The following is a 57,671-nucleotide window of genomic DNA, read 5'->3' as shown; positions in this document are numbered from 1 at the left end:
ATCGGGATCGGACTGCTCGTCTGGGCGGGATGCCCCGTGCTCGGGTTCCGTCTGCCCGACGCCTACCGCCAGAAGGTGTTCAGCATCCGTGTGGGGATCGTGTTGAGCCTGTCGGGAATGGCGTTCTCCGGGCTAGTGGTCTTGCTCGCCCCTGTGGGCTGATACAGGAGGCCGTCGGTCAGAAGCCGAGTTCGAGCACGAGTGTCGCGAGGAAGATCGCGAAGATTCCTGCCTGGCAAGGCTGCGCCGACTCGCCTACGCTCCCCCACATGCGACGCCAGCGGATCGACGGGGCACCAGTCGCCCTCTTTGCACGACGGCTTTCTCCGAAGCGCTGGGGGATCACAACGACAATCGAAAACGGCTCCAGTGGGTCACGTTGGCGTGTCGAACTCTCACCGCGAGCGAGTAGCCCGACCGACTACCGACTTGTCCAGGTCCAGATCGAGCGGGAAAGCGGCCGTCTGGAAGGTGTTTGGTCGATCTCCGCCAACACTTTCAAGGAGCCCTGGACCTACACGCGCACCGTCGATCTCGCTCCCCACGAATCCACACCGTCTCTCGTAGTCTTCGAGTTCATGATCCAACGACTCGTGTGGGTGCGGTGGCGATTGCGGGCCTGACTCAGAAGCCGAGTTCGAGCACGAGTGTCGCGGGGAAGATCGCGAAGACGATGGTGACCGGCAGGATGAGGAACACCAGCGGCACGAGCATGTAGACCTCTTTGCGGCCAGCCGACTCGACGAGCGCCCGCTGGGCGTCTTCCCGAGCTTCGCGGGCATGCTCGCGAAGGATCTCCGTCAGGGGCGTCCCGCGGTCGAGCGCGGTGACGACTTGATCGACCACGCGCGTCACCGACCGGATCTGCAGCGCTGACGACCAGTCCCTCAATGCGCCGGCCAGCGGTACACCCAGATCGAGATCTGCGACGACGCCGGCGAGCTCGTTCGCGAGTTCGCCACTTCCACTGCGCGCAACCCGGCGAATGGCGTCGCGGAGCGACTCCCCAGCCGAGATCGCGAGGCTCATGAACTCGAGTACGGTCGGCAGTTCTGCGGAAATCTGCCCCGCACGACGGCGGGCTCGCACCGCGAGGGCCCGCTCAGGAAGGGCTGCGGCACCGACTACGCACGCCAAGACGGCGAGAATGGCGAGCACCGGCGGTCCAGCTCGTTCGAGGATCGCGGCTGCCACGGCAAGGCCTCCTGCACCGCCGGCTCCGCTGAACACGAGTTGGCGCAATCGGACTCGATGGACGGTGCTCGAGGACGCGGATTGCCTCAAGTGGGTCACAAGATGGGTGTCGGATCCGGCGAGTTGGCCTATCGCGGAGGCGAGCTTGCCTTGCCAGTCCCTGCCTCCGGGCGTCCGTGACGGGTTGCTCTCCGCCATGGCCCGTGCGGACGGCGAGACGTCAAGGACGTGAGGGGCGACACGACCGACCAGGCGACGCGGCGACCCCCTCAACAGAACGGCTGCGAGCATCCAGAGCCCAGCTCCGCCTCCGATCCCCCACGCTACAGCGGCGACCCATGAGTCGCTCATGCGAACCACCTGCCTTCCTGAGGGAGCCGACCAACCCGAATCATGAGCCGATAGGCGATGAAGGTCAGAACGAACCCGGTCGACAGGACACCAACGCCTGCCGGCGTGTTGTACGCCTCAGCGACCTCGGGACGCGATCCCAGCAACAGCAACACGACCCACGGCGCGATGACACCGAGTCGTGCAGCACTCACCACCCATGATCTGCGCGCCTCTGCCTCTGCTCGTACTGCAGCTTCCGCACGAACTTGGCTGGACAGCGAACGGAGAATTGCGGGAAGTTCGGAGCCTCCGACCTCGCGCGCGACCCGCACCGTCTCGACAAGCTGATCCGCGACAGGATCGGCGAGTCGCGTCTTCAGGGCGTCGAGAGCAGGCATCAGGCGTCCATCTCGTTCCACATCGGTCGTGAATATCCGAAACGCGGGACGAAGAGCATCGGGTCCGTTCTCCGCGAGCGCGCACAGCGCGTCGCCGACCGTGGAGCCTGATCGGATGACGGCGACCAGTTGCTCGAGCACGTCGGGCCACAGCTGCCGTAGAGCCTTCCGTCGTGCCCTCCCCCGCCATCGCAGAACGGCGAGTGGGAGCGCAGCTCCCACAGTTGCTGCCGCCACTGACACGGCGATGATCGGCAGGGTTGCGGCGATCAGCCATCCCGCTCCAACCGCAATGACGACCGCGAGCGCGAGCACGTGGGTGCTGGTCAGTCCTCTCACGGCGGATTCGGCCACAAGTCGGTCGAGACGCGCGGAAAGTCGCACCCAGGTCGAAGTCCGTGCGCCAAGATGACGGGGAAACGTCCAGGGAGCGAGCGTCAGCAGAAGGCCCAGCCCCAGCACGATTCCCAGACCTGAGGCGAGCGTCATACCGTTCTCGCTGAGCGTTCGCGAAGGACCGGCAGCGGGTCGATCGCTGCTCGTCGGTACCTCGTCAGACGTGGGGGCGGAGTGCCGGTCGAGGCAAGCTCTCCGTCAACTCGTTCAAACAACGTCACCGCTTCTACAGACCCGTCTGCAATCCTCCCCGTCGGTGCGATGATCTCGGCAACCGCTCTCTCTCCGGACCTTCCGCGCTCGAGGAACACGACCAGATCTACAGTCGCTGCAACCGTGGGGGTAACGAACGCCGAGTCGATGTTGCGTCCGGCCAGGAGCGGCAGGGTGCACAGCTTCATGAGGGCGTCAGGAGCACTCCCGGCGTGAATCGAGCACATACCTGGAACGCCCGAGTTGAGAGCAATCAGGAGATCGAGCGCCTCAGCCTCCCGAACCTCACCCACCACAAGGCGCTCCGGCCGCATCCGCAGCGATTCCTTGATAAGGCGGCGGAGCGTGATCTCACCTGTTCCCTCGAGGCTTGGTTGACGACACTGAAGCGCGACGTGATCTCGTGCGGTCAGTGCAAGTTCGAACGTCTCCTCGACCGTGACGATTCTGTCTTCGGGAACGCACGCTCCGAGCAACGCACCCAACAGGGTGGTCTTTCCCGTGTGCGTGGCACCGGCGATGAGGATGTTGAGCCCTGCCCTGACGGAGATGTGGAGGAATCCTGCCGCCTGCGCCGTCAGCATCCCGAGCCGCACGAGGTCGGCGAGGGTACGCATCCCCGTACGGAAACGACGGATGTTGATCGACACGTGTGCACGCGAGATGTCGGGGATGACAGCGTGCAGGCGCGACCCGTCGGGGAGAGCCGCATCTACGAACGGGCTGCTGATGTCGATACGCCTGCCCGTCTGGTGCAGGAGCCGGTCGAGCAGGTCGCGAATGTCCTCCGCAGTCAGCGCGAGCGGGAGCTGCTCGGAGATTCCATCGTGGGCGACGAAGATGCGATCGGGAGCGTTGACCCAAATCTCTTCGATGCGCGGGTCGTCGAGATAGGGCTGAATCGGTCCCATGCCGGTGAGACTCGCGGACACCTCCTGAGCGACAGCGTCTTCATCGGCCAACATCGGCGCGCGTCCTCCGAGCGCCGCCTCCGCGTACTGTCGCAATTCGTCACGGAGGTAGCGGTCGACGACGGCCGGATCCGCGCGCAGGTCGGCGTCGTCACGCCGAGCTCTGTCGCGGATCCGGTCGCTGATCGCACCCGCCGGTGACTTCGGCCGGGTCATCGACGTGTCCGGAGTCTGCGGAGGAGGAGGACGAGCACGCCAACGGCGCAACCGATCCCCGCCGCGATGACCATGGCGATCAACTGGGGGTCGACGCCCGTGTCGGGAAGGTCCGGCCCATGCACGACGGATGTCTCGCTGGGGATCCCGCATTCTCCGCGGTGGATGACCTCGTCAGCCGCATTGGCGTACGTCTCGACCCACCAGTACGTGCCGGTCGGGAGCATCGTCGGGCCCGACTTCACCGTGTGGCGATCGACCACTCCGGGCGTCAAAGTGATCGCTTCACTTGCCCAAACGAGATTGCTCGGCTCGCAGATCGGTTGCCCGTCCCTATCGCGCTCCGCGCGGTATGCCGCGAACGCGAGCGTGTCGCCCTCCTCGATCGTGCCCCGGATGAGCGCAGCGTCCTCGACGGTCTCGGTCGCGCGGCGATTCGTTTGAGCCTCGGTCTCGACGATGACCTGAACGATCTCGGTGCGTTCTGAGATGGGACCGCAGGGTGCACCCCACACGATCTCGCCCGCTTGGTCGAGGATCTCGAACCGCCAGTCGTAGACCCCTGGACGGAGGTCGGAGGGCGCGGTTCCCGTGACGACCTCGGCCGCGGGTTGAAGGCCCGACGTCCACACGCGGGTCTCATCCGTACACGTCGCCGCGGGATCGATCGCTTCGGGGTCGGAGTCCTGAAGCGGACTCGGTCCGCCGTCGGGACGGCGGTAGAGGTGGAATCTCACCTGCGCTCCGTCGAACAGCAATCCGTCGAGGGATGCCACATCGGAAACGGGGAAGCCTTGGGCCTCCAGCTGCGTCGCCGCTGAGCGCCCGTCCGGCGGAACGATGGCGATCTCGGATGAGACGCCCCAACCGTCGGTCCAGCGGTATCCCTCGGGAAGGAAAGCACGCGTCGTCGGAGATTGATCCGCGGCGTCGATGACCGACACGGCGACGTACTGGTATCCGGACTCCAGCTTCTTCGTGGTGGATGCCCTGTAGTCGCCGAGTGGCCCCTCAGCCGCGGAGGTCGTGACCGTGAAGGAGTCGAATACTTCCGCGTCGTGGGGAATCGTTTCCCCCGAAGTGATCGACGTGGCCCGTGTGCGGTACACCGTGACGGTGGCGGTGACCACCTTGTATCCGCCGCCAGCCTCCTCCGGCCAGGGGTTCTTGAGGCCGCTCTGGGGGTCCTCCCCCGCAGAGAAGACGAAGTTATCGGTGAACGCATCTCCCTCGGCGGGATACCGCTCGGCAACCTGCGAGCGCAGTATCGGCGCAAAAGTGGCTGAGCGAGGATTCGGATCGCTTGCGCTGAGAGCCACCGAAACCTGCGCCTTCGGGCCGGGCCCGGCCGTATACTGCTGCGATCCGCCAGCGTTCTCGTACAAGGCGACCTTTCCCGCGTAGCCCCCACTTGTCGAGAAATTGCCCTTCGCTGAAATCCGGTACGGCGCCCCATCCTCGGGAGGCACACCGACCACGCGGTAGGACCCTCCGCCGAGGCCCGCGAGGGACCGCGTTCCGGATTCGACGAATCGACCGTTGGTGAGCTTGATACTTCCGCGAGCAGACGACGGGGAGAGCTTCACCGTGAGTGTGCCGTTGTAGTTGTTGCTGAACTCGGTCTGAAAGGACATCGAACCCGAGCCCTTCAAAGTCCCTGCCTTGACGCTCGATGCACCCGCACGGATTTTCTTGAGCTTCTCGAGGATGTCAGCGCGGGCAGAGGCAGGAGCACGCCACACGTAGTAGTCGTCTCCGGACTGACCATGACTCCCGTATTCCTTCGGGTCGGCGAGCGACCAGACGAAGAGGTGCACCGCTGCGGCCCAGTTATCGCTCGCTCTCTGCCCATAGGTCGCGACCGCCCAAGAGACCCGCGCATTCTCGTCGGCCGACATGGTGTGCCAGGCGCGGTCACCCAGCCGTACACTCGCGCCGAGTGGCGACCCTGCTGTGATCTCGAGGCAATAGGTGGCGACGCCGCCAACAAGATACTGACCGAGCCAGCCTGCTGGCGAGTCATATCCGCGTCCGTGAGACGCCGCGAAGGCGTTGGGAGCGCTCATCGGGTTGATGATGCCGAGAAGCACCGCGAACGCGGTCGCGAACACGAGGAGGACGCGAGGTAGCGCTCCTTCTTTGCGCTCGGGTAGGGGACAATGTCGATGACCGGCCATGGGTCGGCTTCCTTTCCTTGTTGCTGTCAGGCGATCGGTGAGAGGACGGTGGGGAGAGGCTGCAACCTCTCCCCACCACTTATGGGAATTCATCTGCAGATGTAGACGACAATCCAGGTGCCTTCGATCCGGTAGTCGTAGGGGTAGGGAATGTTGTAGATCAGGGATGTGCCTCCTGGGCCCGGATCGTGTCGTCCCCACTCCGAGCCGATGAGGCAACCGGGCTCCCAAAGTCCGCCGGCCTCGACGTACCGATTGGTGTCCGTATAGTCGGGGTACTTCGGCTCCGAGCCGCCGCCCGAGGGAGCGCCCCCTGGGCTCGAACTTCCCGATCCGCCGTTGCGCCACGTCGAACCACTCGAACGTTTTCCACCACCCGTGGTACCTGGCGACGTGTCAACTTCACGCGCGGCCTTTTCGGCAGCCTCAAGTCGCTTTCGGTGGGAGTCATTCAGCTTCGCGATGGCTCGGGCGTAGCTCTGAAGCATTGCGGCATCCGGGATCTTGGCCTCGGCGAGTGCCTTTCCTGCAGCCGATGCAGCACGCTTGGTCTGCGCGGTGGCATGAGCGAGCTTGGACACGAGCTTCTTGGCGCGCGCCGGCGCCGAGTCCGCAGCGACCGCCATCGCGCCTTGAACGCACTCACGCGCGTCGTCGAGAACCCGAACGATCGCACTCACGGCTCGTGTACGTGCGCGCCAATAGTCGGCGAGTTGGCGCGCCTCGTCGCGCGCGGCGAGGAGTTCACCTTCGGCCATGCCCGGGTCGACATCAGGGTATTTCCTCGGAGGCTCGAGTTCGAGGCTGGTCGCGACGCCACGTCCATCCGCGACCTCGAAAACCGCTTCGAACTTCGACTGTGCGTCGGCAGCGGCGTCGGGGTCGAGAGCGCCGCGCACCTCGACGAGGGCCGCGAACTCTTCGGCGACCGGAATGAGCTCGTGAGCGGCGTCGACAGCGGAGTCGAGGCGATCCCGCGCTGCCTCGAACTCGGCGACTGCACGCACCGCCTGGTCGATCTCGACGTGCGCCTCAGCGCGTGCCGTGTCACGCGCGAGCGCATCGATGCCGGTAAGGGCGCCAGCCGCGAGCGCGAGACAGACGCCGGTGATGACGAATGCAGAAAGTGGTGGTCTGATCATGGTGCTCCTCGTAGGACAGGGACGCACTTCGTCTACAGCCCGGCAGAGGCCACGGTGGCCTGGTTGTGACGGATTTGCGTGCGACAACGGGTAAGAACCCGTGCGTTTGGGCCGACACGTAGTCGACTCGGCTGTCCACGTAGGTGCATGATGCCCGGATCACTCACGGCGGCTCGGACGTTTTCCACATGGGGATGGTCGACCGCGTGGGCCGGGCATACATGCTGGAATGAGGCATGCAACATCAGCTCTACGCCAGCGGCACAGCGCTCGACCTCGACAACGGCTACGCCGTCGTCAACACCGTCACCATCTCGGCTAACAAGACCGTCATGCACCTGACCTTCTCGGACGAAACCGCCGCCAGAGCATTCGGCCGACCGACATTGCTGGTCGACGATCAGTCGCTTGAGTGGCAGCTGTCGAGCGGCGGAGCCGGCCCCCTCGGCGGTGAGCTGCTGCTCCTGCTTTCAGGCGCCTCCCTGGCAGACGTGAATCACATGACGCTCATCGACGAGCCGGGCACGGAACACGAACTCCACGTCACGCGCATCGCGTGACGCCCCACCTGCCCACCATCCACCACTCCCGCGCCGCTCTAGACTGATCGCGCTGCGCGGGAGTGGTGGAACGGTAGACACGCAGGATTTAGGTTCCTGTGCCTCACGGCATGCGGGTTCGAGCCCCGCCTCCCGCACCACAACACACCACCGGCGAACCGGCCGGCTCAGTCGAAGTCGGACGCCACCGCATTTCGGTGGTACTCGAAGATCAAACTCGTGCGCGTCGACGCCACACTCTGATTCGCCGACAACTGATCCACCACGAAACGACGCACCCCCGAAGAATCCGGGCACGCGATGTGCACCAGGAAATCATCCGTACCCCCGAGGAAGAACACCTGGATCACCTCCGGACGCTGCCGGATGTCGTGAGTGAACGCCTCGATCCGCTCATGCCGCAGCCCCGGCCGCAGCGTCACCCCGATCACCGCCTGAATCCCCAACCCCAACGCGCTCTGATCCACCGCCGCATGAAACCCGGTGATCACACCGCGCTCCACCAACGCCCGCACCCGCGCATGCGCCGTCGACGGCGCCACCCCCACCGCATCCGCAATCGCCGCATTCGTCATGCGGCCATCCGCAGACAGCAGCTCGAGGATGCGCTCATCGAGCGGAGTCAGCTGATCAGTCATGCAAGATCCTTCGGCACACGGCGGGGTTCACGAACGTCGCCTAGAAGAAACATCGAGATTCTCGTGAATCGCCGATGAAGATTCGATCTGTAACAGATTAGGCCGCCTCTCCTGCAAATATCTCCGCATCCCACTGAAGGAGTTCCCCATGCGCATCTCCGTTCCCGCCGAGATCAAGAACAACGAGAACCGCGTGGCAGTGACGCCCGCCGGAGTCGACCTGCTCACCGGGCGCGGCCACCAGCTGCTCGTGCAGAGCGGTGCAGGCGCCGCCAGCGGCTTCACCGACGAGCAGTACCTCGCCGCCGGCGCCGAGATCGTGCCCACCGCCGACGAGACCTGGGCCCGCGCCGAACTGCTCGTGAAAGTCAAGGAGCCCATCGCCGCCGAATACGGCTACCTGCGCGACGACCTCGCCCTCTTCACCTACCTGCACCTCGCCGCCGACCGCCCGCTCACCGAAGCGCTCATCGCCGCCGGCACGACCGCGATCGCCTACGAGACCGTGCAGACCGCCGACCGCGCACTGCCGCTGCTCGCCCCCATGAGCGAAGTGGCCGGGCGCCTCTCCGTCGTGGTGGGGGCCGCAGCAGCACTGCGACCGGCCGGGGGCCGAGGCATGCTGCTCGGCGGCGTGGCAGGAACACCCCGCGCCCAGGTGGTCGTGATCGGCGGAGGCGTCGCCGGAGAGCACGCCGCCGCGAACGCACTCGGCCTCGGAGCCCAGGTGACGGTGATCGACATCTCCCTCCCCCGGCTGCGTCACCTCGAAGAGCGCTTCGACGGTGCGATCCAGACGCGCGTCTCCACCCCCTACGAGATCGCCGCCGCCGTGACGAACGCCGACCTGGTGATCGGATCGGTGCTCATCCCCGGTGCGTCAGCCCCGAAGCTCGTGACAAAGGAGATGGTCGCCACGATGCGCCCCGGCTCGGTGCTCGTCGACATCGCCATCGACCAGGGCGGATGCTTCGAAGGCTCCCACCCCACCACCCACGACGACCCCACCTTCACCGTGCACGAGTCGCTGTACTACTGCGTCGCGAACATGCCCGGCGCAGTACCGCACACCTCCACGCGCGCCCTCAGCAACGCCACGCTCCCCTACATCGCCGCCGTCGCCGGATCCGGTTGGGATGCGGCCGCAGCCGCCGACCCCGCGCTCGCCAAGGGGCTCAACGTGCGCGGAGGCGTCGTGGCGAACCAGGGCGTCCGCGACGCGCTCGGGGTGTAGGGCGCGGCTCAGACGCTCCCGGTGATCCGCGCCCACACCTCACCGAGAGGTGTGGTCTCGTAAGACAACCAGGCCTTGATCAACGCCATGTGCTGCGCGTGGGTTCCCCCCATGTCGCGCACGTACGCCTCCAGCGACACTTGGACGTGATCCGAGAGAGGCAACCCCTCCTTGAGACGCGAGGGAGCGGCCGGATTGCCGCCGACGAGCTCCACGAAGTCCCCACCTCGCTCGGCCAGCCGCTCGAGAACGTCCGGAGGAGCATTCCGATTCATGGCGATCGTCCACGCCAACTCGATCGGGCCGTCGGCGATCAAGATCTCCGCGACCTCGCGATCGAGGGGCTCAATGGCCGCGAGATCGGTTCGCGTGGCGTAGTCGCCGTAGCGGGCGAAGACCAGAAGGCTCGAAACGTCGAGCCCCTCGAGCACGCTCGGGGGCGCAGGCTGCCACCCCAGTATCGAGTGGTAGTAGAAGTGACGATTCATGGCCGGACGATCGTGCTGGCGATAGCGAGTATGGATTTGTGGTGGTGCATGGTGGTGGTTCCAACTTTCTGAGGCGTTGTCGCCTATCCCGAGACTAGGAAGGAACCGTCAACTCATCAGTCCTCACTTCGGAGGACAGTGACGTACCCCGCGCGTGGAACGAACCGGGAACGAACCGCGGCTGCCCGTTCTCGGCGTAGCGTGGGCGCATGCTGCGCCGCATCCGCGCCGTGTGGCTCTCGACGCATCCGGGGCCCACGGTGGCCGTCACCGTGATCACTGTGCTGCTCGGCGTCGCCTCGGGGCTCGAGTGGTGGCGCATCCTGCTGCTCGGCGCGGCGATGCTCACCGGCCAGGCCTCGGTGGGTATCTCGAACGATGCGATCGACGCCGAACGCGACAAAGCCACGGGCCGCACCGACAAGCCCGTCGCCCGCGGTGAGTTGAACCCCCGCACCGCGCTCATCATCGCGCTCGTGAGCGCCGCGCTCGCCCTCGTGCTCACCGCCCCGCTCGGGCCGGCCGCACTCACCCTGCACACGCTCATGATCGCGATCGCCTGGGGATACAACGCGATCTTCAAGAGCACGCTCGCCTCGCCGCTCCCCTACCTGGCGTTCTTCGGGCTGCTGCCCGCCCTCGCGACCCTCGCAGCCGACGAGCCGGGCTGGCCGAGCCTCTGGGTGATCGCCGCGGGTGGGCTGCTCGGCGTCGCCGCGTCGTTCGCGAACGTGCTGCCCGACCTCGACGACGACCGCCGGACCGGCATCCGCGGGCTCGGTCAGCGCCTCGGCGGGCGCGGCTCGGCGATCGTCGCGTTCCTCACCCTGGGGGCCGCGAGCGCCGCCCTCGCCGTCGAGCTCGGCGTCTGGTGGCTGAGCGCCCTAGCGCTGCTCGCCGGGCTGGGAATCGCTGTCGCGGGGCTCATGCTCGCGATCCGCGGACGGATGGGGCGTGTGCTCTTCCGGCTCGTGATCGCCGGGGCCCTCGTCGACGTCGTGCTGCTCGTGATCGCCACCGCCCTCTGAGGCGCCGGCCGTCACGACCACCTCGCCCGCATCCGGCACCACGACAACCGCGGCGCGACGGATGCAGAGCCACGCCACCACACCACCGGCGGTCATGAGGATCGCCACCGCCCACATGGAGCGGTGCAGCCCCCCGAGGTCGAGCGCACCGCCGGTGATCACCCCGAGCATCGCCACGAACAGCAGCCCGGCGATGCGCGCCACCGCGTTGTTCACCGCGGATGCGATACCCGACCGCCCCGGATCGATCGACCCGAGGATCGCCGCCGTGAGCGGCGACACCGTGAGCGCGAGCCCCACACCGAAGACCAGGATCCCCGGCAGCAGCTGCGTGACGTAGTTGAACGGTTCGTTCACGAACAGCATGAGCAGCGAGCCCGTCGCCATGACGAGAGGACCAAGCGTCATCGGCAGCCGCGGCCCCACGCGGCCCGCGATCCGCCCCGCCCACGACGAGCCGAGGGTCAGCAGGATCGAGATGGGCAGGCTCGCGAGACCCGCGAGGGTGGCGGGTAGCCCCGCTTCCTCTTGCAGGTACACCCCGATCACGAAGCCGTTCACCCCGAGCGCGCCGTAGACGAAGAACGTCGACACGTTGCCCCAGGCGAAATTGCGCACCCGGAAGAGCCCGAGCGGCATCATCGGATGCTTCGCCACGCGCTGCCGCACCAGGAACCCGGCGAACGAGATCACGCCCACAATCGCCGCGGCGATCACTGACGCATCCCACCCGAGGCGCGGCTGTTCGATGAGCGCATACACGGGGCCCGCGAGCCCGACCGCGCAGAGGAGCGCGCCGGGCAGGTCGATCTTGGCGTCCGGCTTCCGCACCTCGGTGGCACCCAGCCGCACCAGCAGCCACAGCACCACCGCGATCGGCACTACGTTGATCACGAACGCCCAGCGCCACGACAGCAGGTCGACGAACAGGCCGCCGACGAGCGGACCGGCGAGCATCGCGGCACTCGTGAGGGCCGTCCACGTGCCGATCGCGCGCGCCTGCGCGGCGCCCGAGAAGTGCGAGGTGATGAGCGCGAGCGAGCTCGGCACGAGCAGAGCCCCACCCACGCCCTGCACGCCGCGGGCGATGATCAGCACGAGCGGATCGGGTGCCAACGCGATCGCGAGCGACGACAGGCCGAACACGATGAGCCCCACCCGCACCACCAGCACCCGGCCGAACGCGTCGCTCACGGCGCCCGCGACGAGGATCAGCGAACCGAGGGTGAGCAGGTAGGCGTCGACGATCCACTGCTGCGCGGGAAGTCCGCCGCCGAGCTCGCGTTCGATCGCCGGGAGCGCCACGTTCACGATCGTGGAGTCGAGGAACGCGACGATCGTGGCGAGCACCGCGATCGTCAGCACCAGACGTTGCTCGCGGGTCATGTCGTCTCCCGTTCGACCTCGGCCACCACGAGCCCCGGCAGAGCCGGATCGTGCAGGATGCGGAAATGGCCCACGACGGGCAGCGTCAGATTGCGGGCGCCGTCGAGGGCCGAGCCGTCGGGGATGTGCGGATCCCACTCGGGCGCGATCGACACGATCCGCTCGTTTACCGCGCGCTCCGCAGCGAGCGCCGAGATCACCGGAACACTCGGACGGAACTCACGCATCGCGGGCGGCACCGCGAAGTGCGCCATGCGGGTGCCGCGGAACGGGGACGCGACCGCGATCACCCGGGCGATACGCCCCTCACGGTCGTCGTAGGCCAGCAGGTGCTTGCCGATCAGGCCGCCCTTCGAGTGCGCGACGACCGCCACATCCGCGAGGTCGAGGTCGAGGATGCGCTGCCACGCGATGCCCGCCGACTCCGGAATCGGGCGGTGGTTGATCCCGAGCCCCGGAACGGTGAACACCGGATGCCCCGCGGCGTGGAGCGCCTCGGCGATCGGCCGGAGGTAATGCCAGGTCTCGTACACGCCCGGGAGCAGCAGCACAGGGCGGCCGTCGCCCTCGGCGTAGCGAGCTGGAACAGGCCAGTCGCGGGCGGCGCGGGCCCGGAACCGTAGCGCGTTCGGCACGTCGCCGACGAGCGCCGCCGCGTTGCGAGCGAAGCCGCGGTCGGATGGCCGGCGTGCGCCGCGCGCGTCGCCCGCACCGCGTTCGATCCCCCGCTCGGGCATGGCGCACCCCCTCGCGTTGAGGCTAGTCCTCACCGCCGACCGCATGCCGGGCGATCGCCTCGGCCACCGCATCCGGGTCGGTGTACATCACGACGTGCGGACCGGGGACCTCGACGGTGGGCGCGCCCGACACCTCGGCGAGGTGCGCCACCCATCCGCTCGAGCAGAGCACGTCGCGCGATCCGCGCATGAGCAGCAGCTGGCCGGGCACCCCGCCGAGCCGCGTCTCGAGGGCGTCGTCGAGCACCACCGGGATCTGCGCCAGCAGATAGCGGGGTCCGGTGCGCAGGAGGTAGTCGGTGAAGGCGATCCAGGTGACCGCGGGCGGCTCACGGAACGTGTCGTGCAGGAGACCCGACACGGCCCGGCGCACCGAGCGCCGCTCGGGCTCGACCGTCGGAGCCATGAGCACCATCCGCCCCGCGAGGTCCGGGTGGTTCTGGGCGAGGGTGGCGATCACCTGCGATCCCATCGAGTGCCCCACGAGCACCACCTCGGTGAGCCGCGTCTCGCGCAGGAACGCGGCGAGCGCATCCGCGTGGTCGTCGAGCGACACCGGCTGCCGCGGATCCGGGGCGGAGCCGTATCCGGGAAGATCGACGAGGAAGACGCTACCGCGCTCGGCGAGTCGGATCGCCACCGGCCGGAAGTAGCGCGACGAGACACCCAGACCGTGCACCATCACGAACGCGGGCCCGCTGTCGCGGCTCCCGGGCATCCGCGTGACGGCGACCGTGTAGCTCGCGTGCTGCTCGTGGGTGGTGACGAAGAGGGTGCCGCGGAACCGGCGGCGGCGCTCGCGAGGCGGGCGTGGGGGCATGCCTCGATTCTGCCGGGCCGCGGAGGGCTACTCGGCCAGCAGCTCGCGCACGCGAGACACCACGACGCCGCCGTAGAGCTCGATGGCGTGCATGAGGTTCTCGTGCGGCACGGTTCCGGAGGCGTACTTGAAGTCGAAACGCTGGATGCCGAGGGTGCGCACCGTCGCCGCGATCTTCTGCGCGACGGTCTCGGGCGAGCCGACGTACTGCGATCCGTGCTGCACCTCGAGTTCGAAGGAATCGCGGGTGGCGGGCGGCCAGCCCCGCTCCTTGCCGATGCGGTTCGCCATCACCTGGTAGTGCGGCCACGCGATCTCGCGGGCCTCCTCATCGGTGTCGGCGATGAAGCCCGGCGAGTGAACACCCACAGGCAGGTCGTCGGCGCCGAGCTGCGCGAGCGCGCGGTGGTACAGCTCTACGTAGGGCGCGAAGCGGGCCGGGTCTCCCCCGATGATCGCGAGCGCGAGCGGCAGGCCGTAGCGAGCGGCGCGCACCACCGACTCCGGGGATCCGCCGACGCCCACCCAGGTGCGGATCGGGCCGCCCTCGGTCTTGGGGAAGACATCCGCGTCGACGAGCGGGGCGCGCGTGGTGCCCTGCCAGGTGACCGGCTTCTCTTTCAGGAGCTCGGCGAGCAGGTCGATCTTCTCTTCGAACAGGGCCTCGTAGTCGTGCAGGTCGAACCCGAAGAGCGGGAACGACTCGGTGAACGAGCCACGCCCGATGGTGATCTCGGCGCGACCGTTCGAGATCGCGTGGAGGGTCGAGAAGCGCTCGAACACGCGGACCGGGTCGTCGGAGCTCAGCACGGTGACGGCGGTTCCGAGCTTGATGCGCTCGGTGCGGGCCGCGATGGCGGCGAGCAGCATGTCGGGCGACGAGACGGCGAAGTCGTCGCGGTGGTGCTCGCCGATGCCGAACACGTCGACACCGAGCGAGTCGGCGAGGACGCCCTGCTCGACGGTGTTGCGGATCACCTGGGCGTAGCTCAGGCGGTTGCCGTCTGCGTCGACGGTGACATCGCCGAAGGTGTCGAGTCCGAGTTCCAGCTGTGCGCTCATGAGTCCATGCAACCGCATCGACCTGTGGGGTATTCCTGCACTTCGCGCCCCCTCACGGCGGCAGGCGGCTCGGTCTAGACGGCCTGCGGGAAGCGCAGCACGGGCGTGGCGGAGTCGGCGATCGGCTCAGCGCCCGCAGACGGCTCCGGCAACGTCTCGGGATCGGCCTCGGCCGGGTGGATCGCCACCTGCAGTTCGAGCTCGTCGGTGAGCACCGACGCGAGGTCGACGAGCGACGCCAACTGCTCGTCGCTCATCGTGCGGGGTGTGAAGTCGATCACCGAGAGCACACCCACCACGAACCCCTCGGGCGAACGCACCGGCACGCCGACGTAGAAGCGCATGCCGAATTCACCTGTGACCAGGGTGTTCTCCGACGAACGCGGATCGAGCGCGCAATTCTCGACCACCCACGGCTCGTCGTCTGCGATCACCCCCGAGCACAGCGTCTCGTCGCGCGGGAGGCGGTCGATGTCGGTTCCCGGATGCGCGAGGAAGCGCACCTCGTCTTCGTGGGCGATACCGATGCTCGCAACCGGCACATCCGCGATCCGGCGGGCGATGTTCGCCACCCGCTCGAATGCCGGATGTCCCGCCTCGACGTACGGCTCGTAGCGGCGCACTGCCGCCATCCGGGTGGGCTCGTCGATGCGGATCGGCTCGGGGCGGCTGCGGTGGCGGCCCGAGTCGTCGACGATGATCTGCCGCAGAGCGAGCAGCACGTCGCGCATCGGCGGACGTGCGGCCGGATCGCGCCGCAGCATCGCGGTGAGCAGGCTGCGCCAGGCGCTCGTCAGGGTGTCGGGCACCGAGGGGTCGGTCTTGAGCCGCGACACGGCGGACGCCGACGGGTCGCCCGGGTACTCCACGTGCCGCGTGAAGCACTCGAGCAGCACGAGCCCGAGCGCGTAGACATCGGATGCGGGACCCACGAGGTCGCGCAGCACCTGCTCCGGGCTGAGGTACGCCGCCGTGCCGGTCGTGTTGGTCTCCTCCGGGCCGAGCGCGGCGGCCGCATCGAACGCGATCCCGAAGTCGGTGAGGCGGGCGCGCGTGCGGAGCGTGTTGGCGCCGTAGTCGACGAGCAGCACGTTGCTCGGCTTCAGGTCGCGGTGCACCACACCCCGCGAGTGCACATATTCGAGCGCCTCGGCGAGGTCGTATCCGATCTCGGCGATGCCGCGCGCGCTGAACCCGCCTGCGGCGATCGCCTTCTCGAGGTCGGTGCCCGTGACGAGCTCCATGATGAGGTACGGGTGCGGCTCGTCGGGCAGCGAGTCGTCGATACCGGCGTCGAGCAGCGTGACGATGCCGTGGTGGTTGAGGCCCGCGAGCATGCGCAGCTCGGCCGAGAAGACGGGTGCGGAGTCGGTGCCGGCGGGGATCGCGCCGAACAGCTTCAGCGCGACATCACGCCCGAGAAACTCGTCGCGGGCGCGGTAAACCGTGGACATGCCGCCACGCCCGATCACACCGCCGGGACGGTAGCGCTGCTTGAGCAGCACTTCGGCATAGCTGCCGTACGGTCGCTCCATGGCGCCCACCCCCTTGTAGGGATGTTAGTGGGAGGTTGTAAGAATTCGTACAGGTCTGTCTACCTAGCGGAGATCATTCCGCGCTCAGATGGCCGAGAAATGCCCCTTGCGCGAGGAATGCTCGTGCGGCTACTCTCGGTCAGCCGCCACCGTGGCGGCTATCGAATACAGGAGCAGACATGCGCACGCCGAATCGCCCCCACGCGGATCTCCGCGGGTATTGGCGCGCCCTCCAGCTCACCGAACCTCGGGCCTAACCCACCCGTCGCATCCAGACCTGGTGGCCCTGAGGCCGCCGATAGAGGTCGGTGCCATGCGGCCGGAGGCTGTCGCCTCATCCGGTACCGCAATATGGCGCCCGCCACACAGCTACGGACTGTGCAGATGAATGCCGTTCAAGTCGGCACACGCCCGCCCCTGCTCCCGACGGCCGGTCGCCTTGCGCGGTCCGGAGCGTTCGCCGCTCCGAGATCGCCCGCGGCAGGACGTCGTGGGGCGGGCGTGATCGCACCCAAGCCGTTCGCACCCGCGCTGTGACACACCACATCCGTATCCATCCACCTATTACCTGAGACTCCGGAGAGGAGACACGAGAGAAATGACCACCATCAGGACCATCGAATTCGGCTGGCGCGTGAACGTGCAGCCGTGGGAGCGGGCAGCCGTGATCCGCTCCGGCAAGATCATCCGCACCGCGGGGCCGGGAAAGTACCGCAGACGCAGGGGCGAGCAGTGGCGCGTTCTGGATGCGCGTGCCCACTGGATCACGCTCGGCACGCAGGACGTGCTCACCGCCGACGGCATGCAGGTGCGTGTGACGCCGGTGGTGAGGTACCGGGTCGCCGACGCGGGCGCCTGGCTGACCCAGGCGAACACCCCGGTGGACGCGATCTACGTGCTGGCGCAGCTGGCCGTGCGTGAGGCGATCGCCGGGCGTGGGCTCGACGAGGTACTGGCCTCGCGTGCCGACCTGCTCTCGGGCGTGCGGGACGCGTTCACGGAGGCGGCGGCAAGGCTCGGCGCGGAGGTGCTGGAGTTCGACGTGCGTGACGTGACGCTCTCGGCAGAGCTGCGTCACGCGTTCGCCGAGACGGCTCTCGCGCGTGAGCAGGGTCGGGCGAAGCTCGAGCGTGCACGTGCCGACGCGGCCGCCCTGCGTTCGCTCGCGAACGTGGCACAGGTGCTCGAAGCGCACCCGGCACTGCTGCAGCTGCGCACCATCGAGGCCGCCGCCTCGGGCGGTGGGCAGTTCGTGGTGCGGGTCGGGGACGCCGCGAGCGGCTCCGGTGCCGGCTCCGGCTCGGCGGAGTAGCGGCGGGCGGGCCCCTTCGGGGTCCGCCCGTTGCCTGGGCGTGCCCCCGTATTCGGACTATCGGCAGAGATGGCGTCTTCATCATCGACTCGATTTGCTCTCGGGTCCGATCGCGCGACGTGCTCTGCTCGATCGCCGTCTTGTTCCCGAGCGGGATACGACCGAGGTCGATCTTCCGCGAGTCGCGGCCTTACTCGGTGAGGAAGACATCGACCGCCTGCGAGGCCCCGATAACCGCGACCATCTGCTCGTCGGAGACGAAGCTCGATCGCCTCCTTCATCGCCGAACGTACATCTGGTCCCGTGAGGTCACCGTGTCACGTTGACACCATCCGCCGCCCTAAGCTCGCCCGAACTCAGGCACCATGTCTCCTCCTCAGGGTTCCAGCGCTCGCCGAGAAGGCGCGGTCGAAACTCTGGATTTCCGGACTAGTCAGCCCCGGGTCCCCCGCGAACGAAGCTGACTCCGATGAATCGGATGAGTCGGAACCACGCGCGTCGGCTGGCCGTAAGCAGGATCACGACGATCACCGGGCCGAACCACCAGTGGTCGATGGCATTCGTCCATAGCGCGCGGGCTATCATCACCATCGCATCCCATCGGGCTTCCCACATTACGTCCCGGAGTTGCAACCAATCCAGCACTAGCTGCTCCTTCCTCTCGTGTTTCTAGCAGAATGCACCGACATCGAAGCTCCGTCCCCCGGAGTCGCTCTCGATAAGGTGGACCTCGAGATGCCTCCATCGACCACTCCTCATCCGTTGCGCTCGAGTAATCGCCCCGGATTCGAGAGCGGGCCGAGCGCGGTGCGGCTCGTGGATCTCTTCGCGGGGTGCGGGGGTCTGTCGCTCGGATTCGCACAGGCCGCTCACGACGCCGGCCGACGTCTCGACGTCCGCCTGGCCGTCGACTTCGAGGGCCTCGCGACCGAGGTCTACTCGGCTAATTTCCCAGGGGCGGCGGCCGTCGCGACGCAGCCGGTCGAGGAGTTCTTCGACGGCCCGCTGGGTTCGACAGCGACCTTGGCCGAGACACGCACTCGAACCTCGGTCGGCATGGTCGATGTGCTGGTGGGTGGGCCGCCGTGCCAGGGGCACAGCAACCTCAACAACCACACCCGCCGAATCGACGGGAAGAACGCGCTCTACCTCCGGATGGTCCGCGCGACCGAGATCCTGAAACCGCGGCTGCTGATGATCGAGAACGTCCCTTCGGTGGTCCGCGACCGCCACGACGGCCAGAGCGTGGTCGACCGCGCCGACCGGCATCTCCGGTCGATCGGGTACCAGGTGGCGCAGGAGGTCATCCCGCTCGCCGAGCTCGGCGTCGCTCAGGCCCGGCGGAGGCACATCATGATCGCGACGGCGTCTGGAGAACCAGACCCTCGATCGGTCATCGAACACGCGACGAGAGATGCCGAGGAACATGACCTCGAGTGGGCGATCGGGGATCTTGTCCGCACCCCGGAGGGCAGCCTCCTCGACCAGCGCCCCCGGCCGACACCGGTGAATCTCGCCCGGATGCAGTACCTGCTGGACAACGACCTCTACGACCTCCCGAACGAGCATCGTCCCGACTGCCACAAGGGGGATCACACCTACCTCTCGATGTATGGCCGCCTCCGCTGGGATCGGCCCGCGCAGACCATCACGAGCGGCTACGGAAGCATCGGCCAGGGCCGCTACATGCACCCCGATCAGCCACGCGCCCTGACGGCGCACGAAGCGGCGCGCATCCAGGGCTTCCCGGACTACTTCGACTTCAGTGCGTGCCCCAGTCGATCGGCCCTCGCGACGATGATCGGGAACGCGGTGCCCCCTCAACTGGGGAAAGCGATCGCTACGGCGTACCTCGCTCTCGCATCCACGATGGAAGAGCCCGAGCAGAGCGGGACCGCCCAGTCGGCCTGACTGTCGGACGCCACCGGAATACTGGCAAGCTCTTGCTCGGGAAGACGACTTGAGGATGAGTTCCGGCGTGATCGACACCACCACCACCAGGGCCGCCGTCGAGGTGCCCGAGCCGGGCCTGCTCGTGAACGTGCGCGGCGATCGCTGGATCGTGACCGACGTCTCCGCGCAGTCGCTCCCCCGCTCGAGCGCCGACGACGGCGCCGCCGAGCTGCAGCACGCCGTGACGATGCAGTCGGTCGAGGAGGAGCGGTACGGACGCGAGCTCACCGTCATCTGGGAACTGGAGCCCGGTCGCAGCGTGGTCCGCGAGCAGGGGCTGCCCGAGACGATCGGGGCGGATCAGTTCGACGAGCCGAAGACCTTCGCCGCCTACGTCGACGCCCTCCGCTGGGGTGCGTTGACGTCCGCCGACCCCCGTACGCTGCAGGCGCCGTTCCGCTCCAGCGCGTCCGTCGAGGCGTATCAGCTCGAGCCGCTGCGCCGGGCGATCGACGCCCCACGCGCGAACATGCTGCTGGCCGACGATGTGGGCCTCGGCAAGACGATCGAGGCGGGTCTCGTCATCCAGGAGCTGCTCCTACGCCACCGGGCCCGCTCGGCGATCGTCGTCTGCCCAGCCGGACTAGTGATCAAGTGGCAGGAGGAGCTGCGCGACAAGTTCGGCCTGCAATTCGAGATCGTCAACTCCGAGACCATGAAGACGTTCCGCCGCACCTTCGGCGTGCACGCGAATCCCTTCAAGGTCTACCCGCGCGTGATCGTGTCGATGTCGTGGCTGCCGACGCCGCGCGCCGAACGGATGCTCGAAGAGGTCTACGCGAGCGTGAAAGACAACCGCACGGCCGATCGTCGCGCCTTCGACATCCTGGTCGTCGACGAAGCGCACCACGTCGCGCCTGCGACACCGAGCCGAGGCGCGAACGGCGATCAGCCGCGCTATGCGATCGACAGCCAGCGCACGATCGCCGTGCGACGGCTCGCCGAGCTGTGCGAACACCGCCTGTTCCTCAGCGCGACCCCGCACAACGGGTACTCGGAGTCGTTCACTGCACTGCTCGAGATGATCGACCCGCAGCGGTTCGCTCGCGGGGCCGACCTCGACGAGGAGGCGCTCAAGCAGGTCGCGGTCCGCCGCCTCAAGCGCGATCTCCCCGAGAGCGACTTCATGCTGCGCGAGGTGCGGTCGCTCATGTTCGAGCCATCGGATGACGAGGCCGACGCCTACGACCGCCTGATCGCCTTCACCAAGCGCCGCAACCAGGCGGTCAAGCAGGAGCGGGGCAAGCGAGCATCCGACCTGGCGACGCTGATCCTCAAGAAGCGCTTCTTCTCATCCCCCGTCGCGTTCGCGAGCACGGCAGAGGCGTATCTCGCGGCGCGCGGCGACGGCGACCTCCAGCTCCCCGACTACGACGACGTGCTCGGCGACGAGGCATCCGACGAGGAGGAGGGGCGCCTCGAGCAGCCCGAGCTGGAAGCGCTGCGTACCGCGAAACGCGCGCAGGTCGCGCTCACCGACGACGACAAGGCCGACCTCGAAGATCTGATCAGGTGGGGGAATCGCTACGAGGGCCGACCCGACTCGAAGCTCGACGCGCTCCTGCGACTGATCGACGGTGAGCTCATGGTCCCGGGGCATGGGTGGGGCGACGAGCGCCTGGTCGTCTTCACCGAATACGTGTCGACGCTCGAATGGATCCGCGACGTCCTCGAGTCCCGCGGGTGGGGCGGTGAACGCCTCGCGATCATCGACGGCTCGACGGATGCGGAGACGCGCGAGGAGATCCGCGTCCGCTTCACCGCCCCACCGGGCGACGAGCCGGTACGCATTCTGCTCGCGACGGATGCGGCGGGAGAGGGCATCGACCTGCAGACCTACTGCCACCGGCTGGTCAGCTTCGACATCCCCTTCAACCCGAACCGGCTCGAGCAGCGCATCGGCCGCATCGACCGCTTCGGCCAGATGCACACCCCGCTCGTCTGGCACCCTCGGGCCGACCGGTCGAGCGACCGTGCGTACGCGAAGGACACCGATCTGCTCGCCCGCCTGGCCAGCAAGATCGCGAACTCCGAGCACGACGGCGTCTCGGCGAACGAGATCATCGCACCCGACCTGCAGCGCGAGCTCGGTTTCGGCGAAGGCCCCGCGCGGAAGGTGAAGACCGATGCCGGCGAGCAGGTCATCAACCGCGTGCTGAACGCCGAGCAGAAGCAGCGCGCCGACCTCACCCGGCTGGCCGAGCGCCTGGCGGGCTCACGCGACCGGATGCACCTGCACGGTGACAACCTTCTGCGCGTTATGGAGGAGGGCCTGCGGGTCTCCGGGCAACCCTCCCTCATCGACGTGGATGACCCTCGCGAAGAAGCCGCGCTCTACCAGGTGCCCACTGGACTCTCCCGCACCTGGGTTCCGGCGCTGGCCGGCCTCGATACGCGCCTCGCGAAGGGCGTGTACCGCCCGATTACATTCGACGAGCAGCGCGCGCGTCAGCAGTCTGACGTCGTCTACACCCACCTCGGCCACCCGCTCATCCAGCGCGCGGCCCGCGAGCTGCGCGGCCGGGTGTGGTCGCGCGACACTGTGAACGGTGTGAGTGCGGTGGTGGTCGATGGGCTCGACCAGTCGCTCGCCGCAGCGGTCGTGCGTCTGGTGCTGGTCGGCGAAGGCGGCGCCCGCCTGCACGAGGAGGTGTTCCTCGCCGGCACGCGTATCGACAGGAACCAGGCGATCGGCATCGACCGAGCGGAGGAGCTGCTCACGACGACGCTCGACGGCGCGCGGCTGGCCGCTGCGAGCGCGGCGACGAAGGAGGGCCTCGCGTCGCTGTGGAACGGCGACGCCGACCACGACGACGGCATCAGCGCACGGGTCGCCGCTGCGGTCGACGGCCGTGCCGAGCGGCGGATGCAGCAGGTCACCGGCGATCTCGACGCACGCCGCACGGCGGACCTGACCGCCGTCGACGAGATCTTCGACCGGTTCCGCCGCACGCTCGAGGGCACTCTCGCGGCGGCCGCGGAGGCCGAGCGCGCCGGCGAGGCGATGCTCTTCCAGCTCGACGAGGAGAAGCGTCAGCGCGAGAAGGATCTCGCCCGCGTGCGCGCCCGTCTCTCGGCGCTCGACGACGAGCACCGTTCCGAGCGCGAGTCGATCGAACGTCGCTATCGCGACATCCAGGCGCACACCTTCGTGGCCGCGCTGGTATTCGCCCTGACCCCCGACGATGCCGAAAAGCTGGAGGCGACCGGTGGCCGCTAGACCACGCAAGTCGACGACTCCCGAGTGGGAGTGGCTGTCGCTCATCGACTCCGACGGCCCCTTCCTGTCGCGCGCCGCGCTCAAGTCCTTCCACCCCTCCGGCCTGCCGTCGGATCTCGACGCCGACAAGCGACAGCTGTTCACGGACGAGTTCGTCCGCTGGTCGACCTCGTGGTCGGCGAGCCCCGACGCGTACGTCGAAGCCCGCGACCGCTGGGTCGAGGTCGTGCTGCGGGAGCTGCTCGGCTGGGAGGACGATCTCCGCCTGTCTCCGACGGGCATCGAGGCGAGCTCGCCGAACAGCGCGGTGACGGTCACCCCGTTCGCGGCGCTCGACGGCGTCGACGGCTCCGCCGCGCTCGTCACGGTGGTCGACCGCAGCGACGACCTGCGCGCAGCCGGCACCGATGGATGGTCGGCGAACGCGATAGACCGCATGGCCGCACTGCTCCGGGAGGCTGGCACGAGCATCGGCATCGTCACCGACGGTCGCTGGTGGGCGCTCGTATCGGCGGCGAAGGACGTCACGACGGCGAGCGGCGTCTGGGACGCCCTGCTTTGGCGCGAGGAACCGGCGAGCCGAGATGCGTTCCTCGCCCTCGCGAGCTTCACCTCGATCGCGGGGGGCCAGCCAGAGAAGCGCCTGCCCCTGCTCTTCACCGAGAGCGTCGCGAGCGCCGAGCAGATCACCGAGGCCCTCGGCGACCAGGTGCGGCGCGCCGTCGAGCTCGTGCTGCAGTCGATGTCCGACACCCACTTGCGCGCGGTCGCCCAGGGGGATGCGTCGCCGCTGCCCGAGGATCCGAAGCTCGTCTACGAGGGCGCGGTGACGGTGCTCATGCGCATCGTCTTCCTGCTGTTCGCCGAGGAGCGCGGGCTGCTCCCCGAGCACGACCTCTACCGCTCGTCGTACGCCATCGCCGAGCTGCGCACGCGGCTGCAGCGCGAGGTGACCGAGGCCGGCTCTCCCGAGGCTCTCGATCACTCCTGGGAGGCGTGGCACCGACTGCTCGCGGCGAGCAACGCGGTCTTCGACGGCGTCTCCTACCCCGACGCACGGATGCCTGCGTACGGCGGCTCGCTCTTCGACCCCGCTCGTTTTCCGTGGCTGCAGGCGACGGATGCGCAGGGTCGCCTGCAGGTGCGGGTCACCGACCGGGCGATGCTCGCGGTGCTCCGCGCCGTGCAGACGATCGAGGACGGCGCGATGCGGCTGTCGTTCCGGGACCTCGACGTCGAGCAGATCGGCTACGTCTACGAGGGCCTGCTCGGCTACTCGGCCGAGTACGTACCCGAGGTGATCGTGGGTCTGCAGGGTAAGGCCGGCTTCGAGCCCGAGATCCCGCTGAGGGAGCTCGAACGGCTCGCCGAAGGCGCGTCCGACCCGAAGGAGTTCGCGGATGCACTCGTCGCGCACCTGAAGAAGACGCAGGAGCACGCCCGACCCCGTACCGCCGGCCAGCTCGGGAAGGCGTACGGCACCGACGACACGGATGCCGCTGCCTCCGCCCGCACGCGGCTGCGGCACGCGCTGCTCGGCGACGACGAGCTCGCCGGGCGGCTCGAGCCGTTCCACGCGCTCATCCGCGACGACCTGCGCGGCTTCCCCTATGCGGTGCCCGCAGGCGGGCTCGTCATGACCGAGTCTTCGCAGCGCGCCAACACGGGCACGCACTATACGCCGCGCTCGCTCGCCGAGGAGGTCGTGCTGCACGCCCTCGAGCCGCTCGTCTACTCCCCCGGACCGCTCGACATCGAGGACTCCAGCCGTTGGGTGCTCAAGTCGTCGGCCGAGATACTCGACCTCAAGGTCGCCGACATCGCGGCCGGGTCCGGTGCGTTCCTCGTCGCCGCGGCGCGGTATCTCGCCGACCGCCTCATCGAGGCGCGGGAGATCGAGGGGATGGATGTCAGCGCCGAGTCCGACCTGAAGCGCTGGGCGGTGCGCGAGATCGTCGCCCGCTGCCTCTACGGCGCCGACATCAACGGCATGGCCGTCGAGATGTGCAAGCTCTCGCTCTGGCTCATCTCGATGGACCCCGGCAAACCGTTCTCGTTCGTCGACGACCGCGTCTTCCACGGCAACTCGCTGCTCGGCGTCACCGCCGAGGAGCAGTTGAAGGCACAGCACATCTACCCGAAGCAGTCGATGAAGCGCCAGCTCGCCGCGTTCGACGTCGACAAGGACTTGGAGGATGCCGCGCGCCTCCGCCGCGAACTCGCCTCAGGCCAGGTCGACGACGCAGACCGCATGCGCTCGACGCGCGCGAAGCGCGCACTGCTCGCCCAGTCCAGGGAGGTCACGGCGAAGCTCCGCGACGTCGCCGACGGCATCATCGCCGCGGGGCTTCTCGAGGGCGGGAAGCCGGGACGCAAGCTCGAGGAGCGCTACCACGAACTCGCGGAGGCGCTCCGCGACGCCTACCCGGCCGATGGATCAGCCGGAGAGCGGCGCCGGCTGGACGCGATCATCGACTCCGGACTCGCTCCGACCGTCGATACCGGCGAGGCGCGGTGGAAGCCGCTGCACTGGATCCTCGAAGCCCCCGACGTGATCCACGACAACGGGGGCTTCGACGCCATCATCGGCAACCCGCCATTCCTGGGTGGAAAGAAGATCACGAACTCGATGGGCTCGAACGTCCGCGACTGGCTGGTTGATGCGCTCGCGGACGGGGCTCGTGGCAACGCGGACCTGGTTGCGTATTTTGTGCTCCGAGCCGACAACGTCGCGAACCGCGACGCGCAACTCGGGCTGATTGCGACGAACACGCTCGCCCAGGGCGACACCAAGGAGGTCGGTATCGCGCGCCTCGTGCCTCGATACACCATCCGCCGCGCGGTTCGTAGTGCGCCGTGGCCGGCCCGCAGTGCTTCGCTTGAGTACGCAGCCATCTGGATGACCGCGAGAGAACCTGCCACAGGAGTTCATGCGAGTGTTAACCACCAACTGGTGGCCTCCATCTCGCCGCTTCTTGAGCCCGGCGGCCGCCTTACCGCTGCACCATCCAGACTCAGCGAGAACGGTGGCTTCGCATTCATCGGCTCGAACATCAATGGCAAGGGCTTTCTTGTGGACGTCGAAAAGGCCAAGAAGATGCGCGAGATTGACGCTCGCAATGCTGAAGTGGTTCGGCCCTTGCTGTCCGGTGAAGACCTGAACTCCAACCCCGGATGCCGGGGTAACTCGATGGTCGTCGACTTTGGCACGCGATCTCGATCTGCGGCAGCTGAGTACGCAGAGGCGTTCGCGCATGCGAAAACGCACGTCGAGCCCTATCGGAAGACGCTCTCCAAGAAGCCGAAGCTTATGGAGTACTGGTGGTTGTATGAGCGACGCGCAATCGGCCTGTATGAAGCGACCGCGCATCTGGAGCGAGCAGTCGCTCTCACTCTGGTGAGTAAGCCGGTGGTCCCTGCAATGGTGCCTACCGGCCAGGTCTTCACCCACGGCCTAGTCGTCTTCGCAACCTCGGATTTCGCGGACTTGGCGTTTCTGTCGTCGACGCCGCACCAGACATGGGCGATCACGTACGGGTCGACCCTTGAAACGCGAGTTCGATACACGCCCTCCGACGTCTTCGAGACGCTCCCCCGTCCCGCGAACACCCAGCGCATGAGGGAGCTCGGCGAACAGCTCGACGGAGATCGTCGCGAGATCATGCTCCGCCGCCAGCTCGGGCTCACCAGGCTGTACAACCTCGTGAACTCGCCCGATGTGCGGGGGGATGCCGATGTGGATCACATCCGGTCGCTCCACGTGCAGATCGACGAGGCGGTGATGGAGGCGTACGGGTGTACGGACATCCCGCTCGACCACGGTTTTCACACCTACCGGCAGATGGAGCGGTGGACCGTGAGCCCGGCGGCGCGGGTCGAGATCCTCGACCGACTGCTCGAGGAGAACCATCGCCGAGCGGCGCTCGAGGTGCAGCAGAACCCGACGAAGGCGAAGCGCGGCAAGAGCCTCGAGGAGTCGGAGAAGCCCGAAGGAGCGATGTTCTAGTGACCGACGCATCCCCACTCACGTCTACGCAGGTGCGCGGCGAGCTGCTCGACCTGCTCGGCCGCGACCTCGTCGGCCCGTGGGACGGGCCGACCGAGACGATCGTCGGCACGCCGCGCGCCCGGTATCTCTCCGGCGCGCTCGCCCCGATCTCGCTGCTCGAGGGCGGCGACCCGAACGCCGCGAGCGCAACGGCGAAGCCGTCATCGCTCGACGACGTGCGCGACGATGAGACCCTCGCGGTCGCCGACCTCGCCCATGCCCACGAGGTGCAGGGCGTGCCGGTCGTCGACGACGAGTCCGTCGGCGAAGCCTCCCCCTCCGAACCCGATGAGGACCGCGGGCCCGAGTCGAAGATCATCGCGCCGTCGTCGATGGGCCTCCGCTTCCAGGTCGCCGCCGACACGACCTCGCTGCGATTCACCGCGCGCTGGGGGCGCTACGCGTCGCACCGCGAGACCGACCCCGACACAGGCCGCACGCAGACCTACTACGACCGGACACCCTTCGAGAAGCACGTCGACGTCGACATCTCGGCGATCCCGGACACGCAGCGCCATCGCGAGCCGCTCGGCGACGACGTATGGATCTCGATCGAGGTGTTCGACCACGACGGTCGCCGCGTGGTCGAGGCCGCGCTGCTCAACGAGGTCGTCACCGGCCGCGAGCTGCCGCCGAAGCTCTGGCTATTCCAGGCCGAGCTCGAAGTCACGGCACCCGACGGGGTGTCCGCCGTGTTCCTGCCGACACGCGACGCAGTCGAGCACGACCGTCGATCGCGCGACGCCGAAGTGCGTCGACTCGACCTGCTCTATCGGGATCGACTCGAATTCGCGGTCGGACGCACGGCATCCGCCACCTGGGATGTCTCCGTCGACGACCCGCGCCGCGCCACCGCGGTGCGCACCACCTGGCTGCCGACAGCGGAGGTGCCGCAGACCCGTGCACCCGAGGTCGCGGGGGCGGTACTGAGCATGCGAGTACTGATGGAGGCGTCCAGCGACGAGTTGGTTGCAGGGTTGCGGCCGATCGTCGACGCCTACTCGGGCTGGCTCGATACGCAGGAGGCGGACAACACCCTCCTGCCCGAATGGCTGCGCACCGAGGGCGAGATCGGCATCGCCGACGGACGTGCTGCACTGAAGCGACTCGGGGAAGGGCTCGTGCTGCTCGCCGAGAGCGAGCAGGCGCGCACGGCGTTCTGGTTCATGAACCGCACGATGCGCGACCAGCGACTGCGATCGCAGGTCGCCGCCCTCCGTATCGAGCAGCCCTCGCTCAAGATCGCCGACGCCGTGGCACAGGTCGAGGCCCGCGGCGACAAGGCGGCATCCTGGCGTGCATTCCAGCTCGCGTTCATCCTCATGCAGCTGCCGTCGGTCGTCGACCCGACCCACAAGCGCAGATCGTCCGAGTTCCCGCGCGCCGAGCTGCTGTTCTTCCCCACCGGTGGTGGCAAGACGGAGGCGTACCTCGGCCTCGCGGCGTTCACCTTCGGCATGCGTCGCCTGCAGGGCAAGGTCGAGACACCCGAGGGGATGCTCAACGGCGGCGACGGCGTGGCCGTGCTCATGCGCTACACCCTTAGGCTGCTGACCTCTCAGCAGTTCATCCGTGCCACGACGTTGCTGTGCGCAGCGGAGATCGTGCGGCGGGAGGATCCGGCGACCTGGGGCACGGTGCCCTTCCGCATCGGGTTGTGGGTCGGATCGAGCGTCAGCCCGAAGCGCTTCTCGGAGGCCGCGGAGCAGGTCAAGGACGTACGCGAGAGCGAAGGCACCTCGGCCCACGGGTTGTCCGTTATGCAGTTCGATCACTGCCCGTGGTGCGGCACCGCGATCAACGGCAAGAGCGACGTCGAGGCCGACGACGTCGAGAAGCGGGTACGCGTGTATTGCGGCGACCGGCGTGCCGCCTGCCCGTTCGCCGCCGGTGGAACCGCGGTCGAGGGGCTGCCGGTGCTCACCGTCGACGACGAGATCTACCGGCATCCTCCGACCTTCCTGCTCGCCACGGTCGACAAGTTCGCCCGTCTCGCGCGCGAGGGCGAGGCGGCGAGCCTCTTCGGCTACGTGTCGAAGTACTGCCCGCGACACGGCTACAAGCACGCCGACACCGACCCGGGCGTCTGCGGCACCGATACCCACAACGCGTCGAAGAAGAACGGGCGCAGCTACGGGCCGACGCAGGTGACGACCGTCGGCCGGCTGCGACCGCCCGACCTCATCATCCAGGACGAGCTGCACCTCATCACCGGCGCGCTCGGCACCGCGGTCGGGCTCTTCGAGGGCGCGATCGACGTGCTCTCGAGCTGGCAGCTCGGCGACGCGGCATCCGCGAAGACCGTGAAGCCGCTCGTCATCGCCTCGACCGCGACAGTGCGTCGCGCCGGCGACCAGGTGCAGAAGCTCTACGCCCGCGACGTCGAGGTGTTTCCGCCGCAGGTGCTCACGGTGAGCGACACGTTCTTCTCGAAGGAGGTGCCGCTCGACGAGGAGCCGGGGCGTCTCTATCTCGGCGTGTGCCTCCACGGGGCGCGGCTCACGCTCGCCGAGATCCGGCTCAGCGAGATCCTGCTGCTCGCCGGGCAGAAGCTGCTCGACGCGCATGGCGCTGCGGCGGAGCCCTATCTCACGCTCGTCGACTACTTCTCGGCGACCCGCGAGCTCGCGGGCATGCGCCGGTACCTCGAAGACGACGTGACCACCCGCGTGAGCAACCCCGACAAGTCGGCGGGGTACCCGCGTCGCCGCACGCCGCTGCGGCTCGGCGAGCTCACCTCCCGGATCTCGTCGTCGGAGATCGGGCGCACGCTCACCCACCTCGCCTCGCCGTTCGATCCGGCCCTCGACTCGACCGACGGGCGCCGGGCGATGGCGGCGAAGCTGGCGGCCGGCGAGAGGCTGCCCGAGCGAGAGCTGCCGTTCGACGTCGTGCTCGCGACCTCGATGCTGCAGGTCGGCGTCGACGTGCCCCGACTCGGACTCATGCTCATCGTCGGGCAGCCGAAGAACACGGCCGAGTACATCCAGGCGTCGTCGCGCGTCGGACGCGAGGCATCCAAGCCCGGGCTCGTCGTCACGCTCGCGAACCGGTCGCGCCCTCGCGACATGGCGCACTACGAGCAGTTCGAGCACTACCACGACACCTTCTACGCGAACGTCGAGGCGCTCTCGGTGACCCCGTTCTCCGAGGCTTCGCTCGAACGCGGGCTCACCGGCCTCATCGTGTCGGCGGCGCGCGTCATCGACGCGTCGACGGCAGAGGCTTCGCTCTCGCCCGACACGACCACCGGTGCCGGCCGGATCGTGCAACGCCGATCCGCACTCGACGAGCTCGTCGAGAAGCTCGTCGCGCGCGTCGCACAAGCGGGCGACGACGACGCGGCAGAGCTCGCGAAGAGCAAGCTCGTGCTGCGGCTCGACGAGTGGACGGAACGCAGCGACGCGCAGGGAGGCGCGCTCACCTACGCGCGCAAGACGCTGCCCAAGCAGCACGTCACGCCGCTGCTCGTGAGCCCGGAGGACTCGATCGGCGAGGAGAGCGACCGGATCTTCCAAGTGGCGAATTCGATGCGCGAGGTGCAGCCCGAGATCGACCTGCTGGTCTCGCCGTTCCCCGGCAAGCTCGCCGAACCGGTCGGCGCGGCGACTCCGAAGTGGACGTTCACCCCCAAGAAGGACGCGAAGTGAGCGACGAGACGACCCCCGAGACATCCGTCGGCGTGGTAGGCGACATCGCCGACCCGTTCGTCGACGCGGCGCAGAAGCCCAAGAGCCGCGCCCGGGTCGGATCGATCCGACCGAGCGCGATGCTCTACACCTCCGGCATCGGCGCGACCGTCGACCTTCCGCACCTGGCCGTGATGCCGCAGGGCATCGACGCCTGGGACAAGGCCTATGAGCGCCTGGGAGGCGACCCTTCGCTCGTGCTCGTGCCGCGACTGCTCGAGGCCGTGCGCCGTCAGCTCGGTCACCAGGTCGGAGAGCTGCGGCAACCGCCGTGGTTGCCCGACGATCTCGGTGGCGACTCGACGCCCATCGGCATCCCGACGCGCGTGTTCCCGCAGTGGCTGCGATGCACCGGCTGCGATCTACTGGCACCGGTGTCGGCGAACGTCTTCGAGTTCGAGAACACCCGCAGGCACCGGCCCGACATGGCCCGGTTCGTGCACCGCAAGTGCAAGGGGCGGTTCAAGGGCGACGGCCGCGATCGAGTCGCCGTACCCGCCCGCTATCTGATCGCGTGCACCAACGGGCACCTCGACGAGTTCCCCTACGACGACTGGGTGCACGGTGCCGACGGCAATCGCAAGGAGTGCGTCGCCAAGCCCCAGATGCGGATGCGCGAGTGGCGCTCGAACCTCGGGCCACAGGTGTCGATCGTGTGCGTGCAGTGCGAGACGTCGCGCAACATCGCCGAGATCACCCGGGCGGGCGGCGAGGCGTCGCTGCCACACTGCCGTGGTCGGCATCCGCATCTGCCGACCTTCGCCGCAGAGGATGACCCGTGCCAGGGCGAGGTGCGGCTCATGCTGTTGGGGGCCGCGAATCAGTGGTTCCCCGCGACGATCAGCGTGCTCGTGCTGCCGTCCCGGCGGGAGCCGCAAGCTGCGGATGTCGTCGCGGAGGTCATGGGGTTGCCCCCGGTCGAGCTGGCGAAGCTCAAGTCGCTCGCGGATGTATCCGGCTGGCGCCAGTTCGGCCCCGCCCACATGACGGCGAAGTTCGCAGGCGTCTCGGACGCCGACCTCTGGCAGGCGGTGCAGATCGCCCGGGGCGACATCCCGCCGCTCGCCCCGCCTCCCCCGGGTCCGTCGGGCTACGACCCCAACCACCTGCTGGTGCCCGAGTGGGCGACGCTCACGCACCCCGACGATTTCCTCACCGAGGACCGCAGAAACGGATTCAAGGTGCACGCGGTCCCCGTAGCCGGGCCTCTGACGCCTGCGGTGCAGGAGGTCGTTGCGGTCGACCGGATCCGAAAGGCTAATGCCTTCGTCGGCTTCACTCGGATCGACGCACTCGACCGGGTAGGCGACGACGCGGCGCGGATCGCGCCGATCGCCATATCAGGGAAGCCGAAGTGGGCTCCGGCGACCGAGGATCGCGGCGAGGGGGTGTTCATCCGCTTCGCTGAGCCGGTGGTCGCCGCCTGGGAGACGGCCACGCTCGATTCGGAAGTCTGGGCCGCGCACCTCGCCGCCCACGAGCGCAACCTCGCTCGACGCCAGAGCCGGACGGCGACGGAGCTCGTCGCCGAGGACCGCATGCCGCCGCCGCGCTACTGGGCGCTGCACACGCTGTCGCACCTGCTCATCCGCGAGATGGCGATGTCGAGCGGTTACGGCTCGGCCTCGCTGTCGGAGCGGATCTACGCGTGGCGCGAGGAGGAGGGTCGCGGGCCGGCGGCCGGGATCCTGATCACCACGACCTCCCCCGACAGCGAAGGGACCCTCGGCGGGCTCGTCGACCTCGCTCGTACGGAGCGACTCGAGGAGGTGATGCTCGAGGGTCTGCACCGCGCCGAGCGCTGCTCCTCCGACCCCATCTGCGCGCACCGCGTGCCGAAGGAGCAGGAGGACTTCCTGCACGGCGCCGCATGCCACTTCTGCGTCTTCCTCTCCGAGACGTCGTGCGAGCGAGCGAACCGCTTCCTCGACCGGCGCTTCGTGCTCGACCTGCACGAGGGGTCGCTCGGGCTCGCCCCGCTGCTCGCCGGGATCCGGATCGGCACGGCGGACTGACGTGTCCGACGCGCTCGAAAAGCTCGCGGTGACGATCTCGCCGTCGCAGGCGGTCAAGATCGCATCGAGCCTCGACATCGACGGCTCGCTGCCGAAGGCGCTGGCGAAGCTGCCCGATGACTCCCCAGCGCGGGCTCACCTCGCCGCCTGCCATGCCGACTTAGGGCCGGAGACCTTGACGTCGCTGCTGCGCGCGGTGGCCGCCGCGGCCGCGGTGAGCAGCACGAGCATCCGGGCAGTCTGGAGCGGTCCGACCTTCGACGGCGACGGAGACCACACGACGAGCGCCCTGTCGCACATCATCGACGAGGCGACAGAGGACGTCTTCGCGTCGACCTACTCGGCCACAGCTGGCTCGGCATTCGTCGAGGCCCTCTGGCGTGCCGTCGCGCGGGGCGTGAAGACCACGCTGCTCGTGGACTCCAAGGTGAACGCCGGAGCGACCCTCGCGATGCTCAAGTCGAAGCTCGACGGGGCGACGTTCTGGACGTTCGTCCCCGCCGACGGAGGCTACGGGCTGCAGCACTCGAAAGTCGTCATCGTCGACTCGCGACTCGTGTTCGTGACGAGCGCCAACCTTTCGGATGCGGCCGCGGAGCGAAACCTCGAGGCCGGTGTCGTGGTCCGCGACGCCGACTTCGCGTCGAAGATGCGACGGCGCTTCTCGGAGCTGCGTGCGGCCGGACGGGTCATCGAGGTGTAGCCCGCCAGGACGTCACGCCTGGCGTGCCCTGATCACACGCTCGATGTCGTCGGCCACGTCTTCCGGATCCTCGTGCTCCCAGTAGCGGAGCACAGTCCAGTCGTTCTGCCTCAATAGCGCCGACGCCTGCGCATCGCGCTCGACGTTCCGAGCGAGCTTCGGTGTCCAGTACCCCGAGTTGCGCTTGGGTTGCGTCGCGTGGATCGGACAGCCGTGCCAGAAGCACCCGTCGACGAAGATCGCGACCTTCCACCGCGTGAATGCGATGTCTGCACGGGTTCGGCTGGTCAGGAGGACCCGGTAGTCGACGCGGAATCTCAATCCCCGTGCATGGAGGATTCGGCGAATCGCGACCTCCGGCTTCGTGTCTCGCCGACGGTTGGCGAGCATCGACCTGCGCACGCCATCGGAAGTCGCCCAGGACATGGCGACGAAGCTACATGGTTCGGCGCGTGTCCGGAGGCCGAAGACCGATGGTGGGAAGCTCACCATCCGTGACGTCTCGGCGCGCCAGCATCTCGATCATGTCCTCCGGCCGGGGCCGCCTCAGGATGAGGCGGTAGAGGGTCAGCAGCGGGGGGGCTCGTAGTTGTCGGCGTCCCGGCTGGGTCGTCCGAGGTGTAGGCCGCATCGAACACAGCCCGCCACGCGCGCGGATCCGAATCAACATCTACGCCGTTCTGTTGACCCGCGGCATCCGCGGCACCTACCTCTACGTCGTCGATCCGGCGCTCCGGGAGCACCTCACGTCAGTGATTGCCGACCGTCGCTGAGGCGACTCCCTCTCCCACAATTCGGCTCCTCCCCAGGATCAGAGGCCTCGACGCTTCCCTCGAAACACCGCTCCGCAGCCGCTGCACCCCCACGCGCACCGAAGGCTGGTCACAGTCACGTGACCACCATGGACTTCTGTACAGCTGGAGCGTAGATTTGTACACTCTCGACATGGCTGAGATCTCTGTCTCCGACGCTCGCGCGACCCTGCCCGAGGTGATCGACCTCGCGCAACGCGAGGCGGTGTTCGTAACCCGGCACGGCAAGCCGCAGGCGGTGCTCGTCAGCACCGAACAGTACGAGCGGCTCCGGCAGGCTCTCGAGGAGCACGAGGATGTTCTCGCCTTCGACGCCGCGCTGGGCGAAGAAGGCGAGAACATCCCGTGGGATCAGGCCAAAGCCGACCTCGGCTGGTGACCTCAGAGCAGTGAGCTACCGAATCGAGCTAAGCCCGGCGGCGGCTCGCGCGCTCCGCGGCGTCGATCCGCAGGATCGCGCTCGCATCCAGGGCGTCATCCGCCTTCTCGCGGAGGACCCTCGCCCGCCGGGAGCACGCAAGCTGCAGGGTCGCGACGGATACCGGGTGCGCGTGGGCGACTACCGCATCCTCTACACGATCGACGGCGGAGTGCTGCTCGTCGTCGTCGTGGCCCTCGGTCACCGCAGCGACGTTTACCGGAGCTGACGCACTACGCGGCAGCACCCCCGTACGCTCCCGCCGCGACGTCCTCCGCGAGCGTCGCGTGCGTCGGCTCCCACCCGAAGCGCTCGCGTGTGATGGCGCTCGATGCCGCGAGCTCTGCCGTGAAGAACCGACCGATCCAGCCGAAGTGGGCCGCGACCTCCGCCTCCGGGATCGACCGCACCGGCACCCCTGCCGCGTCACCCAGCATCCGGGCGATCTCGCGCGTCTCGATGCCCTCCTCGGCCACCGCGTGCGCCACCGTGCCGGCCGGCGCCTCCTCGACGAGGGTCGCCACGAGTGAGGCGGCATCCACCCGGTTCACGGCGGGCCAGTGATTCGTGCCCGCGCCCGGGTAGCCGGCCACGCCGGTGCTGCGAGCGAGATCCGCGAGGACCCGCACGAAGCCGAAGTCACCCGGGCCGTGCACGGTCGCCGCGAACCGCGCCGCCACCGAGCGCACCCCTCGTTCCGCAAACGAGAGCGCCAGTTGCTCGCTCCCACCCCGCATTGCATCTGGGCCCGAGAACGGGGTCGCATCCTGCTCCGTGATCGGACGCCCGAGCGCATACCCGGCGAGCCCACACGCCATCACAAACGGGCGGTCACTGCCGACGAGTGCCTCGCCGATCGTCTCCACAGCAGCACGCTCGATGAGGCCCGACTCGTGATGGCGGTCGAAGTCATGCACGAACCCGAGGTGCAGCACCCCGTCGGATTCGGCGGCAGCCGAATGGAGCACCTCCAGATCCGTCAATTCACCCCGCACCGCAGCCGCCCCGGCCGCCTGCAGCTTCGAAGCCGACTCGTCACTGCGCGCCAACCCCACCACCTCATGCCCTCGCGAGAGCAGCTCGGCCACCGAGGCCGACCCGATCCAACCTGTCGCACCGGTCACGAAAATCCTCATGTCATCCTCCTGATGTCACTCAATGACATGACTATAGCACTGTGATGTCACTAACTGTCATCACTAGACTCATCCACATGGGACGTTGGGAGCCGGGATCGCAGCAGCGTCTTGCCGCCGCCGCGCTCGAGCTCTACGCCGAGCAGGGCTTCGACCAGACGACTGTCGCCGATATCGCTGCGCGCGCCGGCGTGACCGAGCGCACCTTCTTCCGGCACTTCGGCGACAAGCGCGAGGTGCTCTTCGCCGGGTCCGCAGAACTCGAGGCGACCTTCGGGGAGGCGATGGCCGACGCCCCGGACACCGACTCGGCATTCGCGGCGGCGGGCCGCGGAGCCCGCGCCATCGCCGCGATGCTCACCGACATCGACCATTCACGCCGACGCGCCCGCGCGATCGCCGCCGATCCGAGCCTGCAGGAACGCGAGCTGCTCAAGATGGCCGCCTTGCACTCCGCAGCCGCCGAGGCGCTGAGGGGCCGCGGCGTGCCGGAGTTCACCGCCGCCCTCGTCGCGGATGCCGCAGTCGCCGCCTTCGCGCGCGGGTTCGACGCGTGGATCGCGGACGGCGGAGTTCTCAGCGACCACGTCGACGCGGCACTCCGCACGATCGCGGACGCGGTCTCAGGCTGACGATTCCGCGGCAGTGCCGTTGGCTACCGCCGCTCCCCCACGACGTCGGCGATCTCGCGGATCGCGTCCGGCACCACGCGGCAGCATCCGCCCACGAGCGCCACGCCGGCATCCAGCCACTCGTGGACGAGCTCCTGCGGAACACCCGGATGCCCCATCCAGCGGCGGTTCTTCGCATCCCACTGCTCGCCCGAGTTCGGGTAGGCGACGAACGGCTTCGACGTGACGCGCGCCGCCGCCTCCGCTGCCCCCAGCACGTCGCGCGGATCGCAGCAGTTCACGCCCACCGCGACGACAGCATCCGACGACGCCGCGAGCGCGAACGCCTCCTCGAGGCTCTCGCCCGAGCGCAGGGCACCCTCGGCGACGGTCACGCTGATCCACGCGGGAACCTCGCCGCCGAGCGCGTCGAGTTCGCGCACCAACGCCTCCACCTCGGCGAGCGACGGGATCGTCTCAGCTGCGAGCGCATCCGCACCTGTCGCGGCGAGCGCGCGCAGCCTCGGCCGGTGCCACGCGGCGAGCTCGTCGACGCTGAGCCCGTAGTCGCCCGAGTACTCGGACCCATCCGCACGCACCGCGCCGAACGGCCCCACGGACGCCACCACCCACGCCACGTCCGCGTCCGCCGCGGCGGATCCCGGATCGGCGAGGCCGACGGCCGATCGCGCTTCACGGGCGACGAGCACCGACCGCGCAATCAGGGCATCCACCGCCTCCTGGTCGAACCCTTCGCGTGCGAGCGGCTCGTAGCCGACCTGGTACGAACCCGAGATCGCCACGCGAGCCCCTGCACGGAAGAACTCCTCGTGCGCTGCCCGCACCTCGTCGGGCCTGTCGAGCAGGATGCGCGCCGACCAGAGCGCATCACTCAAGTCGTTGCCGCGCTCCTCCAGCAGGGTGCCGAGGCCGCCGTCGAGGACCAACGGTCCGGCGGCGAGTGCGGAGGCGAGCGGGTGAGGCATAGGCCGAGCCTAAGCCGCCGAAAGGAGCTGGTCGCCCGTCGAACCTTCAGCCTTCCCGCCGAGCTCGCCGCTTCTCCTGACCCTCCCACCACACGACCAGGAGGAGGAACACGACGAGTACGTTGCCGACGATCAATCCCGTCGCGGACTCCTGCTGACTCGCAAGGTAACCCGCGAGCGCGACATAGGCGGCGGGAACGATGGCGCCGAGCCACACGGGATTCCTGCGGCACAACCACACATGCAGGATGATCAAACCGATCCCGGCTGCGGCAAAGGCGACGAGTAGCGGCCACGCATCAGGCAGGACGTCCGATCGATCGACATTCTGCACAACGGAGACGGTCATTGGTTACCCCTTCGCTATGGCTCGAATCAAGGACACGCACGTACCTACGCCTAGGAGGTCGGTGAACATTGAGACTCCGAACCCTGCCGCGGCGGCGATGCCCGCGCGCTGTGCGCCCGTGAGCTTGCTTCGATCTTGAACATACTTCCGCATGAGCTCGACCGACTTCTTGAGACCACCAAGCTTCTTGATAGCAGCTTGGAGCTTCGCACTCGAACTGATGATCTTGTTCGCCTTCGCGATGATCGAAGGAAGCTTCGCCCACGCGACGACGAGCGCGGCGACTTCGGCTGCACACCCGACGGTCGTCGCTGCCCACCACCAGAAGTCCGGATCAGCAACAACCGGGAACGCGGTATCGAGATCGAAATCTACGATCTGAACCAGCGCGTTCCCACGCACCTCGAACCGAGTCGGGACACTCTGACCTCTTGCATCGACAGCCCATGGAGGCTCAACCGAGCCGATCTCGGCCGAAGTCTCACGTGGATCGTCCCCACGCTGAGCGTGGATGACCACCGAGCCATCCGGCATCAGCGTCGGGGTGCCCCCCTCGAGCGAGTAGGTGTATTCCGTCGACGCACGTGGGCCATGGATCACGGTATGGATGCGGACCGAATCGGCGGCGCTCATGATTACGAGGGACGCCTCCTGATCAGCGGATCCTTCGTATACAACACCTCCGGTCGATGCCTGGGTGGCATCTTCCGCCCCCGCCTCGGTCGGCAAGGAAACGGCAAGGCCGCTCGCAAACTCGATATCGCCGTCAATGCTCTCCGGAATGACGGCGACTCTTTCGCTGCCAGGGGCCACCAGAAGGTAGCCGCCCTCAAGCGGTTGCGGATCGACGGCCTCAGAACTCTCGATCTGGACGGACGGTGGCGTCTGATTGCTCACAGTCGCGGCGAGCGACTCGGCAATCGAGTCGCGGGCAGCCTCAGCATGAGCGGCGGATGTTGGTACCGCCACGAGGGTGAACGAAGCGACTGTAAACGCACTGGCCGTAGCAACCGTCTGGATAACTCGGCGAAAGACTGGTTTCATCCCGCCAGCCTCCAGCGACCGGAAGGCGGGTGGGCCCGAAGGCATCGATTCTGTGGACAACTTCTGCGATCGGCAGCACGGGGTGAGGGCGCACACGCACCCCCACCCCGCCGCCGCTACGGCACGAGCCGGATGGGCAAGGTGGTCGCGCCGGTGGCGCTCACCTCGAGCTCACTGCGCGTGTAGCTCGTGTATCCGGACTTCGTGACCGTGACCGACCTCGTTCCCGGCGTCACTCCCGCGATCAGGAAGAACCCGTTCGCGTTCGTGGTGGCCGAGCCGCCGCCGCTGAGGGTCACCGAGGCACCCGAGATGGCCGCGCCGGCCGCGGTCGTCACTCGCCCGGTCACCGCCGGCAGAGTCACCGCAGGCGCCGAGATGTCGATCGTCAGCACGGTGAAGCTGTGCGCGGGGAACGCATAGCTGAACGAGCTGCCCACCCCCGTCACACTGCTCGACGCCAGCTGCACCGTCGTCGGGCTCTGCCAGGTGTTCTGGTCGAGGTAGCTCGACGAGTTCACCGTGCGCGCGGTCGCGGTGGAGCCGATGGTTCCGGCATCCGCGATCGAGATCGAGGTGGTGGTCGCCGCCGACGGATCGCGGTTCAGCACCGAGACGTACAGCTTCGTGCCGTCCGCCGACCGGGTCGTCGTGACGTCGAGGTACGGCACACCCGAACGCGCCGGCAGGTTGCCCATCGCCGGAGCGTTGTAGGTGCCCGACGTGGAGCTCGACCCGACCAGCAGCGAGCCGTGCTGATCGCTCACGAGCTGCTGAACCAGGTACGACGGCGTCACGAACGAGCCGCGCACACCGAGCCGGATCGAGCTGCCGTCCCAGAAGTTGGCGAGCGTCGACGCGGCGTTCACCTCGTTCAGGTCGCCCCGACGCATCAGCAGGTTGAGGATCCCGGCCTCGGCCAGACCCCCCTCGAGCGTCCGCGTGCGGCGGTTCTCCTCGTTGAAGTACATCGCCGCGTGCTCCATGACCGCGAGCTTGATGTCGTTCTGCGAGTTCGCGAGAACCGTGTCGCCGGTGGCCGCCAGACGGTCGCCGATCGTGGTCGCCGCCCCGGCGCTCGCCAGGTAGACGTCGCTGCTGGAGTAGTTCTGCGGCAGCGGCTGCGGGCTGTAGTAGTGCACAGCCACGTGGTCGATCTTGCCGTCGGCGGTGTCGACGAGGGTGGCGTTCCAGGCCTGACTCGAGCTGTTGCCGTCGAATCCCTCGCCAACGAACTCGAGCGTCGAGTCCTTCGCCGCCATCGCGTCGCGGAACGTCACGTAGCTCGAGGCATACGTGGAGGCGTTCGTCTCATGCCCCGGCGTCCACCAGCCCCAGACCTCGTTGCCGATCTCCCACATCTTCACGCCCCACGGGGTGCTGTAGCCATGCGAGGAACGAAGGGCGCCGTAGGTGGTGCCGGTCGAGCCGTTCACGTACTCCACCCAGTTCGCCGCGGATGCCGAGGTGCCGGTTCCCCAGTTCACGTTGAGCACGACCTTGAGGCCCATGTTCCTCGCGAGTTCCAGGATCTCGGCGGTTCCGACGTCGTTCGTCATCCACTGGGCGTCCCACTGTGCGAAGTACTGCGGCGCTCGCGCGTCGCGGGCCCCGATGCCGTCCGCCCAGTTGTACCAGTCGGCGATGATGCCTCCCGGCCAGCGGATCGACACCGGGTCGAGCACGTCCACCCGGTCCACGAAGTCCCGCCGCCAGCCGCCGTAGGCGACCTCCGACGAGTCGGTGGGCATCACGCTCGGCATGTCGAGCGTCAACGTGCCGGTGCCCGCGAAGCCGATGAACAGCTTCGCGTTCGTGTCGGTCGTCGAGGGCGTGAGCGACACCGTGTACTTCGCCCAGCTGCCCGTCACCCCCGTGATCGTCGCGGATGCGTAGGCCGAGTACGACGGGCCGTCGCCCGCGGCTGGACCGATCGCCACCGTCACCGGCACCGACAATCCGGACTGCTTGAGCCACACCGAGACGTCGTAGCCCTTGCCCGCGGCGACCGCGATGCCTCGCTGGGCGAGCCCCGCGCGTCCGCTCGTGTGCTGGGTGACGGTCACCTGCTCGGCGTAGCGGCCGTTGTATCCGCCCTCCACGTTCGCGTAGTTCGCACGGTCGGCGTAGCCGTCGCGCGCCCAACTGGCGTCCTTCCACCACGTCACGTAGCCCCACTTCGTGGTGCTCGATCCGTAGCCGTAGGTGAAGACCCGGTACTCCTGATTACCGATCACCGTCACACCCTCGAGCTGGTGGACGAGGCGTCCGTTGGCGAAGAACGACAGATCGCGTCCGCCGGACTTCCACGCGCTCACCTCCACCCGCAGTGTCACCGGGAGCGACACGCTCGCGCCCGTCCACGTGGTGATGCCGTCGCCGAAGATCTTCAGCACTCCACCCTCGACACCGAACTCGACGAACTTCGAGAAGTCGCCGCGGCCGGTGCCCGCGTAGATGTCGAGCAGGCCGTTGGTGCCCGTCACGCTGTCGAGTTGCGCCTCCACGGTGTAGCCGTAGATGTCGCTCTCTTCCAGTCGCTGCGACATGACGCCGTAGCGGGAGTCGGCCGCTCCGTTGATGGTCAGCTGGCTGTTGCCCTGCGAGGCCGAACCCCATCCCCCGGCGAGCGAGACCGGAGTCCACTCGACCGACAGTACGGGGCCGCCCTCGAAGTTCGGGGCGTACTGGTCCCACATGTGGGTCTGGCCGATCTTCACGTGATCCCAGGTGGTCACCGAGGTGCTCCACCCGTAGAGGCCCACCCGGTAGTCGGGGGCGGGCACATCACCGCGATCGATCAACTCGTGCACCTGCGTGCCGTTCACGAAGAAGCGGTAGGTGCGGCCGTTCGCGTAGTACGGCGACACCTCCACCGCGAGCGTCGCCGGCAGGCTCACCGCACCGCCGGTCCAGCTGCTCGATGGGGTGAACACGCGGGCGACGCCGCCCTCCACACCGAACTCCATGAACTTGCTGAAGTCGCCGGCACCCGATCCGCCGTAGATCGTCATGAGACCGTTCGTGCCGGTCACCGACACGAGCCGCGCCTCCACACGCGTCCAGTCGACCGCGGAGTTGCGGATCGGCTCCGACAGGATCGTCGAGCGCGAGTTCGAGCCTCCGGTGATCTGCACCGAGCCACCACTCACCGAGACGCTGCCGGGGTTCGACCCGGCGAGCAGGGTCGGCGTCCACCGCGGTGAGAGCGACGTGCCACCGAAGCCGTCGTAGGTGGTGTCGTGCTCGACGGTCAGGTAGTCGACCGTCATCGTTCCGTCCCAGTTGTAAAGGAACGCACGGAAGTCTTGCGGCAGGCCCGTGTATCCGGTGATCGTGTGCACGACGGTGCCGTTGTACGAGAACGTCAGGTCGCGTGCGGTGCCCGAGAGCCCCGTGACCGACACCCGCAACGTGCCCGGCAGGCTCACCGAGCCGCCCGTCCACGCGGTGAGACCGTCGGCGTAGACCTTCAGCACACCGCCCTCGACGCCGAACTCCACATACTTCGTGAAGTCGCCGGCCCCCGTGCCGCCGTACATGCTGAGCATGGCGTTCGTGCCGGTCATCGCGGTCACCCGCGTTTCGACCGTGGTGGTGGAGTAGCGGGTCTCGCCGAGATTGCGCGACATGATGCCCCAGCGCCCCGGCGATGCCGTAGTGAGGGTCGCCGCGCTGCCGGAGACGCTGACCGAACCGGCGGGCGCGCTGTCGAGGCTGATCGGCGTCCACCGGGAACGGTCGAGACTCGATCCGCGGAACGAGTCGTACAGGTTGCTGTCGCGGTGATCGACCGTCTCCGTCTCGAACGAACGGTCGCGTGCGCGCTCGGCCCACGCTCCGTTCATCTCGTCGAAGGCCCACTCGGCCATCTGGCCGACGACGGTGGGCTGGACCACGCCCTGAACGTCATCCGCGTCGATCGAGATCGTGCCGGTGCCTGCGGATGCCGACGTCGCCGGAACGACGGTCAGCAGGGTCGCCACTAAGGCGCCCGTGAGGATCGCCCCGAGGGGGCGTCTGGGTGATGTCGGAACCATGGTGGTCTGCTCCTTCACTTCGTCGTGAATTGCGTTTCTCTCTGCGGTTCCGGGCCGGACCTACCCGATCAAGGACGCCCCCCGGGTGGGTCCGTCACCCGGGGGCCGTCCAGCTCGAAGCGGATGGGCGCCAGGTGCAGGCGACGTGCCGTGCGGCGCTCATCCCAGGAATGGAAAGCGATCATGTCGTCGCCGTCGGGGCCGACGACGAGCGAGTTGTGACCGGGGCCGACGAGGCCGCCCCCGGTGGCGAGCAGGGTCGGCGCGGATGCGGGCGCCGGCGTCCACGGGCCGAGCGGATGGTCGGCGACTGCCCACGACACCGCATATCCGGGGCCGGTCCATGCACCGCCCGAGAAGGTCATCCAGTACCGCCCGTGGCGGCGCACGACGCTCGGCCCTTCGAGGGTGTGCCAGGTGAATCGCTGCCCGTACATCTCCCGGTCGCGCTCGTAGATGTGCACATCGGAGAACGGCGCGAGCACCTCCACCGGGTCGGAGGCGAGCTCGGTCATCGAGGCGAGCGGAGCGACCGCGAGGTGGGTACCGGGGCGCTCCGCATCGAGCACGTCGCGTGCGAAGAACAGGTACCAGGTGCCGTCCACATCGCGGAACGGGTGCGCGTCGATCGCGAAGCTCTCCCCCGGGGTCAGCACCACGCCGACATCCCGGTACGGCCCGGTCGCCTCATCGGCCCGGGCGACGCGGATGCGGTGCCCCGCGATCCCGTGCCCTACCGAGTAGTACATCCACCACTCGCCGTCCGCCTCCGCGATCTCGGGGGCCCAGAACGCGTCGCCCAACGCCGGATCGGGGCGCTCGAGGGCGTGGCCCGCCGACCGCCATCCGGCGAGGTCGTCCGAGACGAGCAGCGGGAACACCGGGCCCGTGACAGGCGCGGGATCCTCGGTGCCGATCGCGACGTAGCCCTCCCCCGCCCGCGTGACGAACGGGTCGGCGACGTAGCCCGGCCAGGCCGGAGTCCAGCTCACGACGGCGCCTCGGTGGCACCCGGCCCGCCCGGCTCCTCCGGCGCGCGCGAGACCCCGGCGAGGGCCGCGAACGCCTCCGCCGCGGGGGTGCGGCGACGCTCCAGCGTGCCGTCGCTCAGCTCTTCGAGGCGCACGAGGCCCATACGACGCAGGAACGCCGTCTTGCCGTCGCGCGGGTCGCCGAGTGGCGGCGCCATCCCGATCGACACACTGCCGTCGGGGTCGCGTCGCGCGACCGCGAACTCCTCCACGTTCGCGCCGCCCGCCGCCCACGACCAGTCGACGAAGTCGAACAGCGGCCACCAGGTGTACCCGCGCACGTCGACGCCCTCGGCACGCAGCTCGCGCACCGCATCCGCCGAGGCGAGCAACCACGCGCGCCGTACCTCGTCGTCACCCTCGATGCTCGTCTCGGTTACGGCGAGCGGCAGCTCGTAGCGGTCGGCGAATGCGGTGAGCACCCGACGCAGCCCCGCCGCTCCCGCGTCGTATGCGAGCTGCACGGCACCGCCCTCGAGGTCGACAAGGGTGCGCGGCGTGAGATCGGGGTAGTAGTTGACGCCGATCACGTCGGGCATCTCGGGGGCGACGACGAGCCGGTCGAGCGCCGCGACGTCAGCACCGTGGGCGACCAGCCAGTCGCGCAGAGGGTGGCTCTCGTCGACGCGCCCCATGAGCAGGTCGGTCGGCAGCCAGCCCACGCCGCGCAGCAGCTGCGCTTCGTCTTCGAAGCCCGGCACCTCGGTGTCGATATGGGTCGACGCCTCGACGTGTACGATCCGGGTGTCAGGCGCCGCTTCGCGCACCGCGCGGATGGTGCGCGCCATGCCCTCGGCCATCGGCACGGCCACCCGCACCCAGCCCGCCCATCCGGTGAGCCGCGGCGGCCACACGCCGCGCAACCCGCAAAAGGAGGCCGTGGTGATCGGCTCGTTGAGCGGGGTGAGATACCGCACCCGCCCCGCGTAGCGCGCGGCGAAAGCGCCCGCGAACCGGGCGATCGCATCCGGATACCCCGGATCGGCGAACGAGTCGGTGAGCCACGTGGGCGTGCCGTAGTGCACGAGGTCGGCGATCAGCTCGATCCCCAGGATCTCCGCCTCGGCCACCGCCTCGTCGAGCTCGTCCCAACGGAACACCGCGGGCTCCGGATGCGCGATCGGCCAGCTCACGCCGTAGCGGAGGGCGTGCGCACCGAGCCGCGCCGCGATCCGCAGGTCCTCCGGCCGGCGCACGTCATGCTCCGTGAGCGCGTGCTCGTCGAGCGAGACCCCGCCGTCGGCCGGGTAGACGCAGGTGTCCTCGATCCCGAGGATCCACGCGAAACCGCCGGGCGCGAACAGCTCACCGGGCGCGCTCACTTGAGGCCCGTCTGGGCGACGCCCTGCACGAAGTAGCGCTGCGCGAGGAAGAACGCGAGCGCGAGCGGGAGCAGCGAGATCGTCGCGCCCGCGAGCAGCACCGCATGGTCGTTGACGTGTTGACCGCCGAAGAGGGTCAGCGCCGCGGGGAGCGTGCGCATCTCGGTGGTCGAGGTCATCGCGAGCGGCCACAGCAGGTCATTCCAGAGGTTCATGAAGTGCAGCACGGCGAGGGTCGCGAGCGCGGGCTTCGCGAGCGGCAGGATCACCCGGGCGTAGATGCGCAGATGGCCCGCGCCGTCGATGCGCGCCGCCTCGTCGAGCTCGGTGGGGATCGAGAGGAAGAACTGCCGCAGCATGAAGATGCCGAACGCACTCGTGGCACGCGGCACGATGAGCCCCTGATACGTGTTCAGCCATCCGAGGTTGAAGAGCTCCACGAAGACGGGGATGAGCGTCACCTGCGCGGGGATCATGAGCGTTGCGATCACGAGCCAGAAGGCGATCTTGCGCCCCCGGAACCGCATGCGCGCGAGGGCATATGCGCACATCGAGTCGAACAGCAGGCACAGGAGGGTCGTGAGCCCTGCGAAGATGAAGCTGTTCAGCACCACCCGCAGGAAGGGCAGCTCGGTCCAGATGCGGATGTAGCCGTCGATCGTCCACTCGCCCGGGAACAGGCTCTCCGGCGCCCCGTAGAGGTCGGCTTCGGTACGGAACGAGCCCGACACCATCCAGACGAACGGCACGATCGCCACGACCACGCCGATCCCCAGCAGGATCCAGGCCACCACGCGGGTCGGCGGCAGCGCGAGCCGCACTCGGGGCCGGCGCTCAGTCGACGTCGTCATAGCGGAAGATCCGAAGCTGGAAGGCGGAGAGCACCGCGATGATCAGGAACAGCACCCAGGCGATCGCCGAGGCGTACCCGATGTCGAAGTTCTGGAACCCCTCGCGGAACATCATGTTCACGAGGGTGTCGGTGGCGAACAGTGGGCCGCCGTTCGTCATCACGTAGACCAGGTCGAACACCTGGAACGAGTTGATGGTGAGGATCATGGTCGTGAAGAGCAGGGTGGGTCGGATGCTCGGCAGGGTCACGTAGCGCGTCAGCTGCCAGCCGCGCGCCCCGTCGAGACGAGCCGCCTCGTACAGGTGCGGGGGCACGCCCTTGAGGCCCGCGAGCAGGATGATCATGGTGAAGCCGACGTTCTTCCAGACGCTCACGAAGATGACGGTCGGCAGGGCGAGCGCAGGATCCTGCAGCCAGCCCACGGCGGGAAGCCCCAGCCACGTGGTGATACCCGCGACGAGCCCGATGTTCGGGTCGAGCAGGAACCGCCAGACGAGTCCGATCGTCGCGAGCGCCACGATCGTCGGGAAGAAGTAGACCGAGCGCACGATGCGCGCGAGGAGCCGCTCGCTCTGTAAGGCGGAGGCGGCGGCGTATCCGAGGATCAGCTGCGCGACGACGCTCATGAGCGCGAACACGAGAGTCACCCGCAACGCGTTCCAGAACAGCGGATCGGCGGCGAGGCGTTCGTAGTTCGCGAGCCCGAGCCACTCCTGCTCGGCCGCCCCGATCCTCCAGTCGTGGAGGCTGAACCAGAACGACTGCACGATCGGGAACGCGATGAACACGAGGATGATCGCGAGGCTCGGCCCGGCGAAGAGCCACGCGGTCCAGCTGCGGCGACCGAACCGCCGTGCGCGCGGGGCCTTCCGGCCGGCGGGGTGAAGACCCCCGCCGGCCGGAAGGGTGGTGGTGTTGCTCACGCGCAACCCGTCAAGGCGTTGATCGTGTCGGATGCCTTGGCGGCCGCGTCGGCCACGTCCGCACCGCGGGTGATCTCGCCGATCAGCGGGATGTATCCCTCGGTGTCGACCTTCGTGGCCTCCGGAACGCCCGGCAGGTAGAGGCGCGCGCTCGGCAGGGCCGCGGCGAACGCGGCGACCACCTCGTTGGCGGCGAGCTCCGGGTCGTCGGCGAGGTCGGTACGCACGGGCGGGAAGCCGGATGCGAGCGCGAACTGCTTCTGCGCCTCCTGGCCGGTCCACCAGGCGAGGAACTCCTGCGCCTCCTCCGGGTGCTCGGTCTGCGCCGACACCGCGAGCGGCACCGTCGATCCGAGCGTCACGTCGCCGTCGACACCGGTGGGCACCGGGGCCACGCCGAGGTCGATCCCCGCGTCGGTGTAGCCTGCGGCCGCCCACGGACCGTTCAGCTGCATCGCGGCCTGGCCCGCGCTGAAGAGCGAGTCGGACTCGGCGCCCGTGAGGCCCACCGGCGCGACGCCGTCCTTCACGAGGTCGGCCCAGACGCTCAGGCTCTCGATGCCCTCAGGGGTGTCGAGCACGGAGCAGTTGTCGGAGCCGACGATGTCGCCGCCCTCGAGCCACTGCAGGATCGGCCACATCTGGATGGTCTCGCGCTCGGCGAGCGAGAGCCCGTAGACGCCGTCTCCCGTGAGGGCCACCGCGTCGTCCTGGAACTCCTGGACCGTGGCGGGCGGGGCGTCGATGCCCGCCGCCTCGAAGAGCGCCTTGTTGTAGTAGAGCTGGAGCGTCGCGACATTCGCCGGTACCGCGTAGAGCGTGCCATCGGAGGTGAACGCGTCGACCGCGGCGGGGAACAGCGCATCCACGTCGATCTGGCCCTCGCCGGTGCCCACCTGGTCGAGCGCGAGCAGGGAGCCGGTCTCGAGGTAGTTGGCGAGCACATTCGGATCGAAGTTGGGCGCCGCGATGTCCGGCCCCTGGCCGGTGGCCCACGCCGCCGGAAGGGTCTGGGCGATCGAGTCCCACGGCTGGATCTCGAGGCTGACCTGGATGTCGTCGTGCGTGTCGTTGAACGTCGCGACGAGATCCTCGTACGCGCCGCGGTCGCCGCCGGTGAAGCCGGCGAGCATCGTGAGCTCGACCGGACCGTCGGATGACGGGGTGGAGGTGGCCGAGCACCCTGTCAGGACCAGGCCGGCGATCGCGCCGGCTGCGGCCACTGCTGTGAACTTCCTCATCGTGTTTGCTCTCCTTCGGGCAAATGCAGGTGATGGGTGGTGGGTGAGAGACGGCCCTCTCAGGGGTGGCGAGCCGTGCATCCGCACGACCCGCGCGGAACGAGCTCCACAGGGAGCACGGCGTGCCGCTCCCCCGTGATGCCCGAGCCCGACACGAGGTCGAACAGCTGCTCGGCAGCCAGGCGCGCCATGCTCTCGGCAGGCACGTGGATGGTCGTGATCGACGGGTTCGTGACCCGGCTCAAGCCGAAGTCATCGAAGCCCACGATCACGAGGTCGTCGGGGATGCGGCATCCCGCCGCAGCCAGCTCGGTCATCGCACCGAACGCCATCTCGTCGTTCGACGCGACGAGGCCGTCGAAGCGCGTCGTGGCGAGCACCCGCCCGAGGCGGTGGCCGGACTCCTCCGAGAAGTCGCCCTCGAGCACGCGCCCGCTCACCCCCGCCTCCTCGACGGCATCGAGGAAGCCGTCGCGGCGGTCGATCGCGGTCTGGTGGTCGAGGGGCCCCGAGAGGTGCACGAGATCGGTACGGCCGTGCTCGCGGATGAGGTGCTCGGTGGCGAGGCGCTCGGCCGCACGGTCGTCGACTCCGACGCTCACCGCCTCCGGAAGGTGCGGGAAGCGGCCAAGCAACACGACCGGCAGCCCGCTTGCGACGAGGCGCGTGATGCCGGGGTCGTCGATCGAGGCGCTCGTGACGATCGCGCCGTCGACGTAGCCGGATCGCATGACCCGCTCGTATGCCGCCGCGCCGTGGCTCTCGTCGGGGTTCGTCGAGATCACGAGCTGCGCGTCGTGCTCGATGACCACGTCGTTGACGCCCGTGAGCACGTGCATGAAGTAGGCGTGCCCGAAGACGTGCTGGCTCGTGTTCGGCACGATCACGGCCACGGCGTCGGCCCGGCGGGCGCGGAGCGCTCGACCCGCGGAGTTGGCGACGTAGCCGAGTTCGGCGGCGACGCGGCGCACCCGCTCCTTCGACTCGCGGCCGATGCGGGGGTGGTCCTGCAGGGCCATCGACACGGCACTGACCGAGAGTCCGGACGCCTCGGCGACCTCGCGGAGGGTGACGGGACGGCCGTTGCGGCTGCGTGCCATGCGGGCCTCCTCGTCGAGTGGTGCTGAATCGATAGAGCGTTCTCGGGCAAGCCCTGAATAGGATTTGCTCAAACGTTCCAGCACACCATACGACGGCGCCCGCGAGCGCGTCAAGCGCGACTGCGCGACGAATCCGGGCGCCGTCAGAGCGGAGGCGGTACGCGGCGCGGCTCGATCGCCTCGAAGGCCGCCGCGAACCGGAGGAGTGCCGTGTCGTCACCCGAGCGCCCCGCGAAGGTGAGCCCCACCGGCATCCGCGTGTCGAGCATCAAACCCATCGGCACGGTGACCGTCGGGATGCCGAGGTGGCGGATCGCGAGGTTGCCGTTCGCGACCCACACGCCGTTGCGCCACCCCTCATCCGCCGACTCCGGGTTCACGTCCATGTCGGCGCGTGCGACGTCGGCCACCGCGGGGAAGACGACAGCGTCGAGCCGATGCTCGGCCATCCACTCGATCACATCGACGCGGTGCGTCTCGTCGAGTCCGCGCACGCCGGCCTCGAGATCGGGCAGGTCGTCGAAGGCCGCATCCGGATGCGCGCGCACCCAGTCGGGATACGTGGCGATGTCGTCGTCGAAGCCGTCGTAGCGATCGGGCAACGCGCCCTCGGGGGCTGGGAAGATCCAGGCGCCGTCGACGTGCGCGAGCGAGTCGAGCGCGGGATCCCCGTTCGCCCGCAGGAAGTCCTCCCACGCCCACGGGGCGAGCTGCTGCAGCTCGCACGCGAGGAACTCCGGCGGCACGAGGCCGCGCGTGGCGATCGTCGGGGCACCCGCGCGATCACCCTCGTAGTTCGAGACGGCCGGGAAGTCGACCTCCACCACGACCGCCCCCGCCGCTTCGAGCGAGGCGCGCGCCTCCTCCCACAGCGCCATCACCGAATCGCGGGTCTCGATGCGCGTGCCCGTCGGTCCGCCGACGCCGGTCGCCCCGACGCCCGCCTCAGGGTCGGCGTTCACGTACATCCGCGGCACGCCGAAGCGCCTACCCGCGAGCTCGGTCACGATGTCGTGCGGGTCGTCCGGCAGGAGCGCCGGATACGAGACGGGGCGCGCGGCGGCGGCATCCGGGATCGGCATCCACGGCTGCGTGCGCCAGAAATCGCCGCGCGGGTCGGGATCGTGCGCGACGATCACGTCGAGCACCTCCAGGAGGTCGGCCATCGTCCGCGCGTGCGGTACGACCACATCCATCGTGGGAACGAGCGGCCAGTTGCCACGCACCGAGATCACGCCGCGGGAAGGCGTGTAGGCGCAGAGCGCGTTCGCCGAGGCGGGACCGCGGCCGCTCGACCAGGTCTCCTCCCCCAGCCCGAAGGCGGCGAGGCTCGCGGCCGTCGCGGCGCCCGAGCCGCTGGAGGATCCGGAGGCGAACGGCGCCGCCAGGTACTCGCGGTTGTACGGGCTCTCAGCGCGGCCGTAGAGCCCGCGCTGCATCCCACCGTTCGCCATCGGGGGCATGTTGGTGAGGCCGAGGCAGATCGCCCCCGCGGCACGCAGACGCTCGATCGTGAAGGCGTCCCGCTGGGCCACCAGCTCGGCGAAGGCGGGACTCCCCGCGGCCGCCGTCAGGCCCTGTACCAAGAAGCTGTCCTTCGCGGTGTACGGGATGCCGTCGAGCGGGCCGAGCGTCTCGCCGTGGGCCCGGCGTTCGTCCGCGGCGCGCGCCTCCTCGAGCGCCACCGGGTTCATCACGACGACGGAGTTGAGACCGCCTGGCCCCCTGTCGTAGCGCTCGATGCGAGCGAGGTAGGCCTCCACGAGCTCGACGGCGGTCGTCTCGCCGGCTTCGAGGGCCTCCCGAAGACGCGCGATCGAGGCCTCCACGACGTCGATGCTCACGCGGCACCGTGTTCGCGGACGACCGCCGGCTGCTGCTGCGTGATGCAGTGGATGCCGCCCCCGCGCGCGAAGATCGGCCGCGCATCCACGGTCACCACCTCGCGCCCTGGATACGCCTCCGCGAGGATCGCCCGCGCATCCGCGTCGGCGCGCGGTTCGCCGAATCCGCACGCGATCACGCCGCCGTTCACGACCAGGTGGTTCACGTAGCTCCAGTCCACGAACCCGTGGTCGTCGCGCAGGGTCGCAGGGGCGGGCAGCTCCACGATCTCGAACGGTCGGCCGGCGGCGTCGACCTCGTGCTCGAGCAGCGCCCGCAGCCCCCGCGTCACCGCGTGATCCGGATGCCCCGGGTCGCGCTGCGTGTGCAGCAGCAGGCGCCCGGGGCTCGGCATCGTCGCCACGATGTCGACGTGCCCGTTGGTTCCGAAGTCGTCGTAGTCGCGGCTGAGACCGCGCGGCAGCCAGATGGCGCGAGTCGTGCCGAGCGTGCGCGCGAGCTCGGCCTCCACCTCGGCACGGGTGATACCCGGGTTGCGATGCTCATCGCGTTGCACCGTCTCGGTGACGAGCACCGTGCCCTCGCCGTCGACATGGATGCCGCCGCCCTCGTTCACGAGGGTCGAGGGCACGAGTTCCGCGCCGACTCGTTCGGCGACGATGCGCGCGTGCTCGGCGGCGAGCTGCCAGTCCGACCATCCCGGGTCGCCCCAGCCGTTGAAGACCCAGTCGACCGCCCCGAGCACGCCCGGGCGCTCGGCGTCGATCACGAAGGTCGGCCCGTGGTCGCGCATCCAGAACTCGTCGACCGGTGCCTCGATGAGCTCGACGCCGCCACCCAAGCGCCGGTGGGCGTTCGCCCGCTCCGCAGGGTCGACGAGCATCGACACCGGCTCGAACTCGGCGATGGCGCGCGCGACCTCGCTCCAGGCGGCGTAGCACTCCTCGCGCGACGCGGCCGTCTCGCCGAGCGTCCCGCCGACGGCAGGGAACGCCATCCAGGTGCGTTCGTGCGGATCGGGCTCCGCCGGCATCCGCCAGGCCATGTTTCATCTTGTCGGCTCCGACACCCTTGCACCATGCTGAACGCGCGTTTAGTCTACTGAACATGAGTTCAGTCGCCGATCTGACGGCCATCGCCCGCATCCGCGACGCCGCCGTGCGCCTCTTCGGCTCACAGGGTGTCGAGCGCACGAGCGTCCGCCAGATCGCCGACGCAGCGGGCGTGAGCCCCGCGCTCGTCATCCATCACTACGGCAGCAAAGACGCACTGCGCGGTGCCTGCGACGACTGGGTCGTGGAGTGGGTCGCGCGCGAGAACACCGAGTACGCCAGCGCGAGGGGGGCGAGCGCGATCGCGCTCATCCAGCAGGCGGTCGCCGACGGCGAACGCTACCGACCACTCCTCGACTACCTCGCACGCATGCTCACCGCCGACGGCGACCGCAGCGCCGCCCTCTTCGACCGTTTCGTCGACGAGACGGAAGCGATGATCGCCGCGGGCGTGGCCGACGGCACCATGAATCGCAGCAGCGACCCGCGCATCCAGGCGCTCATCATCACCCTCAACGGCATGTCCACGCTCGTGATGCGCGCCCACCTCGAGCGCAACCTCGGGGGCGGCCTCCTCGACGCCGCCGGGCTCGCCCGACTCACCCTTCCCATGCTCGAGCTCTACACCGACGGCCTCTACTCCAACAGCCAGATGCTCGAAGTCGCCCGCGCGGCACTCGGGGCCAGCGCCGCGGGAGGCGCCACCACAACAGGAAAGGCGAACGCATGAACGACGCCATCCGCGTCCGCGGACTCACCAAGAACTACGGAAACCACACCGCCCTGCGAGGCGTCGACCTGGATGTGCCCGCCGGGCAGGTCTACGGAGTGATCGGCCCGAACGGGGCAGGCAAGACCACGACCATGCGCATCCTGCTCGACCTGGTGCGCCCCACCGCCGGCGAAGTCGCGGTACTCGGCGAGCACCCGCGGACAGGCGGCGCGGCCCTACGGCGGCGGATCGGCTTCCTTCCCGGAGAGCTGCGGCTCGCCGGGCGCATGAGCGGCCGGGCCTTCCTCGCTCACTACGCCTCGATCAGCGGCACGGTGCCGCGGCACACCGCGGAGACCTATGCCGAGCGCCTCGGCGTCGACCTGTCACGCCCCGTGCGCAGCCTCTCGAAGGGCAACAAGCAGAAGCTGGGGCTCATCCAGGCCTTCATGCACTCCCCCGAACTGCTGGTGCTCGATGAGCCGACCAGCGGCCTCGACCCGCTCGTGCAGCGAGAGTTCCACAGCATGCTGCGCGAGGCGCGAGAACGCGGCGCGACCGTGTTCCTCAGCTCGCATGTGCTGAGCGAGGTGCAGCTCACCGCCGACCGGGTGGCCATCCTCCGTCGCGGCTCGATCGCGGCGGTCTCCACCGTCGACCAGCTGCGCGAGGGCGCGGTGCGGAACGCCCGCATCGCACTCGATGCGGCGGATGCCGACGCACTCGTGCGTGACCTGTCCACACTGATCGGTGTCACCGGAACCCGCCGTGTGGAGGCCACCGCGGGACAGAGCATCGTGGAGGCGACCGTCGACACCCATGTTGACGAGTTCGTGAAGGCCGTCTCTCGCCACCGCATCCACGACCTCACGCTCGAAGAACCCGACCTCGAGGCCGCCGTGCTGAAGTTCTACGACGAGGAGCGCTGAGATGTTGACCCTCACCACGCGTCTGCTCGCCGACAGCTGGCGCGGGCTCATCGGATGGTGCGTCGGCATCGCCGCCATCGTCAGCCTCTACCTGCCGCTCTACCCCTCGATCGGCGGTGCCGAGCTCGAGGCGGTCCTCGCGTCGATGCCGCAGGGCCTGCTGGACGCGCTCGGATTCGCGGGCATCACGAGCGGCGCCGGATACACCCAGGCCTCCTACTTCGGCCTGCTCGGGTACGTGCTCCCCGCGGTCGCGGGGATCGCGTGGGGCGCCGCCGCGATCGCGGGCGATGAGGAGGAGGGACGACTGGAGCTGACGCTCGCCCACGCGGTGAGCCGCAGCCGGGTGATCCTCGAACGCGGTCTCGCGATCCTCATCAAGCTCACCGCCATGGTGACTCTGGGCGTCGTGCTGATCCTCGCCTACAACGCCCCCGCCGAACTGGAACTGGAACCGCTGAACGTGCTCATCACGGGGTTCGCGCAACTGGGGCTCGGGGTTCTCATGTTCGCGACCGCGTACGGTGTGGGGGCGGTCACGGGTCGACGCAGCTGGGCGATCGTGGCGGGCTCGCTCGTCGCGGTTGCGGGTTTCCTGTTCAACGCGCTCGGTTCCCAGTCCGCCGACGTGGAGTGGCTGCGCGCGCTCTCGCCGCTGTGGTGGGCGTACGGGCAGAGCCCGCTCTCCGACGGCTGGACCCCCGGGGTGCTCGGGGCGTGGGCGCTCGGCGCCGCGCTCATCGGAGCGGGGTGGCTGGTGTTCCGCCGCCGCGACGTGGGCGTCTGACGGAGGCTGCGCCGATCACCACCCGGATAGGCTTGCCGTATGGCGGCGCATGTGGTGGTGATCGGCGACGCGCTCATCGATGAGCTCGTCTCGGACGACGGCACAGCCCACATCGTCGGAGGCTCGGCGCTCAATGTCGCCGTGGGCCTCAGCATCCTCGGCGTGCCGGCGACCCTCGTCGCGATGATCGGCGACGACCTCGACGGCGCCCTGATCCGCGGGCACCTCGCCGACCACGGCGTCACTCTGCTGCCCACGATCACCCCGACCGGAACGGGCATCGCTCGCTCGGAGCGGATCGATGGCGAGCCGATCTACACGTTCAGCGAGTCGATGGTGAACCGCACGATCGACTTCGACGACGCCCAGCGCGCCGCGATCAGCGCGGCGGATGTGGTGGCGGTCAGCGGCTTCCCCTTCGACAACGCGGAGCAGACCGGCCTGCTGCGCGACGCGCTCGATGGCGCCGAGGTGGTCGCGGTCGACCCGAACCCGCGGTCGGGGATGCTGCACGACGCGGATGCGTTCCGCGACAGCCTCGAGGCCTTCGGCGGGATCGCCCAGCTCATCAAGGTCGGCGACGACGACGCGCAGCTGCTCTACGGCCAGCCGGTGTCGGAGGTGCTCCCCCGGCTGCTCGCCCGCTACCCCTACGTGCTCGCGACCGAGGGCCGTGATGGGGCGAGCATGCGGATCGGCGACGCCCGCTGGCGGCATCCGACGCTCGTCGAGCCGGGATCCGTCGTCGACACGATGGGTGCGGGCGACTCGGTCTTCGCCGCGGTGCTGTCGGAGATCGCCACCCGCGGCATCGCCGAGGTGGACTGGTACGACGCGCTCGCGCTCGCGATGGGGATCGCGGCCGAGACGATCGCGCACCCCGGCGCGCTGTTGCGCGTGCCGGGCTCCGCGGGAGCCTGAGCGCGCCGCGAGTGCTCAGCGGCTCCGCTGCCGCCGCACGACCGCGATCCGCCGCACCGGGATCTCGATGAGAAGCACCAGCAGCCAGAACGCGCCGACCGCCGGGACGAGCAGAACCAACACGAGCGCGATGGCGAGCAGGAGCGGCGTGATCCACCTCTGCCACGCGGGCGCGCCACCGTCGGAGATGTGACCCGCGCGGGTGAGAAGCACCCGCTCGACGTTCAGGATCAGGCTCGCCAGCGTCATCGAGCCCACGTAGACGGCGATCCCGAGCGAATCGGATGCAGCTCCGGCGAGGTCGAGCGCCGTCGCCACCGGCAGGAACGCGATCGTCGCCAACCAGACGAGCTCGAGGCGCAGAACGGTCGGCGTGTATCCGGTCGCGTCAGCGAAGAGAAGGTGATGTGCGCGCCAGAAGAGCGACACCACGACGAAGCTCAGCGCAGCCGAGGCGATCGTCGCCACGTTGTCGGCGAAGAACCCGGCGGCGTTCTCGGCCTCCATGGCCGCATCGACGAGCGGCAGCACGATGAGGGTGATCGCGATCGCCACCACGGCGTCGCTGAATGCGAGCAGCCGATTGAGCGGTTCGCTGGCCGTGCGACCGGTGTCCGATCCCTGCGTCACGTCGTCACTCATCTCGCACCTCCCCCACGCGAACACCTCGCCCTCGCGCCCCCGCAGTCTAGTTGTGCTGGAATCATGGGGAATCTCCATGCAGACGCATCCGTTGGAGGAGACATGAAGCGCATCGGATTCCTCTCGTTCGGGCACTGGTCCGCGTCCCCGGGCTCGCAGACGCGCAGCGCCGCGGATGTGCTGCACCAGTCGATCGACCTGGCGGTCGCCGCCGAGGAGCTCGGCGCAGACGGCGCCTACTTCCGGGTGCACCACTACGCCCGACAGCTGGCGAGCCCCTTCCCCCTCCTCGCCGCCGCGGGCGCGAGGACGAGCCGTATCGAGCTCGGCACCGGCGTGATCGACATGCGCTACGAGAACCCCCTCTACATGGCCGAGGATGCGGGCGCCGCCGACCTCATCGCGGGTGGGCGGCTGCAGCTCGGCGTGAGTCGCGGGTCACCCGAGCAGGTCATCGACGGGTGGCGCTACTTCGGTTACGACGCTCCCGAGGGGCAGACGATGGCCGATGTCGCCCGCTCGAACACCGAGGTGTTCCTGAAGGTCATCGACGGCGCGCGCTTCGCCGACCCGAGCCCGCGTCCGATGTTCCCCAACCCGCATCCGGGTCCGCTTGGCATCGAGCCCCAGTCGCCGGGTCTGCGCGAGCGGATCTGGTGGGGTGCCGCGTCGGACGCGACCGCCGTGTGGGCGGCGGAGCAGGGCATGAACCTGATGAGCTCCACCCTCAAGGAGGACGAGTCGGGCGAGCCGTTCCACGTGCAGCAGCGCAAGCAGATCGAGAAGTTCCGCGCGGCGTGGACCGAGGCGGGCCACGAGCGCGAGCCTCGCGTCTCGGTCAGCCGCTCGATCTTCGCGCTCGTGAACGACCAGGACCGCATGTACTTCGGAGGCGGCCAGCGCGACGAGGACGACCAGTTCGCCCAGCTGGACGACTACCGTGCCGTGTTCGGCCGCAGCTACGCCGCCGAACCCGACCGGCTCATCGAGCAGCTGCGCGGCGACGAGGCGATCGAAGCGGCCGACACCCTGCTGCTGACCGTTCCCAACCAGCTCGGCGTCGACTACAACGCCCATGTGCTTGACGCGATCATCACGCACGTGGCCCCCGGCCTCGGCTGGCGGTAGCGACCTAGACTCGTCGCGTGACCGCGCCGACCAGCCGCTACCTGAAGCCCGGTTGGCTCACGAACCGGATCGCGAATCCGCTCATGGGGTGGATGGTGCGCCGGGGCGTCGGGCTGAAGGGCGCCGCGATCCTGGAGGTGCGCGGGCGGAAGTCGGGCGAGCCCCGCACCACGCCCGTGAACCCGCTGTCGCTCGACGGCGAGCGCTACCTGCTGGCTCCGCGCGGCGAGACCGAATGGGTGCGGAACATCCGCGTCGCCGGTGAAGCTGCGCTGATCACCCGCCGCGGACGCGAGGAGTTCGCGGTGGTCGAGGTGACGCACGGCGACAAGCTCCCCATCATCCGCGCCTACCTCCGGGAGTGGGCCTGGGAGGTGGGCG

47 protein-coding genes, 1 tRNA gene and 1 pseudogene (2 of these 49 running past the window's edge) are annotated in these 57,671 nt (G+C 68.7%); 22 read left to right on the top strand and 27 right to left on the bottom strand.

Annotation, left to right across the window (positions count from 1 at the left end; genetic code table 11):
* Positions 1-162: the final stretch of a hypothetical protein gene (locus tag FVQ89_RS07995; RefSeq protein ID WP_147901292.1), read on the top strand. Its footprint begins 225 nt before the window's first position; the window shows 162 of its 387 coding nt (coding positions 226-387); its start codon lies beyond the left edge, outside the window; the stop codon is at positions 160-162.
* 462 nt (positions 163-624) lie between these two features.
* On the opposite strand, the gene FVQ89_RS14425 is transcribed toward FVQ89_RS07995, so the two are convergent.
* The 5 genes from FVQ89_RS14425 to FVQ89_RS07970 form a co-directional block, all read right to left on the bottom strand.
* The gene (locus FVQ89_RS14425; protein WP_187264953.1) at positions 625-1,194 is read right to left on the bottom strand and encodes a type II secretion system F family protein; all 570 of its coding nucleotides are present in this window, start codon (positions 1,192-1,194) and stop codon (positions 625-627) included.
* A gap of 347 nt (positions 1,195-1,541) precedes the next feature.
* The gene (locus FVQ89_RS07985; RefSeq protein ID WP_187264952.1) at positions 1,542-2,264 is read right to left on the bottom strand and encodes a type II secretion system F family protein; all 723 of its coding nucleotides are present in this window, start codon (positions 2,262-2,264) and stop codon (positions 1,542-1,544) included.
* A gap of 146 nt (positions 2,265-2,410) precedes the next feature.
* On the bottom strand, positions 2,411-3,661 hold the full coding sequence (locus FVQ89_RS07980) for a CpaF family protein (RefSeq protein WP_147901289.1): 1,251 nt from the start codon (positions 3,659-3,661) through the stop codon (positions 2,411-2,413).
* Entirely contained in the window at positions 3,658-5,727 is a 2,070-nt protein-coding gene (locus FVQ89_RS07975; protein ID WP_222706054.1) for a hypothetical protein, read from the bottom strand. Before FVQ89_RS07975 ends, FVQ89_RS07980 begins: the two co-directional genes overlap by 4 nt.
* 200 nt (positions 5,728-5,927) lie before the next feature.
* Positions 5,928-6,980 (bottom strand): hypothetical protein, encoded by a 1,053-nt coding sequence (locus FVQ89_RS07970; RefSeq protein ID WP_147901287.1) that lies wholly within the window; start codon positions 6,978-6,980, stop codon positions 5,928-5,930.
* A 236-nt stretch (positions 6,981-7,216) separates the two neighbouring features.
* Here FVQ89_RS07970 and FVQ89_RS07965 point away from each other — a divergent pair, with 236 nt between their 5' ends.
* Positions 7,217-7,540 carry a hypothetical protein gene (locus tag FVQ89_RS07965; protein ID WP_147901286.1) on the top strand — a complete coding sequence of 108 codons (324 nt, stop codon included), beginning with the start codon at positions 7,217-7,219 and terminating at the stop codon, positions 7,538-7,540.
* A 56-nt stretch (positions 7,541-7,596) separates the two neighbouring features.
* Positions 7,597-7,680: transfer RNA gene (locus FVQ89_RS07960), tRNA-Leu, on the top strand.
* Positions 7,681-7,707: 27 nt separating this feature from the next.
* Here FVQ89_RS07960 and FVQ89_RS07955 read toward each other — a convergent pair.
* A complete protein-coding gene (locus tag FVQ89_RS07955) occupies positions 7,708-8,178 on the bottom strand; it encodes an Lrp/AsnC family transcriptional regulator (RefSeq protein ID WP_147901285.1) in 471 nt (156 codons plus the stop codon).
* A gap of 148 nt (positions 8,179-8,326) precedes the next feature.
* Here FVQ89_RS07955 and ald point away from each other — a divergent pair, with 148 nt between their 5' ends.
* Positions 8,327-9,412 (top strand): alanine dehydrogenase, encoded by a 1,086-nt coding sequence (gene ald, locus FVQ89_RS07950; RefSeq protein WP_147901284.1) that lies wholly within the window; start codon positions 8,327-8,329, stop codon positions 9,410-9,412.
* 8 nt (positions 9,413-9,420) lie between these two features.
* Here the strand turns inward: ald and FVQ89_RS07945 are convergent, their stop codons facing one another.
* Entirely contained in the window at positions 9,421-9,900 is a 480-nt protein-coding gene (locus FVQ89_RS07945; protein ID WP_147901283.1) for a hypothetical protein, read from the bottom strand.
* Between the two features lie 209 nt (positions 9,901-10,109).
* On the opposite strand from FVQ89_RS07945, the pseudogene FVQ89_RS14595 reads away from it, so the two are divergent.
* Positions 10,110-10,763 (top strand): annotated as a pseudogene (locus tag FVQ89_RS14595) (UbiA family prenyltransferase); the annotation flags it as partial.
* 21 nt (positions 10,764-10,784) lie between these two features.
* Here FVQ89_RS14595 and FVQ89_RS07935 read toward each other — a convergent pair.
* From FVQ89_RS07935 to FVQ89_RS07915, 5 genes are all read right to left on the bottom strand, one after another.
* Complete coding sequence (locus FVQ89_RS07935; protein WP_147901282.1) at positions 10,785-12,314, bottom strand: MFS transporter; 1,530 nt, start codon at positions 12,312-12,314, stop codon at positions 10,785-10,787.
* Positions 12,311-13,051: a triacylglycerol lipase gene (locus FVQ89_RS07930; RefSeq protein WP_147901281.1), complete on the bottom strand. Its 741-nt coding sequence runs from the start codon at positions 13,049-13,051 to the stop codon at positions 12,311-12,313. The genes FVQ89_RS07935 and FVQ89_RS07930 overlap by 4 nt, the downstream gene beginning before the upstream one ends.
* 22 nt (positions 13,052-13,073) lie before the next feature.
* Entirely contained in the window at positions 13,074-13,871 is a 798-nt protein-coding gene (locus FVQ89_RS07925) for an alpha/beta fold hydrolase (RefSeq protein ID WP_147901280.1), read from the bottom strand.
* Positions 13,872-13,898: 27 nt separating this feature from the next.
* Entirely contained in the window at positions 13,899-14,933 is a 1,035-nt protein-coding gene (locus tag FVQ89_RS07920) for an LLM class flavin-dependent oxidoreductase (protein WP_147901279.1), read from the bottom strand.
* A 74-nt stretch (positions 14,934-15,007) separates the two neighbouring features.
* Entirely contained in the window at positions 15,008-16,468 is a 1,461-nt protein-coding gene (locus FVQ89_RS07915) for a protein kinase (protein WP_147901278.1), read from the bottom strand.
* Between the two features lie 598 nt (positions 16,469-17,066).
* Here FVQ89_RS07915 and FVQ89_RS07910 point away from each other — a divergent pair.
* From FVQ89_RS07910 to drmC, 7 genes are all read left to right on the top strand, one after another.
* Positions 17,067-17,780 carry an SPFH domain-containing protein gene (locus FVQ89_RS07910; RefSeq protein WP_147901277.1) on the top strand — a complete coding sequence of 238 codons (714 nt, stop codon included), beginning with the start codon at positions 17,067-17,069 and terminating at the stop codon, positions 17,778-17,780.
* A 735-nt stretch (positions 17,781-18,515) separates the two neighbouring features.
* A complete protein-coding gene (locus tag FVQ89_RS07905) occupies positions 18,516-19,691 on the top strand; it encodes a DNA cytosine methyltransferase (RefSeq protein ID WP_147901276.1) in 1,176 nt (391 codons plus the stop codon).
* Between the two features lie 67 nt (positions 19,692-19,758).
* Complete coding sequence (gene drmD / locus FVQ89_RS07900; RefSeq protein WP_255513481.1) at positions 19,759-22,953, top strand: DISARM system SNF2-like helicase DrmD; 3,195 nt, start codon at positions 19,759-19,761, stop codon at positions 22,951-22,953.
* Positions 22,943-26,959 (top strand): DNA methyltransferase, encoded by a 4,017-nt coding sequence (locus tag FVQ89_RS07895; protein ID WP_187264951.1) that lies wholly within the window; start codon positions 22,943-22,945, stop codon positions 26,957-26,959. Before drmD ends, FVQ89_RS07895 begins: the two co-directional genes overlap by 11 nt.
* The gene (gene drmA / locus FVQ89_RS07890) at positions 26,959-30,651 is read left to right on the top strand and encodes a DISARM system helicase DrmA (protein ID WP_147901273.1); all 3,693 of its coding nucleotides are present in this window, start codon (positions 26,959-26,961) and stop codon (positions 30,649-30,651) included. Before FVQ89_RS07895 ends, drmA begins: the two co-directional genes overlap by 1 nt.
* Entirely contained in the window at positions 30,648-32,705 is a 2,058-nt protein-coding gene (gene drmB / locus FVQ89_RS07885) for a DUF1998 domain-containing protein (RefSeq protein WP_147901272.1), read from the top strand. The genes drmA and drmB overlap by 4 nt, the downstream gene beginning before the upstream one ends.
* Before the next feature lies 1 nt (position 32,706).
* Positions 32,707-33,408 carry a DISARM system phospholipase D-like protein DrmC gene (drmC, locus tag FVQ89_RS07880; RefSeq protein ID WP_147901271.1) on the top strand — a complete coding sequence of 234 codons (702 nt, stop codon included), beginning with the start codon at positions 32,707-32,709 and terminating at the stop codon, positions 33,406-33,408.
* Between the two features lie 12 nt (positions 33,409-33,420).
* On the opposite strand, the gene FVQ89_RS07875 is transcribed toward drmC, so the two are convergent.
* Positions 33,421-33,834: a very short patch repair endonuclease gene (locus FVQ89_RS07875; protein ID WP_147901270.1), complete on the bottom strand. Its 414-nt coding sequence runs from the start codon at positions 33,832-33,834 to the stop codon at positions 33,421-33,423.
* A 203-nt stretch (positions 33,835-34,037) separates the two neighbouring features.
* Here FVQ89_RS07875 and FVQ89_RS14700 point away from each other — a divergent pair, with 203 nt between their 5' ends.
* The 3 genes from FVQ89_RS14700 to FVQ89_RS07860 all read left to right on the top strand — a co-directional run bounded on the left by FVQ89_RS14700 (position 34,038) and on the right by FVQ89_RS07860 (position 34,867).
* Complete coding sequence (locus FVQ89_RS14700; protein ID WP_147901269.1) at positions 34,038-34,181, top strand: DNA/RNA helicase domain-containing protein; 144 nt, start codon at positions 34,038-34,040, stop codon at positions 34,179-34,181.
* A 172-nt stretch (positions 34,182-34,353) separates the two neighbouring features.
* The gene (locus FVQ89_RS07865; protein WP_147901268.1) at positions 34,354-34,599 is read left to right on the top strand and encodes a type II toxin-antitoxin system Phd/YefM family antitoxin; all 246 of its coding nucleotides are present in this window, start codon (positions 34,354-34,356) and stop codon (positions 34,597-34,599) included.
* A 10-nt stretch (positions 34,600-34,609) separates the two neighbouring features.
* Positions 34,610-34,867, top strand: a complete 258-nt coding sequence (locus FVQ89_RS07860) for a type II toxin-antitoxin system RelE/ParE family toxin (protein WP_147901267.1) — start codon at positions 34,610-34,612, stop codon at positions 34,865-34,867.
* Between the two features lie 4 nt (positions 34,868-34,871).
* Here the strand turns inward: FVQ89_RS07860 and FVQ89_RS07855 are convergent, their stop codons facing one another.
* Positions 34,872-35,774 (bottom strand): SDR family oxidoreductase, encoded by a 903-nt coding sequence (locus FVQ89_RS07855; protein WP_147901266.1) that lies wholly within the window; start codon positions 35,772-35,774, stop codon positions 34,872-34,874.
* A 77-nt stretch (positions 35,775-35,851) separates the two neighbouring features.
* Here FVQ89_RS07855 and FVQ89_RS07850 point away from each other — a divergent pair, with 77 nt between their 5' ends.
* Entirely contained in the window at positions 35,852-36,406 is a 555-nt protein-coding gene (locus FVQ89_RS07850; protein WP_147901265.1) for a helix-turn-helix domain-containing protein, read from the top strand.
* 23 nt (positions 36,407-36,429) lie between these two features.
* On the opposite strand, the gene mmuM is transcribed toward FVQ89_RS07850, so the two are convergent.
* The 12 genes from mmuM to FVQ89_RS07790 all read right to left on the bottom strand — a co-directional run bounded on the left by mmuM (position 36,430) and on the right by FVQ89_RS07790 (position 52,164).
* The gene (gene mmuM, locus FVQ89_RS07845) at positions 36,430-37,371 is read right to left on the bottom strand and encodes a homocysteine S-methyltransferase (RefSeq protein WP_147901264.1); all 942 of its coding nucleotides are present in this window, start codon (positions 37,369-37,371) and stop codon (positions 36,430-36,432) included.
* Positions 37,372-37,417: 46 nt separating this feature from the next.
* Entirely contained in the window at positions 37,418-37,720 is a 303-nt protein-coding gene (locus FVQ89_RS07840; RefSeq protein WP_147901263.1) for a hypothetical protein, read from the bottom strand.
* Positions 37,721-37,723: 3 nt separating this feature from the next.
* The gene (locus FVQ89_RS07835; RefSeq protein WP_147901262.1) at positions 37,724-38,764 is read right to left on the bottom strand and encodes a hypothetical protein; all 1,041 of its coding nucleotides are present in this window, start codon (positions 38,762-38,764) and stop codon (positions 37,724-37,726) included.
* Positions 38,765-38,880: 116 nt separating this feature from the next.
* Positions 38,881-42,750 (bottom strand): carboxypeptidase regulatory-like domain-containing protein, encoded by a 3,870-nt coding sequence (locus tag FVQ89_RS07830; protein WP_187264950.1) that lies wholly within the window; start codon positions 42,748-42,750, stop codon positions 38,881-38,883.
* A 122-nt stretch (positions 42,751-42,872) separates the two neighbouring features.
* Entirely contained in the window at positions 42,873-43,796 is a 924-nt protein-coding gene (locus FVQ89_RS07825; RefSeq protein ID WP_147901260.1) for a glycoside hydrolase family 43 protein, read from the bottom strand.
* A complete protein-coding gene (locus FVQ89_RS07820) occupies positions 43,793-45,157 on the bottom strand; it encodes a family 1 glycosylhydrolase (protein WP_147901259.1) in 1,365 nt (454 codons plus the stop codon). Before FVQ89_RS07820 ends, FVQ89_RS07825 begins: the two co-directional genes overlap by 4 nt.
* Positions 45,154-46,008: a carbohydrate ABC transporter permease gene (locus FVQ89_RS07815; protein ID WP_222706053.1), complete on the bottom strand. Its 855-nt coding sequence runs from the start codon at positions 46,006-46,008 to the stop codon at positions 45,154-45,156. The genes FVQ89_RS07820 and FVQ89_RS07815 overlap by 4 nt, the downstream gene beginning before the upstream one ends.
* Positions 45,992-46,933: a carbohydrate ABC transporter permease gene (locus FVQ89_RS07810; RefSeq protein ID WP_147901258.1), complete on the bottom strand. Its 942-nt coding sequence runs from the start codon at positions 46,931-46,933 to the stop codon at positions 45,992-45,994. Before FVQ89_RS07810 ends, FVQ89_RS07815 begins: the two co-directional genes overlap by 17 nt.
* Positions 46,930-48,174, bottom strand: a complete 1,245-nt coding sequence (locus FVQ89_RS07805) for an ABC transporter substrate-binding protein (protein WP_147901257.1) — start codon at positions 48,172-48,174, stop codon at positions 46,930-46,932. Before FVQ89_RS07805 ends, FVQ89_RS07810 begins: the two co-directional genes overlap by 4 nt.
* Positions 48,175-48,233: 59 nt before the next feature.
* Positions 48,234-49,274 (bottom strand): LacI family DNA-binding transcriptional regulator, encoded by a 1,041-nt coding sequence (locus tag FVQ89_RS07800; RefSeq protein WP_147901256.1) that lies wholly within the window; start codon positions 49,272-49,274, stop codon positions 48,234-48,236.
* 143 nt (positions 49,275-49,417) lie between these two features.
* Entirely contained in the window at positions 49,418-51,118 is a 1,701-nt protein-coding gene (locus FVQ89_RS07795) for an amidase (RefSeq protein ID WP_147901255.1), read from the bottom strand.
* On the bottom strand, positions 51,115-52,164 hold the full coding sequence (locus FVQ89_RS07790) for an agmatine/peptidylarginine deiminase (RefSeq protein WP_147901254.1): 1,050 nt from the start codon (positions 52,162-52,164) through the stop codon (positions 51,115-51,117). Before FVQ89_RS07790 ends, FVQ89_RS07795 begins: the two co-directional genes overlap by 4 nt.
* Before the next feature lie 62 nt (positions 52,165-52,226).
* Here FVQ89_RS07790 and FVQ89_RS07785 point away from each other — a divergent pair, with 62 nt between their 5' ends.
* Genes FVQ89_RS07785 through FVQ89_RS07770 form a run of 4 tightly spaced genes read left to right on the top strand, consistent with a single transcriptional unit; the run spans position 52,227 to position 55,520 of the window.
* The gene (locus tag FVQ89_RS07785) at positions 52,227-52,901 is read left to right on the top strand and encodes a TetR family transcriptional regulator (RefSeq protein ID WP_147901253.1); all 675 of its coding nucleotides are present in this window, start codon (positions 52,227-52,229) and stop codon (positions 52,899-52,901) included.
* Positions 52,898-53,812 carry an ABC transporter ATP-binding protein gene (locus FVQ89_RS07780; protein WP_147901252.1) on the top strand — a complete coding sequence of 305 codons (915 nt, stop codon included), beginning with the start codon at positions 52,898-52,900 and terminating at the stop codon, positions 53,810-53,812. Before FVQ89_RS07785 ends, FVQ89_RS07780 begins: the two co-directional genes overlap by 4 nt.
* A gap of 1 nt (position 53,813) precedes the next feature.
* Entirely contained in the window at positions 53,814-54,599 is a 786-nt protein-coding gene (locus FVQ89_RS07775; protein ID WP_147901251.1) for an ABC transporter permease subunit, read from the top strand.
* Between the two features lie 39 nt (positions 54,600-54,638).
* Positions 54,639-55,520 (top strand): carbohydrate kinase family protein, encoded by an 882-nt coding sequence (locus tag FVQ89_RS07770; protein WP_147901250.1) that lies wholly within the window; start codon positions 54,639-54,641, stop codon positions 55,518-55,520.
* Between the two features lie 15 nt (positions 55,521-55,535).
* Here the strand turns inward: FVQ89_RS07770 and FVQ89_RS07765 are convergent, their stop codons facing one another.
* Complete coding sequence (locus tag FVQ89_RS07765; RefSeq protein WP_147901249.1) at positions 55,536-56,162, bottom strand: TMEM175 family protein; 627 nt, start codon at positions 56,160-56,162, stop codon at positions 55,536-55,538.
* 102 nt (positions 56,163-56,264) lie between these two features.
* Here FVQ89_RS07765 and FVQ89_RS07760 point away from each other — a divergent pair, with 102 nt between their 5' ends.
* Together FVQ89_RS07760 and FVQ89_RS07755 are read left to right on the top strand one after the other, a co-directional pair.
* The gene (locus FVQ89_RS07760) at positions 56,265-57,290 is read left to right on the top strand and encodes an LLM class flavin-dependent oxidoreductase (RefSeq protein ID WP_147901248.1); all 1,026 of its coding nucleotides are present in this window, start codon (positions 56,265-56,267) and stop codon (positions 57,288-57,290) included.
* 17 nt (positions 57,291-57,307) lie between these two features.
* A protein-coding gene (locus FVQ89_RS07755; protein ID WP_255513480.1) for a nitroreductase/quinone reductase family protein crosses the window boundary here: on the top strand, positions 57,308-57,671 show its 5' end (the start). It continues 743 nt past the right edge of the window; the window shows 364 of its 1,107 coding nt (coding positions 1-364); its start codon is at positions 57,308-57,310; its stop codon lies beyond the right edge, outside the window.

Source organism: Homoserinibacter sp. GY 40078, assembly GCF_008017545.1.
Classification (GTDB): domain Bacteria; phylum Actinomycetota; class Actinomycetes; order Actinomycetales; family Microbacteriaceae; genus Homoserinibacter.
Note: the sequence above shows the minus strand (reverse complement) of the source record. Positions and strands in the feature narration are given on the sequence as shown.

What these genes read in the sequence shown, in the direction of transcription:
- FVQ89_RS07980 (WP_147901289.1), bottom strand. Translation starts at nt 3,661, where the DNA reads ATGACCCGGCCGAAGTCACCGGCGGGTGCGATCAGCGACCGGATCCGC.
- FVQ89_RS07975 (WP_222706054.1), bottom strand. Translation starts at nt 5,727, where the DNA reads ATGAGCGCTCCCAACGCCTTCGCGGCGTCTCACGGACGCGGATATGAC.
- FVQ89_RS07970 (WP_147901287.1), bottom strand. Translation starts at nt 6,980, where the DNA reads ATGATCAGACCACCACTTTCTGCATTCGTCATCACCGGCGTCTGTCTC.
- FVQ89_RS07965 (WP_147901286.1), top strand. Translation starts at nt 7,217, where the DNA reads ATGCAACATCAGCTCTACGCCAGCGGCACAGCGCTCGACCTCGACAAC.
- FVQ89_RS07955 (WP_147901285.1), bottom strand. Translation starts at nt 8,178, where the DNA reads ATGACTGATCAGCTGACTCCGCTCGATGAGCGCATCCTCGAGCTGCTG.
- ald (WP_147901284.1), top strand. Translation starts at nt 8,327, where the DNA reads ATGCGCATCTCCGTTCCCGCCGAGATCAAGAACAACGAGAACCGCGTG.
- FVQ89_RS07945 (WP_147901283.1), bottom strand. Translation starts at nt 9,900, where the DNA reads ATGAATCGTCACTTCTACTACCACTCGATACTGGGGTGGCAGCCTGCG.
- FVQ89_RS07935 (WP_147901282.1), bottom strand. Translation starts at nt 12,314, where the DNA reads ATGACCCGCGAGCAACGTCTGGTGCTGACGATCGCGGTGCTCGCCACG.
- FVQ89_RS07930 (WP_147901281.1), bottom strand. Translation starts at nt 13,051, where the DNA reads ATGCCCGAGCGGGGGATCGAACGCGGTGCGGGCGACGCGCGCGGCGCA.
- FVQ89_RS07925 (WP_147901280.1), bottom strand. Translation starts at nt 13,871, where the DNA reads ATGCCCCCACGCCCGCCTCGCGAGCGCCGCCGCCGGTTCCGCGGCACC.
- FVQ89_RS07920 (WP_147901279.1), bottom strand. Translation starts at nt 14,933, where the DNA reads ATGAGCGCACAGCTGGAACTCGGACTCGACACCTTCGGCGATGTCACC.
- FVQ89_RS07915 (WP_147901278.1), bottom strand. Translation starts at nt 16,468, where the DNA reads ATGGAGCGACCGTACGGCAGCTATGCCGAAGTGCTGCTCAAGCAGCGC.
- FVQ89_RS07910 (WP_147901277.1), top strand. Translation starts at nt 17,067, where the DNA reads ATGACCACCATCAGGACCATCGAATTCGGCTGGCGCGTGAACGTGCAG.
- FVQ89_RS07905 (WP_147901276.1), top strand. Translation starts at nt 18,516, where the DNA reads ATGCCTCCATCGACCACTCCTCATCCGTTGCGCTCGAGTAATCGCCCC.
- FVQ89_RS07875 (WP_147901270.1), bottom strand. Translation starts at nt 33,834, where the DNA reads ATGTCCTGGGCGACTTCCGATGGCGTGCGCAGGTCGATGCTCGCCAAC.
- FVQ89_RS07865 (WP_147901268.1), top strand. Translation starts at nt 34,354, where the DNA reads ATGGCTGAGATCTCTGTCTCCGACGCTCGCGCGACCCTGCCCGAGGTG.
- FVQ89_RS07855 (WP_147901266.1), bottom strand. Translation starts at nt 35,774, where the DNA reads ATGAGGATTTTCGTGACCGGTGCGACAGGTTGGATCGGGTCGGCCTCG.
- FVQ89_RS07850 (WP_147901265.1), top strand. Translation starts at nt 35,852, where the DNA reads ATGGGACGTTGGGAGCCGGGATCGCAGCAGCGTCTTGCCGCCGCCGCG.
- mmuM (WP_147901264.1), bottom strand. Translation starts at nt 37,371, where the DNA reads ATGCCTCACCCGCTCGCCTCCGCACTCGCCGCCGGACCGTTGGTCCTC.
- FVQ89_RS07840 (WP_147901263.1), bottom strand. Translation starts at nt 37,720, where the DNA reads ATGACCGTCTCCGTTGTGCAGAATGTCGATCGATCGGACGTCCTGCCT.
- FVQ89_RS07835 (WP_147901262.1), bottom strand. Translation starts at nt 38,764, where the DNA reads ATGAAACCAGTCTTTCGCCGAGTTATCCAGACGGTTGCTACGGCCAGT.
- FVQ89_RS07815 (WP_222706053.1), bottom strand. Translation starts at nt 46,008, where the DNA reads ATGACGACGTCGACTGAGCGCCGGCCCCGAGTGCGGCTCGCGCTGCCG.
- FVQ89_RS07805 (WP_147901257.1), bottom strand. Translation starts at nt 48,174, where the DNA reads ATGAGGAAGTTCACAGCAGTGGCCGCAGCCGGCGCGATCGCCGGCCTG.
- FVQ89_RS07800 (WP_147901256.1), bottom strand. Translation starts at nt 49,274, where the DNA reads ATGGCACGCAGCCGCAACGGCCGTCCCGTCACCCTCCGCGAGGTCGCC.
- FVQ89_RS07790 (WP_147901254.1), bottom strand. Translation starts at nt 52,164, where the DNA reads ATGGCCTGGCGGATGCCGGCGGAGCCCGATCCGCACGAACGCACCTGG.
- FVQ89_RS07785 (WP_147901253.1), top strand. Translation starts at nt 52,227, where the DNA reads ATGAGTTCAGTCGCCGATCTGACGGCCATCGCCCGCATCCGCGACGCC.
- FVQ89_RS07780 (WP_147901252.1), top strand. Translation starts at nt 52,898, where the DNA reads ATGAACGACGCCATCCGCGTCCGCGGACTCACCAAGAACTACGGAAAC.
- FVQ89_RS07775 (WP_147901251.1), top strand. Translation starts at nt 53,814, where the DNA reads ATGTTGACCCTCACCACGCGTCTGCTCGCCGACAGCTGGCGCGGGCTC.
- FVQ89_RS07770 (WP_147901250.1), top strand. Translation starts at nt 54,639, where the DNA reads ATGGCGGCGCATGTGGTGGTGATCGGCGACGCGCTCATCGATGAGCTC.
- FVQ89_RS07765 (WP_147901249.1), bottom strand. Translation starts at nt 56,162, where the DNA reads ATGAGTGACGACGTGACGCAGGGATCGGACACCGGTCGCACGGCCAGC.
- FVQ89_RS07760 (WP_147901248.1), top strand. Translation starts at nt 56,265, where the DNA reads ATGAAGCGCATCGGATTCCTCTCGTTCGGGCACTGGTCCGCGTCCCCG.